General features: G+C 40.0%; 61 protein-coding genes and 1 riboswitch (1 of these 62 only partly in view). Of the genes, 36 read left to right on the forward strand and 25 right to left on the reverse strand.

The features are described from left to right. The 7 genes from SNE25_RS18125 to SNE25_RS18155 all read left to right on the forward strand — a co-directional run. On the forward strand, positions 1-1,060 hold the end of the coding sequence (locus SNE25_RS18125) for a TonB-dependent receptor (protein ID WP_321560403.1). It extends 2,189 nt beyond the left edge of the window; 1,060 of the gene's 3,249 nt are visible here — the last part of the coding sequence; its start codon lies off the left edge, out of view; the stop codon is at positions 1,058-1,060. A gap of 15 nt (positions 1,061-1,075) precedes the next feature. Next, on the forward strand, positions 1,076-2,530 hold the full coding sequence (locus SNE25_RS18130) for a RagB/SusD family nutrient uptake outer membrane protein (protein ID WP_321560404.1): 1,455 nt from the start codon (positions 1,076-1,078) through the stop codon (positions 2,528-2,530). Positions 2,531-2,609: 79 nt separating this feature from the next. Next, entirely contained in the window at positions 2,610-4,256 is a 1,647-nt protein-coding gene (locus tag SNE25_RS18135) for an FAD-dependent oxidoreductase (RefSeq protein WP_321560405.1), read from the forward strand. 5 nt (positions 4,257-4,261) lie between these two features. Further along, positions 4,262-5,632 (forward strand): glycoside hydrolase family 2 TIM barrel-domain containing protein, encoded by a 1,371-nt coding sequence (locus SNE25_RS18140; RefSeq protein WP_321560406.1) that lies wholly within the window; start codon positions 4,262-4,264, stop codon positions 5,630-5,632. Between the two features lie 10 nt (positions 5,633-5,642). Next, positions 5,643-7,637 carry an FAD-dependent oxidoreductase gene (locus tag SNE25_RS18145; RefSeq protein ID WP_321560407.1) on the forward strand — a complete coding sequence of 665 codons (1,995 nt, stop codon included), beginning with the start codon at positions 5,643-5,645 and terminating at the stop codon, positions 7,635-7,637. A gap of 77 nt (positions 7,638-7,714) precedes the next feature. Then, entirely contained in the window at positions 7,715-9,001 is a 1,287-nt protein-coding gene (locus SNE25_RS18150) for an MFS transporter (protein WP_321560408.1), read from the forward strand. Then, positions 9,001-9,579, forward strand: coding sequence for a GNAT family N-acetyltransferase (locus tag SNE25_RS18155; RefSeq protein ID WP_321560409.1), 579 nt, complete (start codon positions 9,001-9,003; stop codon positions 9,577-9,579). The genes SNE25_RS18150 and SNE25_RS18155 overlap by 1 nt, the downstream gene beginning before the upstream one ends. 103 nt (positions 9,580-9,682) lie before the next feature. Here the strand turns inward: SNE25_RS18155 and SNE25_RS18160 are convergent, their stop codons facing one another. Further along, on the reverse strand, positions 9,683-10,336 hold the full coding sequence (locus SNE25_RS18160; protein ID WP_321560410.1) for a sigma-70 family RNA polymerase sigma factor: 654 nt from the start codon (positions 10,334-10,336) through the stop codon (positions 9,683-9,685). Between the two features lie 119 nt (positions 10,337-10,455). Between SNE25_RS18160 and SNE25_RS18165 the strand changes: the two genes are divergently transcribed. The 5 genes from SNE25_RS18165 (at position 10,456) to SNE25_RS18185 (ending at position 15,520) form a co-directional block, all read left to right on the forward strand. Continuing rightward, positions 10,456-10,848 carry a hypothetical protein gene (locus SNE25_RS18165; RefSeq protein ID WP_321560411.1) on the forward strand — a complete coding sequence of 131 codons (393 nt, stop codon included), beginning with the start codon at positions 10,456-10,458 and terminating at the stop codon, positions 10,846-10,848. Between the two features lie 158 nt (positions 10,849-11,006). Continuing rightward, entirely contained in the window at positions 11,007-11,531 is a 525-nt protein-coding gene (locus SNE25_RS18170) for a DinB family protein (protein ID WP_321560412.1), read from the forward strand. Positions 11,532-11,637: 106 nt separating this feature from the next. Continuing rightward, complete coding sequence (locus SNE25_RS18175) at positions 11,638-12,099, forward strand: DUF4268 domain-containing protein (protein ID WP_321560413.1); 462 nt, start codon at positions 11,638-11,640, stop codon at positions 12,097-12,099. 119 nt (positions 12,100-12,218) lie between these two features. Beyond that, positions 12,219-12,911: an aspartate/glutamate racemase family protein gene (locus SNE25_RS18180; protein ID WP_321560414.1), complete on the forward strand. Its 693-nt coding sequence runs from the start codon at positions 12,219-12,221 to the stop codon at positions 12,909-12,911. A 146-nt stretch (positions 12,912-13,057) separates the two neighbouring features. Further along, positions 13,058-15,520, forward strand: coding sequence for a glutaminase family protein (locus tag SNE25_RS18185; RefSeq protein ID WP_321560415.1), 2,463 nt, complete (start codon positions 13,058-13,060; stop codon positions 15,518-15,520). 62 nt (positions 15,521-15,582) lie between these two features. Here SNE25_RS18185 and SNE25_RS18190 read toward each other — a convergent pair whose 3' ends face one another. Both SNE25_RS18190 and SNE25_RS18195 read right to left on the reverse strand, forming a co-directional pair. Beyond that, positions 15,583-16,977, reverse strand: coding sequence for a hypothetical protein (locus tag SNE25_RS18190; protein ID WP_321560416.1), 1,395 nt, complete (start codon positions 16,975-16,977; stop codon positions 15,583-15,585). 103 nt (positions 16,978-17,080) lie between these two features. Beyond that, the gene (locus tag SNE25_RS18195) at positions 17,081-17,740 is read right to left on the reverse strand and encodes a hypothetical protein (RefSeq protein ID WP_321560417.1); all 660 of its coding nucleotides are present in this window, start codon (positions 17,738-17,740) and stop codon (positions 17,081-17,083) included. Positions 17,741-18,069: 329 nt separating this feature from the next. Here SNE25_RS18195 and SNE25_RS18200 point away from each other — a divergent pair, with 329 nt between their 5' ends. From SNE25_RS18200 to SNE25_RS18215, 5 genes are all read left to right on the forward strand, one after another. Further along, on the forward strand, positions 18,070-19,392 hold the full coding sequence (locus SNE25_RS18200; RefSeq protein WP_321560418.1) for an MFS transporter: 1,323 nt from the start codon (positions 18,070-18,072) through the stop codon (positions 19,390-19,392). Positions 19,393-19,405: 13 nt separating this feature from the next. Continuing rightward, the gene (locus SNE25_RS18205; RefSeq protein ID WP_321560419.1) at positions 19,406-20,134 is read left to right on the forward strand and encodes a (Fe-S)-binding protein; all 729 of its coding nucleotides are present in this window, start codon (positions 19,406-19,408) and stop codon (positions 20,132-20,134) included. Positions 20,135-20,224: 90 nt separating this feature from the next. After that, complete coding sequence (locus SNE25_RS31920; RefSeq protein ID WP_407666943.1) at positions 20,225-20,503, forward strand: barstar family protein; 279 nt, start codon at positions 20,225-20,227, stop codon at positions 20,501-20,503. Positions 20,504-20,657: 154 nt separating this feature from the next. Then, complete coding sequence (locus tag SNE25_RS18210; RefSeq protein WP_321560420.1) at positions 20,658-21,080, forward strand: cupin domain-containing protein; 423 nt, start codon at positions 20,658-20,660, stop codon at positions 21,078-21,080. A 61-nt stretch (positions 21,081-21,141) separates the two neighbouring features. Beyond that, on the forward strand, positions 21,142-21,678 hold the full coding sequence (locus tag SNE25_RS18215) for a DinB family protein (protein ID WP_321560421.1): 537 nt from the start codon (positions 21,142-21,144) through the stop codon (positions 21,676-21,678). A 13-nt stretch (positions 21,679-21,691) separates the two neighbouring features. Here SNE25_RS18215 and SNE25_RS18220 read toward each other — a convergent pair whose 3' ends face one another. Together SNE25_RS18220 and SNE25_RS18225 are read right to left on the reverse strand one after the other, a co-directional pair. Beyond that, positions 21,692-22,153, reverse strand: a complete 462-nt coding sequence (locus SNE25_RS18220; RefSeq protein ID WP_321560422.1) for a hypothetical protein — start codon at positions 22,151-22,153, stop codon at positions 21,692-21,694. Positions 22,154-22,159: 6 nt separating this feature from the next. Next, positions 22,160-22,759, reverse strand: coding sequence for a zinc-ribbon domain-containing protein (locus SNE25_RS18225; RefSeq protein ID WP_321560423.1), 600 nt, complete (start codon positions 22,757-22,759; stop codon positions 22,160-22,162). 518 nt (positions 22,760-23,277) lie between these two features. On the opposite strand from SNE25_RS18225, the gene thrS reads away from it, so the two are divergent. The 4 genes from thrS to rplT all read left to right on the forward strand — a co-directional run bounded on the left by thrS (position 23,278) and on the right by rplT (position 26,486). Beyond that, positions 23,278-25,203: a threonine--tRNA ligase gene (gene thrS, locus SNE25_RS18230; protein WP_321560424.1), complete on the forward strand. Its 1,926-nt coding sequence runs from the start codon at positions 23,278-23,280 to the stop codon at positions 25,201-25,203. A gap of 1 nt (position 25,204) precedes the next feature. Continuing rightward, on the forward strand, positions 25,205-25,771 hold the full coding sequence (gene infC / locus SNE25_RS18235) for a translation initiation factor IF-3 (RefSeq protein ID WP_321560425.1): 567 nt from the start codon (positions 25,205-25,207) through the stop codon (positions 25,769-25,771). A gap of 91 nt (positions 25,772-25,862) precedes the next feature. After that, entirely contained in the window at positions 25,863-26,063 is a 201-nt protein-coding gene (gene rpmI / locus SNE25_RS18240; protein WP_321560426.1) for a 50S ribosomal protein L35, read from the forward strand. 78 nt (positions 26,064-26,141) lie between these two features. Then, positions 26,142-26,486: a 50S ribosomal protein L20 gene (gene rplT, locus SNE25_RS18245; protein ID WP_310097646.1), complete on the forward strand. Its 345-nt coding sequence runs from the start codon at positions 26,142-26,144 to the stop codon at positions 26,484-26,486. 73 nt (positions 26,487-26,559) lie between these two features. On the opposite strand, the gene SNE25_RS18250 is transcribed toward rplT, so the two are convergent. The 3 genes from SNE25_RS18250 to SNE25_RS18260 all read right to left on the reverse strand — a co-directional run bounded on the left by SNE25_RS18250 (position 26,560) and on the right by SNE25_RS18260 (position 30,039). Next, positions 26,560-27,783, reverse strand: coding sequence for an IS4 family transposase (locus SNE25_RS18250; RefSeq protein WP_321560427.1), 1,224 nt, complete (start codon positions 27,781-27,783; stop codon positions 26,560-26,562). 193 nt (positions 27,784-27,976) lie between these two features. Next, entirely contained in the window at positions 27,977-28,714 is a 738-nt protein-coding gene (locus SNE25_RS18255; RefSeq protein ID WP_321560428.1) for an SRPBCC family protein, read from the reverse strand. Positions 28,715-28,779: 65 nt separating this feature from the next. Continuing rightward, positions 28,780-30,039 carry a serine hydrolase gene (locus SNE25_RS18260; RefSeq protein WP_321560429.1) on the reverse strand — a complete coding sequence of 420 codons (1,260 nt, stop codon included), beginning with the start codon at positions 30,037-30,039 and terminating at the stop codon, positions 28,780-28,782. 43 nt (positions 30,040-30,082) lie between these two features. Next, a riboswitch (cobalamin riboswitch) is annotated at positions 30,083-30,281 on the forward strand. Positions 30,282-30,388: 107 nt separating this feature from the next. On the opposite strand from SNE25_RS18260, the gene SNE25_RS18265 reads away from it, so the two are divergent. The 5 genes from SNE25_RS18265 (at position 30,389) to SNE25_RS18285 (ending at position 35,651) form a co-directional block, all read left to right on the forward strand. Beyond that, positions 30,389-32,416, forward strand: a complete 2,028-nt coding sequence (locus SNE25_RS18265) for a TonB-dependent receptor (RefSeq protein WP_321560430.1) — start codon at positions 30,389-30,391, stop codon at positions 32,414-32,416. Between the two features lie 12 nt (positions 32,417-32,428). Continuing rightward, complete coding sequence (locus tag SNE25_RS18270; RefSeq protein ID WP_321560431.1) at positions 32,429-33,514, forward strand: YncE family protein; 1,086 nt, start codon at positions 32,429-32,431, stop codon at positions 33,512-33,514. A 53-nt stretch (positions 33,515-33,567) separates the two neighbouring features. Further along, positions 33,568-34,131 carry a DUF6580 family putative transport protein gene (locus SNE25_RS18275; RefSeq protein WP_321560432.1) on the forward strand — a complete coding sequence of 188 codons (564 nt, stop codon included), beginning with the start codon at positions 33,568-33,570 and terminating at the stop codon, positions 34,129-34,131. A 78-nt stretch (positions 34,132-34,209) separates the two neighbouring features. Next, positions 34,210-34,896, forward strand: coding sequence for an SIR2 family NAD-dependent protein deacylase (locus SNE25_RS18280; RefSeq protein ID WP_321560433.1), 687 nt, complete (start codon positions 34,210-34,212; stop codon positions 34,894-34,896). A 35-nt stretch (positions 34,897-34,931) separates the two neighbouring features. Next, entirely contained in the window at positions 34,932-35,651 is a 720-nt protein-coding gene (locus SNE25_RS18285; protein ID WP_321560434.1) for a Dph6-related ATP pyrophosphatase, read from the forward strand. 73 nt (positions 35,652-35,724) lie between these two features. On the opposite strand, the gene SNE25_RS18290 is transcribed toward SNE25_RS18285, so the two are convergent. Then, the gene (locus SNE25_RS18290) at positions 35,725-35,943 is read right to left on the reverse strand and encodes a hypothetical protein (RefSeq protein WP_321560435.1); all 219 of its coding nucleotides are present in this window, start codon (positions 35,941-35,943) and stop codon (positions 35,725-35,727) included. 126 nt (positions 35,944-36,069) lie between these two features. Between SNE25_RS18290 and SNE25_RS18295 the strand changes: the two genes are divergently transcribed. Continuing rightward, complete coding sequence (locus SNE25_RS18295; RefSeq protein WP_321560436.1) at positions 36,070-36,846, forward strand: hypothetical protein; 777 nt, start codon at positions 36,070-36,072, stop codon at positions 36,844-36,846. On the opposite strand, the gene SNE25_RS18300 is transcribed toward SNE25_RS18295, so the two are convergent. Next, positions 36,847-37,161 (reverse strand): hypothetical protein, encoded by a 315-nt coding sequence (locus SNE25_RS18300; protein WP_321560437.1) that lies wholly within the window; start codon positions 37,159-37,161, stop codon positions 36,847-36,849. It lies immediately after the preceding gene. Positions 37,162-37,432: 271 nt separating this feature from the next. Between SNE25_RS18300 and SNE25_RS18305 the strand changes: the two genes are divergently transcribed. Next, entirely contained in the window at positions 37,433-37,891 is a 459-nt protein-coding gene (locus SNE25_RS18305; RefSeq protein WP_321560438.1) for a hypothetical protein, read from the forward strand. Positions 37,892-37,928: 37 nt separating this feature from the next. Here the strand turns inward: SNE25_RS18305 and SNE25_RS18310 are convergent, their stop codons facing one another. From SNE25_RS18310 to SNE25_RS18325, 4 genes are all read right to left on the reverse strand, one after another. Further along, positions 37,929-38,396, reverse strand: a complete 468-nt coding sequence (locus SNE25_RS18310) for a hypothetical protein (protein WP_321560439.1) — start codon at positions 38,394-38,396, stop codon at positions 37,929-37,931. Continuing rightward, positions 38,383-38,853, reverse strand: a complete 471-nt coding sequence (locus SNE25_RS18315; protein ID WP_321560440.1) for a Panacea domain-containing protein — start codon at positions 38,851-38,853, stop codon at positions 38,383-38,385. Before SNE25_RS18315 ends, SNE25_RS18310 begins: the two co-directional genes overlap by 14 nt. Positions 38,854-39,256: 403 nt before the next feature. Further along, positions 39,257-39,394 (reverse strand): hypothetical protein, encoded by a 138-nt coding sequence (locus SNE25_RS18320; protein ID WP_321560441.1) that lies wholly within the window; start codon positions 39,392-39,394, stop codon positions 39,257-39,259. Between the two features lie 50 nt (positions 39,395-39,444). Further along, on the reverse strand, positions 39,445-40,374 hold the full coding sequence (locus tag SNE25_RS18325; protein WP_321560442.1) for an IS1595 family transposase: 930 nt from the start codon (positions 40,372-40,374) through the stop codon (positions 39,445-39,447). Between the two features lie 82 nt (positions 40,375-40,456). Here SNE25_RS18325 and SNE25_RS18330 point away from each other — a divergent pair, with 82 nt between their 5' ends. Then, complete coding sequence (locus SNE25_RS18330) at positions 40,457-40,858, forward strand: hypothetical protein (RefSeq protein WP_321560443.1); 402 nt, start codon at positions 40,457-40,459, stop codon at positions 40,856-40,858. Here the strand turns inward: SNE25_RS18330 and SNE25_RS18335 are convergent. The 3 genes from SNE25_RS18335 to SNE25_RS18345 all read right to left on the reverse strand — a co-directional run bounded on the left by SNE25_RS18335 (position 40,839) and on the right by SNE25_RS18345 (position 42,310). Beyond that, positions 40,839-40,973, reverse strand: coding sequence for a hypothetical protein (locus SNE25_RS18335; RefSeq protein ID WP_321560444.1), 135 nt, complete (start codon positions 40,971-40,973; stop codon positions 40,839-40,841). The two genes, SNE25_RS18330 and SNE25_RS18335, sit on opposite strands and share 20 nt — an antisense overlap. 382 nt (positions 40,974-41,355) lie before the next feature. Then, complete coding sequence (locus SNE25_RS18340; RefSeq protein ID WP_321560445.1) at positions 41,356-41,604, reverse strand: hypothetical protein; 249 nt, start codon at positions 41,602-41,604, stop codon at positions 41,356-41,358. Between the two features lie 7 nt (positions 41,605-41,611). After that, positions 41,612-42,310 (reverse strand): DUF3291 domain-containing protein, encoded by a 699-nt coding sequence (locus tag SNE25_RS18345; RefSeq protein ID WP_321560446.1) that lies wholly within the window; start codon positions 42,308-42,310, stop codon positions 41,612-41,614. Positions 42,311-42,384: 74 nt separating this feature from the next. Here SNE25_RS18345 and SNE25_RS18350 point away from each other — a divergent pair, with 74 nt between their 5' ends. The 6 genes from SNE25_RS18350 (at position 42,385) to SNE25_RS18375 (ending at position 47,376) form a co-directional block, all read left to right on the forward strand. Beyond that, positions 42,385-42,864, forward strand: coding sequence for a GAF domain-containing protein (locus SNE25_RS18350; RefSeq protein ID WP_321560447.1), 480 nt, complete (start codon positions 42,385-42,387; stop codon positions 42,862-42,864). Next, positions 42,861-43,508, forward strand: coding sequence for an alpha/beta hydrolase (locus tag SNE25_RS18355; protein WP_321560448.1), 648 nt, complete (start codon positions 42,861-42,863; stop codon positions 43,506-43,508). The genes SNE25_RS18350 and SNE25_RS18355 overlap by 4 nt, the downstream gene beginning before the upstream one ends. Beyond that, the gene (locus tag SNE25_RS18360) at positions 43,505-44,107 is read left to right on the forward strand and encodes a DNA-3-methyladenine glycosylase (protein ID WP_321560449.1); all 603 of its coding nucleotides are present in this window, start codon (positions 43,505-43,507) and stop codon (positions 44,105-44,107) included. Before SNE25_RS18355 ends, SNE25_RS18360 begins: the two co-directional genes overlap by 4 nt. 79 nt (positions 44,108-44,186) lie before the next feature. Beyond that, a complete protein-coding gene (kynU, locus tag SNE25_RS18365) occupies positions 44,187-45,467 on the forward strand; it encodes a kynureninase (RefSeq protein ID WP_321560450.1) in 1,281 nt (426 codons plus the stop codon). 145 nt (positions 45,468-45,612) lie between these two features. Beyond that, positions 45,613-46,467: a bestrophin family protein gene (locus SNE25_RS18370; protein ID WP_321560451.1), complete on the forward strand. Its 855-nt coding sequence runs from the start codon at positions 45,613-45,615 to the stop codon at positions 46,465-46,467. Between the two features lie 6 nt (positions 46,468-46,473). After that, complete coding sequence (locus tag SNE25_RS18375; protein WP_321560452.1) at positions 46,474-47,376, forward strand: histone deacetylase family protein; 903 nt, start codon at positions 46,474-46,476, stop codon at positions 47,374-47,376. Here the strand turns inward: SNE25_RS18375 and SNE25_RS18380 are convergent. From SNE25_RS18380 to SNE25_RS18395, 4 genes are read right to left on the reverse strand one after another with little or no spacing between them, the layout of a single operon-like run. Then, entirely contained in the window at positions 47,373-48,752 is a 1,380-nt protein-coding gene (locus SNE25_RS18380; RefSeq protein WP_321560453.1) for an MATE family efflux transporter, read from the reverse strand. The genes SNE25_RS18375 and SNE25_RS18380 overlap by 4 nt on opposite strands. A gap of 52 nt (positions 48,753-48,804) precedes the next feature. After that, positions 48,805-49,428 carry an RNA-binding domain-containing protein gene (locus SNE25_RS18385; protein WP_321560454.1) on the reverse strand — a complete coding sequence of 208 codons (624 nt, stop codon included), beginning with the start codon at positions 49,426-49,428 and terminating at the stop codon, positions 48,805-48,807. Between the two features lie 26 nt (positions 49,429-49,454). Next, positions 49,455-49,913 (reverse strand): GNAT family N-acetyltransferase, encoded by a 459-nt coding sequence (locus SNE25_RS18390; protein WP_321560455.1) that lies wholly within the window; start codon positions 49,911-49,913, stop codon positions 49,455-49,457. A gap of 12 nt (positions 49,914-49,925) precedes the next feature. Then, complete coding sequence (locus SNE25_RS18395) at positions 49,926-50,369, reverse strand: DUF4442 domain-containing protein (RefSeq protein WP_407666944.1); 444 nt, start codon at positions 50,367-50,369, stop codon at positions 49,926-49,928. Between the two features lie 238 nt (positions 50,370-50,607). On the opposite strand from SNE25_RS18395, the gene SNE25_RS18400 reads away from it, so the two are divergent. Then, a complete protein-coding gene (locus tag SNE25_RS18400; RefSeq protein ID WP_321560457.1) occupies positions 50,608-50,817 on the forward strand; it encodes a hypothetical protein in 210 nt (69 codons plus the stop codon). Between the two features lie 60 nt (positions 50,818-50,877). Here SNE25_RS18400 and SNE25_RS18405 read toward each other — a convergent pair whose 3' ends face one another. The 4 genes from SNE25_RS18405 to gyrA form a co-directional block, all read right to left on the reverse strand. Then, entirely contained in the window at positions 50,878-51,672 is a 795-nt protein-coding gene (locus SNE25_RS18405) for an SDR family NAD(P)-dependent oxidoreductase (RefSeq protein WP_321560458.1), read from the reverse strand. Positions 51,673-51,889: 217 nt separating this feature from the next. Continuing rightward, the gene (locus SNE25_RS18410) at positions 51,890-53,149 is read right to left on the reverse strand and encodes a tetratricopeptide repeat protein (protein WP_321560459.1); all 1,260 of its coding nucleotides are present in this window, start codon (positions 53,147-53,149) and stop codon (positions 51,890-51,892) included. A 5-nt stretch (positions 53,150-53,154) separates the two neighbouring features. After that, complete coding sequence (locus SNE25_RS18415; RefSeq protein ID WP_321560460.1) at positions 53,155-54,270, reverse strand: tetratricopeptide repeat protein; 1,116 nt, start codon at positions 54,268-54,270, stop codon at positions 53,155-53,157. Positions 54,271-54,275: 5 nt separating this feature from the next. After that, positions 54,276-56,849, reverse strand: a complete 2,574-nt coding sequence (gene gyrA / locus SNE25_RS18420; protein WP_321560461.1) for a DNA gyrase subunit A — start codon at positions 56,847-56,849, stop codon at positions 54,276-54,278. Positions 56,850-56,949: the final 100 nt, after the last annotated feature.

A 56,949-nucleotide genomic window follows, 5' to 3' on the forward strand; every position in this document is an offset into this window, starting at 1 on the left:
CGGCGGTGTAAAAGTAATTGGTTTAACACCATCACAAGTTGGCAATCCTGATCTCAAATGGGAATCTACAGCACAAACCGACGGGGGCTTAGAATTAGGCTTTTTTAATAACAGGTTGCTCTTTAATGTAGATGCTTATTACAAAAAAACAAGTAACCTGTTACTATACGTAAAAATCCCGGTTACATCTGGTTTTGGTAATGCATTGCAAAACAGGGGGCAAACAGAAAACAAAGGTTTAGAATTTACAGTTACGGCCATCCCGGCTAATAATAAGTTAAAATGGGAAACAAGCTTGAATATATCCTTTAACCGAAATAAGGTTTTGGACCTGGCAGGAGTGAGCCGCCTGTTTACAGGCACAACAGATAATGCAATATTGGAAGTTGGTCACCCTTTAGGTTTATATTTCGGTTACAAAACCAATGGCATTTTTCAAAATGCAGAAGAAGTTGCGGCATCTGCTACCCCTACAGCTAAACCAGGTGACATTCGCTATGTAGATAATAATAATGACGGGAAAATAAATGACGATGACCGGGTGATTTTAGGAAGTGCGCAACCTCGTTTTTTTGGAGGTTTTACAAACACTTTGTCCTATAAAAATATTGGATTCCTGGTTTTTTTGCAAGGGTCTTATGGCAATCAGCTGTATAACAGCAACAAGATTACTTTAGAGAATTTATATGGCCTTCAAAATCAAACCAGGAATGTTTTAAACAGATGGACCCCTACCAACACAAATACTGATATACCACGTGCATCGAGTATTAAACCCAATAACAGGTCGCTGGACAGATATGTTGAAAACGGCTCATACCTGCGGGTAAAAAACGTGCAGCTTTCCTATAATTTACCAGGTAAACTTTTAGATCATATTTCTAAGGGTATGTCTGCCAAGCTCTATATCAATGCCCAAAACCTGTTTACCATTACAAAGTACTCAGGACTTGACCCCGAAGTTAGCAGGTATGGTTCAAGCAATATTGCACCAGGGTTTGATTCCGGCCCATATCCAAATTCAAGGACATACACATTTGGTTTTAATGTAGGCTTTTAAATTTATTAGCAAATCATGAAAAAATTATCAGTTATACTTTCCATAGCAATTATCCTTACCTCCTGTACTAAATTAGACCTTGTGCCGGAGGGAGTAAATTCAACGGCAAACTTTTTCAAAACTCCTACCGATGCTAATGCTGCTGTGAACGCTGTTTACGCAAGCCTTACAAATGATTATTTATATAATCAATTTATGGAAGTTATACAATCACAAGGTACCGATGATTGTGAATGGGGAAACGGGCGTAACACACAAAATGCAGATAAGAACCAGTTAGATAAGTTCACCTATGATTCCGGAACAAATCTCTTTTATCAATTTTGGAGCACCTCTTATGTGATCATCAACCGTGCAAATACGGCGGTTGACAATATATCCAAAATGACCAATCTTTCGCCAGCAATAAAAAATCAATACCTGGGTGAAGCACGGTTTGTAAGAGGGTTAATGTACTTTAATTTGGTTAGGTTATGGAGCGCAGTGCCTTTAAAAATTACTGCTACAACATCATTAACCAACTTAGAGATTGCACGAAGTGCCCCGGGGGATATTTACAAGCAGATTATTGAAGATTTTCAATACGGGGAAACCAATCTTCCGCAAACATATGGCGCAAAAGATGCCGGACGAGCTACAAAAGGAGCTGCAATGACTATGCTTGTTAAAGTCTATTTAACACAAAAACAATATGACTCAGCCGTTAGTGAGGCAAGAAAAGTAATGGCTTTGGGTATATATTCATTATGGCCTAATTACGCAGATGTGTTTTTGATAGCCAATAAAAATCTCAAAGAATCTATTTTTGAAATACAATACCAAAGCGGGTCAGGAAATATAGGCAGCAACTATGCGGGATTTTTCCGGCCATCGTTTGATAAATCTCCTTTTGCCGGTTTTGGTGATAATCCCGTAACTAAAAACCACTTTGATGCCTACCCGGAAAATGACCTTCGTAAAGCGGTTAATGTAAGGCAATATTCATATACGGCAGACCCCAAAGCCCCGGCATCCGTTAAATTTCCTTATTATGTAGCAAAGTATAAAGACCCCACAGCTCTTACTACAAGTGGCGGAGCAAATAATTATTACATAACCCGCTACGCCGACCTGCTATTAATGTTCGCGGAGGCTTTAAATCAGGTTAATTCTGGCAGTGCTGAGGCATATGAAGCTTTTAATCAGGTACATCGCAGGGCTTATGGATTGCCCATTGGTTCAACATCAATTTATGACCTTGCTCCGGGACTAACACAAGCACAGTTTCAAGATGCCGTAATTAACGAACGGAGATTAGAGTTTGCATTTGAAGGGCAACGACGATTTGATCTGTTGCGAACGGAAAAACTAATACCTGCAATGAATGCGCAGGATGCCAGTATAAGTGTAAAAGACTATCAGCTTCTTTTTCCAATTCCGTCACTTGAGTTAAGCACTAATCCATTACTTAAACAAAACCCGGGATATTAACCGATGGCCCTTGTTTTATGGTATGCACAGAACTGTGCATACAGGGATCCTATTGCTTGAAAAATAAAAAGATAACACAATGAGAAATATAAATAAAATTTTAATTAGCGCTTGTATCCTTTTGATATATAGTTCATTAAGTTATGCGCAAAACAATAATTATGACGTATGCGTGTATGGCGAAACGCCTTCGGGTATCACAGCTGCTATACAGGCGGCACGAATGGGTAAGCAGGTTTTATTGTTATCTACAGACAATCATGTTGGCGGGGTAATGACGGCCGGCTTAACGGCTACTGATATAAACAATTACCGGTTGATTGGTGGAATTGCCAGAGAAGCATTTCAAAAACTATACAGTTATTACCAAAACCCGGCGGCGTGGAGAAACCAAACTCGTGATGAGTTTTTTGAGCTTTCAAAGAAAAGAACATTCACCGGTAAAAATGACTCGCTTAAAATGCAGTGGGTTTATGAATCCAAAGTGCTTGATGGTATTTTTAAACAAATGCTTACAGATGCGAAAGTCACCGTTGTTTATAACCAAAAGATTAAACGGAGCGGGGGAGTGGTAAAAGATGGCACTGTGATCAAACGACTGATCACTACGGGCAATAAGGCTTATTCTGCAAAAGTGTTTATAGATGCTACTTACGAGGGCGACCTTATGGCGGCCTCCGGAGTTTCTTATATTGTTGGCAGGGAATCCAATGCCCAGTATGGCGAAACTTTCAATGGGATAAGGCTTGGCAACGTAATAGTTAGTGAAACTAATCCGGTAGACCCATATATAAAATCAGGTGATCCGCGCTCAGGGATATTGCCCTTTATAGAACCACGGGTTGCCGGCGCAGATGGCACTGCCGATAAACGTACGCAATCCTATTGTTACCGGCTTACGCTTACAGATGATTCTACCAATTTAATACCTATTACCAAACCCAAAAGCTACAACCCATTGTGGTTTGAGCTTATGGCAAGAATTATCACAGCCAATCCCGATATAAATTTAAGCTCCATTATCACATTTACACCAATGCCAAATAAAAAAACAGATACCAATCATTTAGATTTTGTTGGGGCAAGTTATGACTATCCGGAGGCCGGTTACAAGCAACGAAATAAGCTTGATGCGATGCATGCCAATTATGCCCTGGGCATGCTATGGTTTTTGGGGAATGATACAAGGGTACCGCAGCGTATCAGAGATGAGATGAAGCGCTGGGGGCTACCTAAAGATGAATATCAGGACAATCATAACTTTCCAACCCAGTTGTATGTGCGTGAAGCCCGGCGGATGGTGAGTGATTTTGTGATGCGCGAGCAAAATTGCACAGGAGCAGAGCCCGCACAAGAATCCATTGGCTTGGGTACGTATATGCTAGATTGTCACTTTGTTTCCAGGATGTTAGATTCTGCCCGAAGGGTCCGGTTGGAAGGCACTTATTTCAGAAATAACCGGCCTTACACTATTTCTTACCGTGCACTCACCCCTAAAAAAACTGAATGTTCAAATCTTTTAGTACCGGTGTGCCTTTCTTCATCACACGTAGCCTATGGTACTATCAGAATGGAGCCGGTTTATATGGTACTTGGACAATCTGCCGGCGCCGCAGCCGCGCTATCCATTGCAACCAAACAAAGTGTACAAGATGTATCATATCCTGAATTAAGAGAAGAATTACTTAAAGCAGGACAAATAATTTCTTTAACCAATAAAAAATAACCATTATGAAAGTATTAAATGTAATAATTGGAATAGTTTTCATTTCAATTAGCTTATTCAGCTGTAAAAAGCCAGGGCTTGTACAACAAGCGGGTATCAATGGGTCAAGAAAAGTTATTCATAATGATAGTCTGTCATCTGCATCACAGGTACAAATTGTAAAAGAAAATGGGGTGTTCAAGATTTTGCGCGATGGACAACCGTACACTATAAAAGGCGCCGCGATTAACACCAATCTCGATTTTGATTACTGGACTAACCTGACCTCATACGGTGGTAATTCCATAAGGAATTACAATGTTACAGATTCCACTCAACGTATACTGGATTCAGCCTATGCCCATGGGATATCAGTTACCCTGTGCCTTTATGCCGCCCACGAAGAATTTGGCTTTAATTATAATGATACAGCTGCTGTACATCAGCAATTAACCGATTTTACTTATTGGGTAAAAAAATATCGCAATCACCCGGCAGTACTGATGTGGGCAATAGGTAATGAAGTAAACTCGAAGTATACTAATCTCAAAGTTTGGAATGCTGTCAACGATATTGCACAAATGATCCATCTGGAAGATCCGAACCATCCTGCTGCAACAATCGTTGCAGGTGCGGATACTACAATGTTAAGTCAGATTAAGCTGCGGGCACCAAATCTGGATTGTTTAGGGATAAACTCCTATTCTCCTATAGCCACTGTTTATGGAAAGCTGCAGTCAGTTAATTTCCCAAAACCTTATTTTATTGGAGAATACGGGCCAACCGGCACCTGGGAAACATCTGCTAAAACAAGTTGGGGATCGCTGCAGGAGTTTAATAGTTCCAGAAAAGCCAACGTTTATCAAATAAGGTACTCAAGTATATCATCTAATTTTAATAATGGCTGCTTAGGATCATATGTATTTATGTGGGGACATCAAACGCATGGAGCTGTAGCCATGTGGTACGGATTATTTTCAAGAGAGAGGCGCAAGTTTGGATCTGTCGAAATGATGCAAAATCTTTGGACAGGGAGCTTTCCGTCTAATCGGGCGCCGCAAATTCCTACCAACAATGAAATAATTATAAATGGCCAAATAGCAACTGATAATGTAACCCTGGTTGCTGGTCAAAATTATAATGGGAGTATGACAGCAACCGACCCCGATAATGACCCCATAACATTTGAATGGACAGTTGTTAAAGAATCGGCACAAATTTCAACTAACCCCGCAATTGCCGGTACATTTCCTGGTGTTGCCAACACTATTGTTCAGGTTACCGGAAATCAGGTTGTAATAAAAGCTCCTGCGGCGGGTAAATACAGGCTTTATGGTTTTGCAAAAGATAACCATAATCATATAGCAAGTGCAGTTGTCCCATTTCAGGTTTTATAACTAACAGACAATGTTTAGCAAAAAGTATAAGTTGACCGTAATATTAATGCTCGTGATGCCTGTTTTATACGCGCAGCCGCATTATGATATTTGTATCTACGGAGGCACATCAGCCGGTGTTGTAGCTGCTTATGTTGCAAAAAAAGCAGGAAAATCTGTCATTATCATCGAAAGCGGAAAACACTTGGGCGGTCTGAGTTCCGGAGGTTTGGGATACACCGATATCGGAAATAAATACGTAGTTACCGGAATAGCAAAGGATTTTTATCGCAGGGTTGGTAATCACTATGGAAAATTTGAGCAATGGATATTTGAACCCCATGTGGCAGAGGATATTTTCAAAGCGTACATCGCTGGGGCTAAAATTGATGTTTATTATGAATATCGTCTGCTTTCTGTAAACAAAACAGGTAATGAAATAAAAAGCATTGTTGTTGAACCATCAATTGCAGGCCGGGATCTACCCCATAAGGTGATCTCGGCCAGTCAATTTATTGATTGCAGTTACGAGGGCGACCTCATGGCTAAGGCCGGGGTTTCTTATACTGTTGGGCGGGAAGCTAATTCCATGTACAAGGAAACTTACAATGGGGTGCAATTATTAAAAGGTCATCAGTTCCCTGATTTCATTGACCCTTATCGCATCAAAGCTGAACCTGCCAGTGGGCTAATATGGGGGATTAGCCAGGGTAAACTGGCTTCGCAGGGTTCTGGCGATGATAAAGTCCAGGCATATAATTATCGTATTTGCCTTACTAATAATGCCGCTAATCTTATACCTGTAAAAAGGCCCGAAGGCTATGACAGCACACGTTATGAATTGCTGGCAAGATTGATTGAAGCTCAACCAGGTAAACGGACCTTAAATGATTATTTTATCTGGAGTTTGATGCCAAATCAAAAAACGGATATCAATAACAGAAATGGTTTTTCGACGGATATGATTGGTAATAACTATACGTATCCTGAAGGGAGCTACCTTTTAAGGGCGAAATATATTGCAGATCTAACTGAATATACCAAAGGCCTGCTTTACTTTTTTGGACATGACAGCAGGGTTCCGATAGCATTGAGAACGCAAATGTTGCAATGGGGGTATCCCAAAGACGAGTTTTTGGATAATGATCACTGGTCTCACCAACCTTACATACGCGAAGCCAGAAGGATGCTGGGTAAATATGTGATGACCCAGGCCAACTGTGTAGGAAAGGAAAAAGCGCTGGATGGAATAGCAATGGCAGCATACACCATGGATTCGCATAATTGTGACCGTTTAGTTGTGAATGGAATGGTTAAGAATGAGGGCAATGTCGAGGTCGGAGATTTTCCTCCTTACCCAATCGCTTATCGGGCTTTAGTACCAAAGGATAACGAATGCAAAAATTTGATAGTGCCGGTTTGCTTGTCAGCGAGCCATATCGCTTATGGCTCTATTCGTATGGAGCCTGTTTTTATGGTTTTGGGTCAGGTGGCCGCAACCGCTGCAAGTATAGCAATTGATGAAAAAATCGCTGTACAAAAAGTTAGTTACCTGAAAATTAACAGCAAAATAAAAAACGATCTGCTGTTAGACGGGCGTGAGCCCGAACAAATTGTTGATAATCAGAGCAAAAATGTGGTTATAAACGGTAACTGGAAAACCAAAGCAGGTGAAGCCTACGGCCCGGATATGTTATACCTTGATAGTCACGGAAAAAGTGATGAAACAATAAGATTTTATCCTCAAAAAATCCGGCGTGGCAAGTATCAGCTGTACTGTTATTACCCGGCATTATCCTTGGCTGCTGATACCATTGCGATAAAGATTTTTGATGGCAGGGCGCTTCACCGGGAGGTATTGCTCAAGTCAAAAATCAGAATTGAAGGGCAAACAGCAGGTGAGTGGGTACCAATAGGTACTTATCTGTTTTCGGGTAAGCTTAAACCTTATGTGGAAATTGATAACACCGGTTCGGCAGGTTTAATCCCGGCTGACGCAATATTATTTAAACCTTACAAAAAATGAAGAGCTATGGTGCTGGTACCACCTCTAACTATCTCCGGTTTACAGAAAAATAATTGAAATAATCTACTCATCTTCAAATGATAAAAAATAATAAAATAATGGCAGCGGTCATCGTTGCATCCCTGGGTTACTTTGTTGATATTTATGATCTGCTCTTATTCAGTATTGTTCGTATCCCAAGTCTGCAATCTCTGCATTTAACCGGTGCAAAACTTACCGATACCGGGCTGTTGTTGCTAAACCTGCAAATGGCAGGCATGTTGGCCGGTGGTATATTCTGGGGTATATTGGGTGATAAAAAAGGCCGGTTATCCGTACTGTTCGGCTCAATATGCATTTATTCCGTAGCGAATATTGCCAATGGCTTTGTTGACTCAGTAACAGGTTACGCCTTATGGCGTTTTGTTGCAGGAGTAGGCCTTGCCGGTGAACTCGGTGCAGGGATAACACTTGTTGCAGAATTGATGCCTAAAGAAAAGCGCGGTTATGCAACCACCGTTATTGCTTCAGTTGGTGTAAGCGGGGCAATTGCTGCTTACGTAATTGCTCAATACTTTAGCTGGAGGATATCTTTTTTTATTGGCGGCGGCCTGGGCCTTTTACTGCTCCTGTTACGGATTGGTGTATCAGAGTCGGGCGTTTTCGATGCAGCCAGGGAAGTAGCTAACAGGGGTAATATCTGGTTACTGTTCAATAACGGGAAACGTTTCAGAAAATATCTCAGTTGTATTTTAATAGGGGTTCCTTTGTGGTTTGTTGTTGGTGTGTTGATCACGCTATCTCCGGAATTTTCTAAAGTACTCCAGGTAAAAGGGACGGTGAACGCGGGCGCATCCGTTGCCTGGTGTTACGGAGGGCTCGTTGTTGGTGATATTGTGAGCGGTATCCTGAGTCAGCTGCTTAAGAGTCGGGTAAAAGTAGTGTATATATTTTTGAGCATAACTGTTGTTGCTTTAATTATCTTCTTCCAACTAAATGGGGTAAGTGTGCAGCTGTTTTATATGACCTGCGGTGTACTGGGCTTTTCTGTAGGCTATTGGGTTATTTTTATGACTATTGCGACTGAGCAGTTTGGCACCAACATTCGGGCAACAGTAACCACAACAGTCCCCAATTTTGTTCGCGGTGCGGTAGTGCCAATGTCGTTCTTATTTCAATTACTAACCTCATATTTTAAAGGATCAATCATAATAGCAGGAGAATTGCTGGCGATGCTATGCCTTTCGTTAGCTATTTTGTCACTGCGTAAGATGAAGGAAACCTTTGGTAAAGACCTTGATTTCCAGGAAACAGACAAATCCATTAAACCATCACAGGACGGTCGCACGCCATTGGCAGTCGTTAACGATAGGAACACGTATTAATGATAAAAGCAACAATGAATGACAAAGCTTTAGTCGTCAACCTGCTCAGCCGGGCCTTTGATGCTAATCAGAGCGTGAATTATATTATCCGGCAGGATGCTAAGAGAGCGCGCAATATCAGGATCTTAATGCAGTATTCCTTCGAGGTATGCAGCCGGTTTGGTGACATATGGTTATCCGACGACTGCAAAGCTTGCGCCCTGGTACTCTATCCACACCTCAAACGGACAACCCTCACATCTCTTTGGTTAGATTTACAATTGATTTTCAAAGCCATTGACATCAGGAACATTGAGAAAATGCTGGAAAGGGAGTTCATGATCAAAAGCCGGCGGCCTAAAGAACCTATGGCCTACCTCTGGTTTATCGGGGTAGAACCGGATGAACAACGCAAGGGCATAGGAAGCTGGCTGTTGCAGCAAATATTTGTCGAGGCCGGTAAAAAGAATTTGCCTGTTTACCTGGAAACATCCGTACAGGTCAATTTGCCCTGGTATGAACGCTTTGGCTTTGAGGTTTACAACCGTCTGTTTTTGGGATATATGCTGTATTTCTTTAAACGCGAACCGGCTAAATAAGCTGGTGTTGGAATGAGTGCACGGATTTTACAATTAAAGGGATAACCACCACACACACAGTGTTTTGTCAATTTACCTCATGTGTACTAAACCAATGATTGGTTTATCGGGCGTTGGTATTAATGACATTCATCACATGATTAACGATCACATCGCAGCGCACCAGGTTAAACTCATAAAGCTGGGTTGGTTTCCAATAAGCATTCAGTTCGGTGCGAAGCATTTCCTTTGCCCTTGTAAGCCGTATTTTTACATTTGATTCTCCCAGGTTTAAAACCTCCATGGTTTCGGTTGTACTCATTCCCTGCACTTCACGCATCACAAATACCATTCTGTATTTCTCCGGCAGGGTAGATACCGCCTTTTGCAATGCGTTTTTTAATTCTTTGTTCATCAGATCGTCCAGTGGCGTTTGCCTGTGATAATCATTGTAATTATTTTCCATCAGCGCTTTTTGCAATCTTAATTTTCTCTTTTTGTGCAGTAAACTCTCATTGATCAATATGCGGGTAAGCCATGTACTAAAACTCGATTGGTGTTTGAAATTTGATAATTGACGGTACGCGTTCAGGTAAGCGATCTGCATAATATCTTCGGCCTCTTTGTCATCGTTAACAATAGCCATACTGATCCTGTACAAACGAAGATTGAATTTGCGCATCAGGTTTTCGTACAAATGCTGCTCTCCGTTAACTATTCGGGCCACTATTTCTTCATCACTTAAGGCACTAATAATGATGTCACTCACTCGGGTCATAAAACAAATTTATTATTAATAGAGTACTCAAAATTTAAAGGGTTACAAATTCGGGCGAATTATATTTTGTAACCCTTTTTTTCGTCGCGATCTCTAATGAGTATAAAATTCAAAACATCATGGAAGATCAAACTAAAAAAGTCAAAGACATTCAAACGCTGCTAAAATTCACTTACGGGTTGATACCCATTGTTGCCGGTGCCGACAAATTTACCGACCTGCTAACCGATTGGGAGCATTACCTTAACCCCTCGCTAAAAGCCATGCTGCCATTTGACGGCCATATATTTATGATGATAGTAGGCGTTATTGAGATAGTTGCCGGCGTGCTCGTATTCCTGAACCCGCAAAAAGGCGCTTACCTGGTATGCGCATGGCTGGTATTAATTGCTTTAAGTTTATTAACAAGCGGAAATTATTTTGATGTAGCCGTTCGCGATCTGGCTATGGCTATCGGTGCTTTCACACTCGCAAAACTATCAACAATCACTAACCTTAAATCAGCCATCTAAGCATAATAACCCAACTGATAGTTTGTCGGTTGGGTTAAACAGTAGCCTAAATTTAAGAAATTTCAGATTAAATAAAATATATCTTCAGGCTGTTGACATAGGGTTGTCATTAGCCCGTGGTTTCTTTGTTGTATAAAAAATCAACAACAATTAAAACCATGGAAACAAACGCAATTCACCAGCAAGCAACACAAGGCCTTGAACCAATTATTTCACCAGAAGCTTTAGTAGAGCACTGGCAGGGTCATCGCAGGTTAACCCGCAAAACAATTGAGGCTTTTCCCGAAGATAAATTATTCAGTTATTCAGTAGGAGGTATGCGCCCAATGGCCGGCCTTGCCTTAGAAATAATGGACATCAGCGAAGATGGCATCACCGGTATAGCAACCGGCGAATGGAAACCGGTTGCAGAGCTTGACCATGCAACAGAGAAAGTAAAGTTCAACTCTAAAACAGAGCTTTTGGATCACTGGGATCAAATTACCGTGCAAATTAACCAGGTATGGCACCAGATTCCGCAACAGCGTTTTCAGGAAGTAGATCTGGCTTTTGGCGCCTACGAAGGTAAGATCATCGATCTGCTGCTTTACTTTATCGATAACGAAATCCATCACCGTGCCCAGGGCTATGTTTACCTCCGCACATTGGGTATTGAGCCGCCCGCATTTTGGAACAGATTTTAAACATAAGTTACTTTTTATTAAGAGCAGGTTTGCAAAAGCAAGCCTGCTCTGCTGTTTCAAATAAAAACCATAATTTTGGCGGCTTATATAATATTCAATAAATAAATTGTATTCAAAAGACGAGGCTTCACAAATACGACAGGCTTTCTGGACAACTTTCGGGCAATATATAGCCCCGCAATTATCTGCCGATGGTCTGAAAATAAACTGGATAAACTATAAAACCGGTTTAAAGCACCTAAGCTTCAAAATGCAGGCCGATAACCGTTCGGCTTATATAGCCATAGAAATAGCCCATCCCGATACTGGCATGCAAGAGTTAATGTTTCAGCAATTTCAGGAACTGCAAACCATGCTGCATACTTATTTGAATGAAGAATGGGAATGGCAGCTGCACACCACCGATGAAAACCACAAAACCGTGAGCCGCGTCATCAGGATATTGCCGGCCACAAGCATATTTAACAAAAACGACTGGCCCGCGCTTATTTCCTTTTTTAAACCACGCATCATAGCGCTCGATGAGTTCTGGAGCGTTGCTCAGTATAGATTCGAAATGTTTAAATAATAGATGTGCAGGTGTGCAGATTTCAAATGTGCAGATTATTTAAAAATTTCTTTCATCTGCATACCCGCACATTTGAAATCCTCACATCTAAATCTGCACATTTTATTAGCTTTGGCTAAATGAAAACTTTAGGACTAATAGGCGGCATCAGCTGGGTTTCAACTGCCGAATACTACAAATTGATAAACGAAGGCATCAACCAGCAATTGGGTGGCCTTAACTTTGTCCAATGTATTATTTACTCCTTCAATTATGCCGACATTGTGCGTAATAACGAGAGCAATAACTGGGAGTCGACGTTAAACATGATCACCCAGGCCAGCTTGAACTTAAAACAAAGCGGAGCAGAGGCTATTGTGCTTTGCGCCAATACCATGCACAAAATAGCCGATGAACTGGAGCAGAACATTCAGCTGCCTGTGATACATATCGCTACCGAAACTGCACACGAAATTGAGCGCAAAGGCCTCAAAACAGTTGGACTGCTGGGTACAAAATTCACCATGGAGTTTGATTTTTTTAAAGATAAGCTGGTGCAGCACGGCATTAAAACCCTTATCCCGGGCGATGACGACCGTAAGTTTATACATCATACTATTGCTGATGAATTAGGCAAAGGCATATTTAAACCCGAAACCAAGGCGCGTTACCTGTCAATTATTGATGAGCTGGTTGCTGCCGGGGCCGAAGGGATAATATTGGGCTGCACAGAAATTCCTTTACTCATCAGCAGTCAGGATACGCTGGTTACCTTGTTTGATACGGTACTTATACATTCCAACGCGGCAATTAAATTCGCCCTCGGCAATTAAAATATAAGTACCTGAGCTAAACTTCTACATATCGTATCAATTAATCGTCCATTTGACGCTTTTTGTAAAAGCCTGCTTTTTTTAACCGGAAAATACAAATATTTACGTGCTTAAATTACATCTTGTATTAACCATTTATAACAAACATGAAAAGGTTTCCGTTAGTTGCCGGCATGATGCTTGCCGGTCTTTTTGCGAGGGCACAAGCCACTAAAGCGCCGGCTTATCCGCTTATTACGCATAATCCTTATTTTAGTATCTGGTCGTTTTCTGATGATCTGGCCGAATCAACAACCCGGCACTGGACAGGTAAGGATCAATCTTTATTAGGCCTTATTAAGGTGGATGGTACCGTTTACCGTTTTATGGGCAAGGAATCAGCCGAATATAAAACCGTGCTGGCCGCAGCTAATGAAACCCCATATACTTGTAAATATACCGAAGCTGACCCGGGAAAAGACTGGGCCGATGCCAAGTTTGATGACAGCGCCTGGAAAACCGGTACCGCGCCATTCAGCAATGAAAAAGCCGCCGCTAAAACCTTATGGACAAGCCGCGACATTTGGGTGCGCAGAACTTTTACTATTGATGAGCTTAACTTCAATAAACTATCGCTAAGGCTGCATCATGACGATGAGGCGGAGGTTTACCTCAATGGCGAAAAGATAAATGAACAAGGTGGTGCAAACGGCGATCTGCAATATTTTAAACTTAGCGACGAAGCTGTTAGCAAACTCAAAAAAGGCGAAAACGTACTGGCCCTGCATTGTACCAATACAGGCGGCGGCGCATGGCTTGATGCTGGTTTAGCCGATGAGCTAAAACCAACCGATCACGCGGCTTTAGAAACCGCCAAACAAACAAGCGTAACCTTAAACGCTACGCAAACCACTTATACCTTTACCGCAGGCAAAGCCGATCTGCAGCTAACTTTTACTTCTCCGTTGCTGATGAACGACCTGAGTGTTTTATCAAGGCCGGTATCCTATATCAGCTATAAGGTAAAATCAAATGATGGCAAATCGCATGATGTAAAGGTTTATTTAGGCGCTTCGGCAGATGTGGCCCGCAATACTCCTGATCAGGCGGTAACTACCAAACAATACACTACCGGTACCTTGTCTGTTTTAAAGGCAGGTACGGTTGAACAGCCTCTTTTGCAAAAGAAAGGCGATGATGTACGCATTGACTGGGGTTACATGTACGTAGCTGTACCTAAAACAACCAATGCCCAGCAATATGTGAGTACTTCCAAACAATCAGTTAATTCATTTTTTAGTGGCGATACCAAATCTGCAGAAACAGAAGGCAAAAGCCTGGTTTTAAACACCGTAATACCTTTTGGCAAAGTAGGCGCTGCCCCGGTTGAGAAATTTCTGGAACTCGGTTATGATGATATTAACCCGGTACAATACTTCCATACCAACCTAAAACCATGGTGGCAAACTGCCGAAACAAAAACCATTGAACAGGTATTGGCAAAAGCGGCGGTAGAATATCCGGCTATTTTGAAAAAATGCGCCGCCTTCAATACATCTATGTATAAAGATGCCCAGGCTGCGGGTGGTACCGATTATGCCAAACTTTGTGTGCTGGCCTATCGCCAGGCTATAGCCGCCCATATTTTAGTAAAAAGCCCGCAGGGCGAAGTGCTGTTCCTGTCGAAAGAGAACTTCAGCAACGGTTCAATCAATACGGTTGATGTTACTTATCCGTCTGCGCCTTTATTCCTGCTTTACAACCCTAAGCTAATGGAGGGTATGCTTAACGGCATCTTCTACTTTAGCGAAAGCGGCAAATTCGCTCATGATTTCGCGGCACATGACCTGGGTACTTATCCGCTGGCTAATGGTCAAACTTATGGCGAAGGTATGCCTGTGGAAGAATCAGGTAACATGCTGGCCTTAACTGCTGCCATAGTTAAAGCAAATGGTAATAACCCTGAGTATGCTAAAAAACACTGGAAAATATTAACCACCTGGACAAACTATCTGGCCAAAGAAGGTCTGGATCCGGCCAACCAATTATGTACTGATGATTTTGCCGGTCACCTGGCGCGTAATGCCAACTTATCTGCCAAAGCTATTGTAGGCATTGGCTGCTATGCCCATCTGGCTGATTTAATGGGACAAAAAGAAGTTGCCGCTAAATATCGCGCCATGGCTAAAGAAATGGTTGCCAAATGGATGCAAATGGCTGATGCCGGCGATCATTACTCTTTGGTGTTTGATAAAAAGGATACCTGGAGCCAGAAATATAATATCATTTGGGATAAGATATTAAAACTTGACCTGTTCCCGCAGTCGGTTTATGACCGCGAGGTTAAATTTTATCTGACCAAACAACAGAAATACGGTATACCACTGGATAGCCGTAAAACTTATACCAAAAGCGACTGGATTATCTGGACAGCTACTTTAGCAAAAGACAGAAGTGATTTTGAGGCGCTGGCCAACCCGGTTTATAAATATGCCATGGAAACCCCAACCCGCGTACCAATGAGCGACTGGTACGAAACTACCAACGGCAAACAGGTAGGTTTTCAGGCCCGCAGTGTGGTAGGAGGGTATTTTATAAAACTATTACAACAAAAATGGAGCGTTAAATAAGCGATGCTTTTTTACTAAAAAACGCCCCGGCAAATGAACTTGCCGGGGCGTTTTGCTTTGAGTTAATTACTTGGTGGTACCGTCCAGTTGCTGGCATCAAAAACGGGGTTAACTTCCATATTATCATATTGTATGGTGAGTTTCTGCGTGCCGGAAGTTGATACTTCATGAAAGGGGATGGAGATCCCCTGTACCTGTCGCATGTCTGACAGTAATGACGTTGATGTTTTACCGCCAATCCTATACCCAAAAGCAACCAGTTGGTTCTGGTCATTCACCGCGAAAACATAGTTATTGCCATCAAGCTTGCACTCAACAGTATATATATTGTTGTTTGGTGTTTTTTGGGTGTTGAGTATCTGCATTTTATCCAATGCTGCTTTGCGTAAACCCAGCACGTTTGAGTATAGTGTGCTTTTGTCTGAGGCTACCTTATCGGCTGGCAACATGGTTTTACTGCCATTTATCCATTGCCAGCCATTGTCGCCTTCGGTTTGTTCTACGGAACTTAGCTTGCCGTTTTTCCATAATTCCACACGTATCCGGCTGTTGTCAAGGTCAATTAATTCAACTGCCTTTATGCCCATAATGGTGGCAGTTAACCGGGCAGTTTTAACATTGTTGAGTTTGGCCCCGCCATGTGTGTTATTGGCTCTTAACAGCAAAGCCATCCCGTCGGTATTGTTTGTAACCGGTGATGTTGCTGTGATGTTATTGCTGGCTGTTGAAGTGGTTTTAGCGGCAACCGGTTTATCAGTTTCTTTATCATTATTTTTAAAATATATCCTGCCGTCAACCATTGCCATTTGGGTTTTCATGCCGGGCTTATCGCAAAAAAAGCTGTGCAACTCGGTTTTGCCATCACTATAAGTTAGGGTAAGCACTCCATCTTTAATTTTATAGATGCCGCTACCATTGCCACTGCTTGTGCTGCCGCCACCAACATTATCTCCGGCTATTAAGGTAGCTGATGAACGAGAATTACTGAAATGCCCGTTTGCATCAAAATTTAATCCCCGGTGGGTTGATGTACCCACATAGGCCAAACCCGATACACCACCACCGCTGCCCATGGCGCTTATAAACTCATAATAGCCCGGTGGTATAATATTACCCTGGAGCTTAAACAGGTTATAACCATGGCCGTATAATGTACTGGCATCTTTTATGGTATATTGTGAATGCCCACCGGCAAAGTTTAAATCAATCTTCGACCCGCTTACTGTGTATTTACCGCTAACCCTCGTTTTCCAGTCGGCTTGCCCCATCTGGTCATTAAAAGTACCATCGGGCCTGAACAGGAATACAATATCACGGCGGTTCATACCACCTCCAATTAGCGGACTAACCGTAAACTGGCAACCGGCGTAAACCCCATTAAGGCTACCGGTTTGTGCTTCTGCCCGGTAATAAACACCAATTGTACAGGTAATTAAGATGAGGATAAACAATTTCATAGGTCAGGAATTTCCCCAATAAACCTATATCTTCACTTGTTGTTTTGCCAAATATGTTAATTAACAGATACTTAATATTACGTCGATACTGGCGTATCAATTATCACACACCCGCCGGGCTATCCCAGGTACTGTTATCAATCCCTGGGTTTATCTCAAAATCATCATACTCAATAACCAGCTTCTTAAAGCCGGTAGTTACTACTTCCTTAAATGGAATGATAATGCCCTGTATAGCACGCAGATCAAAAAGCGCTGATACCGATGTTCGTCCCGCCGTTTTATTTGCCTCAGCCACAAGTTGGTTTTGGCTGTTAATAGCAAAAATATAATCATTGCCATCTAACCTGCACAATACCGAGTAAGTGTTGTTTTTTAGTTTTTGCATGTTCAGCACCTGCATCTGGTTTAATGCCGGTTTACGCAGACCAAGCAAGCCTGAGTAAAATGTACTTTTCATCTCCGCAACGCGGTTAGGCGGCATGGGTGCTTTTTTGCCCTGCAGCCACCGCCAGCCATCATTTCCATCCATCTGCTCAACAGAAACCAGCTGGCCGTTTTCCCAGAGCTCTATCCGTAGTTTATTGTCATAGATATCAGTATACGATATGGCTTTTACACCCATAATAACGGCCGAGTAACGCATGGTTTTAATGATATCAAGTGCATGCCCGCCGTGGGCAAGGTTTGCTTTTAAAAGTAATGTTTTTGCATCATGATGATCTGTCAGCTTTCTTTTTATTGTTTTGCCGGGTTCATTCATAGTATATTTATTGGAGCAGCATTTTCAGACTGTTTAGAAACTTACTATCTAAGCTTATATTTTCAGTAAGTTTTAGTAGAAACGTTTTAAGTACACGATCTGTATATGTACAATACCGGTTACATCAAAAATTAATCCAATACCACTTTATGGCGGGTAGTGAAGAATCTATTAAACGATAGATCCTTCGTTCCTCAGGATGACAAATGAATTAAAAATTGCCCGGTACCTCACAATGACTTTTGTAAAATATATGTCCGATCTTGACTCTTCACTCTTATTTCGTGGTTCTTTCCAAAACTCTAAAATTTGTATACTTTTATTGTTCAATGGAAACCAAAAATAATAAGAAAACCATACGGGCCTGGGCTATGTTTGATTGGGCCAACTCTGCTTATAACCTCGTTATCACTTCAACCATTTTTCCGGCCTATTATGTGGCCATCACTACTACAGAAACTAATGGGGGCAGGGTCATGTTTTTTGGTAAAAGCTTTGTTAACACCGCGCTGTCAGATTACGCTTTGTCGGCCGCTTATTTAGTTATTGTGTTATTGTTACCTATATTATCGTCCATTGCCGATTATAAAGGCAACAAGAAAATATTTATGCAGTTTTTTACGGCTATCGGCGCGCTATCCTGCTGTACCCTGTATTTTTTTAAGGCTGATAGCATTGAATTAGGCATCATAGCCTTTGCACTTGCCGCCATTGGCTACAGCGGGGGCTTTGTGTTTTACAATTCTTACCTGCCCGAAATTGCCACTGTTGACATGCAGGATAAGGTAAGCGCCAAGGGTTTTACCTATGGCTATATAGGCAGTGTATTGCTCCAGCTTATTTGCTTTGTATTTGTATTAAAACCCGAGCTGTTTGGTATAGTCGACAAAACATTTCCGGCCCGGCTGTCGTTCCTGCTGGTTGGTTTATGGTGGATAGGCTTTGCGCTGATCCCGTTTATTGTATTGCCCAAGGGAAGTCCCAATGCGCAGAAGCACGATCACGATATTATAAAGGGGGGCTTTATTGAACTTGGTAAAGTTTGGGCTAAGGTTAAAACCATGCCTTTATTAAAAAGGTTCCTACCGGCATTTTTCTTTTACTCTATGGGGGTACAAACCATTATGCTGGTGGCTACGGGCTTTGCCGCCAAAGAGCTGCACATGCCAACAGCGGCGCTTATTACCACTATATTGATCATTCAACTGGTGGCCATAGCGGGCGCTACGCTCATGTCGAGGTTATCCGGAAAATATGGTAACGTACGGGTGCTGATCATGGTGGTTGTTATCTGGATATTAGTGTGTGCGGCGGCTTACGTAACTACCACCTCCACACAGTTTTATATAGTGGCTGCCGTAGTAGGTTTGGTAATGGGCGGCATCCAATCCATGTCGCGGTCAACCTATTCCAAATATTTACCCGAAAACATTACCGACACAGCATCGTTCTTTAGTTTTTATGACGTAACCGAAAAGCTGGCCATAGTAGGCGGGGTATTTAGTTTTGGTTTTTTTGAGGAGCTAACCGGTAGCCCGCGTAATTCGGTACTGGTATTGGCTGTCTTTTTTGTTATAGGATTAGTATTATTGTTTTCTTTGCTGTCGGCAGAAAAAAAGCTTAAGAAAAATATGGAATTTAGCGCCGTGTAATTTTGTGTAAGAGATGAAGATTGAGTTGTTTGTACCCTGTTTTATTGATCAATTATTTCCTGATACTGCTTTTAACACCATAAAGGTGCTGGAAAAGGCGGGCTGCAAAGTTAGCTTTAATCCAAATCAAACCTGCTGCGGCCAGCCCGCTTTTAACGCCGGTTTCTGGGACGATGCCAAAACGGTAGGCAGTAAATTCCTGAATGATTTTTCGGATGACAGCGTGATTGTAACCCCATCTGCATCGTGCACAGGCATGGTAAAAAATTATTATAACGATCTGTTTACCAATACCGCGGTGCATAATAAATGCCGCAGCATACAGGGCAATATTTACGAGCTATCGGACTTCCTGGTAAACATACTGCAGTTTGATTACTTTGGCGCCGAGTTGGATGGAAAAGCGGTTTATCATGATAGCTGCGCCGGCTTGCGCGAATGCAAGATAAAGGACGAGCCCCGGCAGCTGCTCTCCAAGGTACTGGGACTTGAATTGCTCGAATTAAAGGACAACGAAACCTGCTGTGGCTTCGGCGGCACGTTCGCGGTTAAGTTTGATGGCATATCAACCGCAATGGCACAACAAAAGGTTGATAATGCACTGGCAGCAGGAGCAGAGTATATCATATCAACCGATGCCTCCTGTTTACTCCATTTACAGGGTTATATCGACAAAAACAACCTCCCTATAAAAACCATGCACATAGCCGATGTTTTAGCCCTGGGGTGGGGGAATGTGTAGTTTTGATTTCGGAATTAGGATGTTCGATTTCGGATTTGGTTTTAATAGGTAAAGAACGTTGCATCGTTTGGTATTTTGGTAAGAACATTTATGGAAATAATTATTGATGGTGAACGGATTAGAAATATAGAGGATTTCCATTTGGAGATTAAAGAAAAATTAAAATTTCCGGAATACTATGGTGAAAATATGAACGCACTTTGGGACTGCTTAACGAGTTCGATTGAGCTTCCTGTCACATTAATCTGGAAGAATGTTAATATAAGTAAGGCAAGCCTGGGGGAAGATTTTAATAGCATTGTCGACCTTTTTTTTCGGCCGAGAAGGAAATCGATGGTTTTAGTATCCAATATATTTAACCACGAGTAGTCCTTTTAAATGTCTGCCCTTGAATACTTTTTAAGCAAGCATCTATATTAAAGCAAGCCGTAGGTTAGGGATTATTTGATTATAGGAATTATAATACCTTGAAACAATTTGATATCTGAATAGTCATAATTGCATGAAAAACTTAGTTGCAATAATGATGATAAACCTTGCATTTGCCGGTGCGGCAAGTGCAGCTAATTTAAACCCGGTAAAAAACGCGGCAGAGCACATCGTTTTAAAAGATAGTATCATTCGTAAAAAAATACTGTTAGCGCAATTCCCGGCCCGTAATGTTTCGAGCGTTGATGTGCGCGAAATTATTTTTAGCCCGAAACAACAAACCGGCAAACACCAGCATCCTATACCGGTAATGGGCTATATTGCTTCGGGATCTGTACTGTTTCAGGTTGAGGGCCAGCCGTCAAAAATTCTGCACACCGGGGAGGCTTTTTACGAACCTGCGAATACCACCATTGTACATTTTGATAACCAGTCGGCCACTGAGGGTTTAAAATTTGTTGCTTATTACCTGCTTAATGGCGAAACCGAATTGATTAAAATGATGCCTGGAAAGTAGATCAAACAATTATTTCTGAGTGCACACTGGATAATTTATAATTCAATCCGCAAATTTGATCATGAGAATAATACAACCACCTCAGCCGGGAGAGTATCCGCCTTATGCCATCATGTATATGAAACTGCTCCCCACAGACGGACTAATTCTAAAGCATCTGCAGGATAATTTTGATATGGTGAAGGAGTTGATCTATTCGTTACCCGAGAACATGCTGTACCACAGATATGCGCCAGGCAAGTGGAGCATTAAAGAAACCCTGGTGCACATTATTGACGACGAGCGCATTTTTGCCTATCGCGCACTGAGTTTTGCCCGCAACGAAAAAAACAACCTGATCGGCTTTGACCAGGATTCTTATGCCACCTACTCTGATGCGGATAACCGCGCTTTGGACAATATTTTTGAAGAATATAAGGCGGTACGGAGATCGACCATAGCCCTGTTCAATGGCCTGCCCGACGATGCCTTTGACCGTATGGGACATGGCACCGGCACTGCTAACGATGCCACGGTAAGGGCCTTAGCCTACCACATCGCCGGGCATGAGCTGCATCATGTTAATATTATTAAGGACAAGTATCTGGAGAGAAAATAGGATATAAATTTGCTTATTCAACGACTACCTGTTTTCCATTAAAACTTAGGGTTTCGTTCCAATGAACTCGAATATTGGTTATTTGCGCGTCGGGATTTACTTTTTGCAATAATCCATTTCCATCTACAAACAATCCCGAATAATATGTGCTGTCTCCGATACCTACTATATCCCGTTTCTCGTTAGGGTGTAAGGCGACAAGCCAAAAAATTGGCTCTTCTTTATCAAGTCGAGACTTGGCCTCACTAAATACCAAATCCCAGTTTTCTCCAACCTTTGATAGTAAAAATTTAAATAACGGGGTATAATCATAACCAAATTTACCGCTGTTCATGGGTAAATGCGAAGACTCATTTTTTAAAAAAGCTTTAGTGTGCCGCTGATAGCGAAATTCGCTTCCGGTGACAACGTTGTATTTACTATTTAAAGACACCTTATTTTCTTTCCGATAAAGTGGTTTTTTTATTCCTTTCATATTCGATTATTTCCGGTCTATATCAATCACCTCGAAGTCTTTATTGCTAATGAGCTGCGATACAGGAAATTCTTTGATAACAGAGTTATCAAATTCCTTGTCCTTCAGGTCATCGATACTGCTTTCCATATTTGTCTGGAATTTATTAAAAGCTACATAAACCAGGTTACCGGTAACATGATCAACTTTAAACAGTGTGTATTGATCATCTTTTACCTTTACTTCCAGCACATCGTCTTTATGTAGTGAAGTGAGCATTTTGCTTACCTTCGATGCCTTTTGCTTATCGGCAATGGCAAATCCGGCAATAGCCAGAGCTATAATCAATAGACCAGAGAATGTCCACACGGGTATTTTAGTATGTGTTTTAAGATTCTCATAACCCAGTTTTATAGAAGCAGGCATTTCTTTCTGTTTTAAAATCTGCTGGCAACTGGTACATTGCGATACGCCGGTTTTACCAATAGGGAACACCGGTATCCAGAAGATATGCGCATATCTTTGAAATACATTCATCTGTACGCTGCCAGATGTGTTGCAGTTGGGGCAATTGTCGGCCAAAGGTTCCGTTTTTTGCAGGGACGCGCGCATTCCGTAAATGATCATGCTTTTTGTGATTTTAAGGTTAAGGTTTCAATTCAATAATTTATTGTTTTGAAATTAATAAAAATTGGTATTGTCTGTATTAATTATTTTATATCAAAGGAATTTATCAGATATTCGTCTAAATTTCGTATCTTTATATTCATCAACAGCCCGGTTATCTGAAATCAGATAACCGGGCTGTTTTGTTATTCACACAATATATAAAAGCTAGGTAATTCGTTTTTTATCTATTCGTTATCAATTGATTAAAACTTTTAAAATATCAAAAAGCGGTCAAAAAAATGTTAAAATTGATCATTTTGAAATGGCTTAGTAATGTTTTGATCAGGTTTTAATTGCTTTTTGAAGTGTTTTTAAGCAGTTTTTTGTTAAAATTTAGCTTTAAAAAGTTTACTTAAGCAGGTTTGGGGAAATCCCCAAAATCAAAATAAAATCTTATTTTAGCGCCACAAAATATAGATCACTTTGTAGGTGATTGATAAAAAATAATTTTTATAAAATTTAAATCATAGTTGTAGATGATTAGTATTACACTTCCCGATGGTTCCGTTCGTCAGTACGACAAGGGGATCTCTTCCATGCAGATCGCGCAGTCGATCTCCGAAGGATTAGCACGTAACGTATTAGCAGCCGAGGTTGATGGTCAGGTTTGGGATGCCAGCCGCCCCATTGAGCAGGATTCGCACGTTAAATTATTAACCTGGAACGATACTTCAGGTAAATCAACATTCTGGCATTCATCAGCCCACTTAATGGCTGAGGCATTGGAGGCTTTGTATCCGGGTACAAAATTCGGTATCGGTCCGGCTATTGAAACCGGCTTTTATTATGATGTTGATTTTGGCGACAAGGTTTTATCTTCTGATGAGTTCAAACAGATTGAGGATAAGATGATTGAGCTTGCCAAAACCAAAGAAGAATATATACGCAAGCCCGTAAGCAAAGCGGATGCTATTGAATATTTTACCGAAAAAGGTGATGAGTATAAGCTCGATCTGATCAAGGACTTGCCCGATGGTTCTATCACTTTTTACACACAAGGCAACTTTACCGACCTGTGCCGTGGGCCTCATATCCCTAATACAGGCTTTATAAAGGCGGTTAAATTAATGAGCCTTGCGGGTGCCTATTGGCGTGGTGATGAAACCCGTAAACAGCTTACACGTATTTACGGCGTTACTTTTCCTAAAGCCAGCGAGCTTACCGATTACCTGCACATGATCGAAGAAGCTAAAAAGCGTGATCACCGTAAATTGGGTAAAGAGCTTGAACTGTTTGCTTTCTCCGAAAAAGTGGGCATGGGCCTGCCTTTGTGGTTGCCAAAAGGTACCGCATTGCGCGAGCGTTTGGCTAACTTTTTACAAAAAGCACAGGTTAAGGCAGGTTATGAGCAGGTAATTACACCGCATATCGGGCATAAAAACCTGTATGTAACATCTGGTCATTATGAAAAATATGGTGCCGATTCGTTTCAGCCTATAAAAACCCCGCAAGAGGGCGAGGAGTTCTTCTTAAAACCGATGAACTGCCCGCATCACTGCGAGATATATAAAACCAAACCACGCTCATATAAGGATCTTCCTGTACGTTTGGCCGAGTTTGGTACTGTCTACCGTTACGAGCAAAGTGGCGAGTTGCACGGCTTAACCCGTGTGCGTGGCTTTACTCAGGATGATGCACACTTGTTTTGTCGTCCGGACCAGGTAAAAGATGAATTTAAAAAGGTAATTGACCTGGTGCTGTATGTATTTAAAGCGCTTGGTTTTGAGGATTATACAGCACAGATTTCCCTGCGCGACCCGGAAAATAAAGGTAAATACATCGGTACCGACGAAAACTGGGCACTTGCAGAATCGGCTATTATTGAGGCTGCGGAAGAAAAAGGCTTACGCACGGTAGTGGAACTTGGCGAAGCCGCTTTTTATGGCCCTAAGCTTGATTTTATGGTGAAAGATGCCCTTGGCCGTAAATGGCAATTGGGTACTATACAGGTTGATTACAACCTGCCTGAGCGTTTTGAACTGGAATATACCGGCAACGACAATTTAAAACACCGCCCCGTAATGATCCACAGGGCGCCTTTTGGTTCTCTGGAGCGCTTTGTTGCGGTATTAATTGAGCATTGTGCCGGTAATTTCCCGCTGTGGTTATCGCCCGAGCAGTTCATTATATTACCTATATCAGAAAAATATGAAGAATATGCAAAAAAACTTTCTGATGTGTTAAAAGATTCCGATATTTGCGGGCTGATTGATTTTAGAGACGAGAAGATAGGGCGGAAGATACGCGATGCCGAAGTCAAAAAGATCCCTTATATGTTAGTAGTGGGCGAAAAAGAGGCGGCCGAAGGCATGGTCTCTGTGAGAAAGCACGGTATTGGCGACTTAGGAAGCATGAGTATAGAAGATTTTAAAGAACAAATAACTAAAGAAATAAAAGTATAACTTGGCATTAAACAAACCTTTCAATAGAGGACCAAGGCTTCCTTTTAAGAAAAAAGAAGCCGAACACAACATTAACCAATTCATCAGGGCTCAGGAAGTTCGTCTGGTAGGCGATAACGTTGAGCAGGGAGTTTACTCTTTAAGAGATGCACTGGCAATTGCACAGGAGCAGGAACTGGACCTGGTTGAAATATCTCCAAACGCTGTTCCACCGGTTTGTAAAGTAACTGATTATAACAAGTTTATTTACGAACAAAAGAAAAAGCTAAAGGAGATTAAGAGCAATGCCAAGCAAACGGTTATAAAGGAGATCCGTTTCGGACCGAATACTGATGATCATGACTTTGAATTTAAGTTAAAGCATGCCATCAAATTCTTAGAATCGGGCGAAAAGGTGAGGGCTTACGTACACTTTAAAGGCCGTGCCATTGTGTACAAAGAGCAAGGCGAGATATTATTGCTTCGTTTTGCACAAGCGCTTGAAGATGTGGGTAAGGTTGAACAACTACCAAAGCTTGAAGGAAAAAGGATGTTTTTAACCCTTGCTCCAAAGGCCTTAAAAAAATAATACAAATGCAGATATGTACATTTCAGATGTGCAGATGCAGTGAAAATAAAACGTTGAGAAACGTAAATATCTAACACAAATAAATAGAGTTATGCCAAAAATGAAAACCAATTCCAGTGCAAAAAAGCGCTTTAAGCTTACTGGAACAGGTAAAATCGCAAGAAAGAACGCATACAAAAGCCACATCTTAACTAAGATGTCGACAAAACGTAAACGTGCCCTTGGTCAAACCAGCTTAGTGTCTGATGCTGACTTAGGTAACGTAAAACGTATGCTTTGTATCGGAAAGTAATTCACAATTTTTTTAACCAGGTATTAGAGTTTTAAGTTCTGTTGTAAAAGCAGGCACTCACTACCAAAATCAAACAAGATGCCACGTTCAGTTAACGCAGTAGCGTCGAGAAGACGCAGGAAAAGGATCATGAACCTCGCCAAAGGTTATTGGGGTTCAAGAAGCAAGGTTTACACCATTGCAAAAAACACAGTTGAAAAAGGTTTACAGTACGCTTACCGTGACCGTAAAACCAAAAAAAGAGAGTTCAGAGCTTTATGGATTCAGCGTATTAACGCCGGTGCCCGTCAGCACGGAATTTCTTACTCTCAGTTAATAGGTAAATTAGCAGCAAAAGAGATCGGTTTAAACCGTAAAGTACTGGCTGATTTAGCAATGAATCACCCTGATGCTTTCAAAGCCATCATTGATGCAGTAAAATAATACGGAACGCTCAGCGTTTTATGAAAAAGGCCGCAATTAGCCACGAATGGTCGGAAGAAATTCGGGCCATTTTTTATGTCTTAAAAAAGAGGCCGGGATCACCACCACATTGTACAACAATTAAAGCAATGGCCAAGTCTCTGACTTCCATAGCAAATCGTCTTTTAGAAGTTTTATAACCCTGTTTATTCCCCTTTTTGTAGATCAATACCAGCATACTGGTTATCAATGTCATATATAACATAACCTGTAGACCGTTTTTATTTAGCGAAACCAGGTGGCTCACGTTGAGTTCTTGTTTGAGGAACCGAAAAAAAACCTCGATGTCCCAACGCCTGCGGTATGCTTGGGCGATGTCTTTGGCTGATAAGTCGAACTCATTGGTTAACAGCCAGTACTCTTTACCATCATCGGATTTACTTTTTACGACAACCAGGCGAAAAGGACGATCCACCAGTACCTCTCTGTAATGTTTATTCCCCCGCTTGTTGGCTATAGGCATACCTGTATAGAGCCGGACAATGCTATCTCTAAGCAAAATGGCTCCCCCCATATCCATGTTCTGCCCTTCAGTGATCAGCGATTCTACCAATTCGAACTTTCTGTTCTCCTTTGAACGACAGATGAAGTTTAGCTCACTTTCACTGAAAGTTTTCATTGTCCGGGTAGATTGAAGCCCCCTGTCCAGTACATAGATATTTTGATGCCCGGGTTCTTTCTTTACGTGCGCCATGACAACCTCGGGCAGTGCATTATCTTCGTTGCCATACTTTGGGCTGGTAAAGACCTGCGCAAGGCCTGGCAGCAAGCCATCAAAAGCAAGACTATATTTGATTGCTTTCTTGCTACTGCCGGCATTGACAATGCCTGCGGTTAGCTTGCCGGCGGTTTCACTGACTATAGTGCTGTCTACACGGATGAGATTATACTGCTTTCTTTCCGTTAACGTATAGGAGCAGGAAAAACGCTCGTAGATGTATTCATAGATCTGTCTGAAATAGTCCGGGGCAACCTTAGACAACCTTTCCGAAATGGAACTCCTGCAGACCTTTTCATCTTCATCAAGGTTAAAAAGCACTTTAAATACCGAATCATTGAACGTGTCCTCAAGGCTTCTCTGGCTAAGCCTGTCGTTGTCTAAAATACCATAGAGCAGCAAATAAAACAGCTTATTGCCATGCAAAACCTTTGCGTAATGATCGATCTTGCTTGTGAGCGACAAATTTGCTATCAGCGCCTCCGGAATGAAACCTAAAAGCTGTTTTACAGTAATGTTATGATCTTTAAATATCGTCATATCTGATTGATTTACAGCATTTAATATACTCAAAATCAATGTGAAAAACAAGTAAATAATTGATAATCAAATGCTTAAATACAAAACATTAAGCCTGAAAAACAAAAAAAGTCGGAAGATAAAATCTTCCGACCATTCGTGGCAGTTTGCGGCCTTTTTTGTTTATAATCAGGTGGTCTTAAATAAATATTTCTTAATCAATTACAATTACAGTTGACGCATAATCCTCGGGACCATTATCAATATCCATATACTGCTTAAAATTCTGCACATCTTTATCAACCATTTTTTTGAACATCGGATTTAATACCTGTGCTATACCAGCCCCTAAACCACCTGCAGGTGGCTGATAACTGATCACCACATCAACAATGGTTCCTTTGCCATCTAAAGCATCCTGAAAGCGTACTTTACCGGCATTGTTGATCATAGAATCTGGTAGGGAACTCCAGCCAATCATTTCATCCTGTTCATCTCTTACTATTTCGGCATGCCAACTTACATTCGCCATACCCGAAGGTAATTTTAAAACCCAGTAGGAATATTTGGCATCAATCATTTCAACACTTTCCAGGTGCTTCATAAAAAGCGGTAAATTATCAAGTTTGCGCCAAAAGCTATAAACTTTATGCCTGGGCTTATTTACGGTGAACGAGGACCGGATATTTACATTAACAGGATTGGTAGATAGCTTGCCAATGCGTTTATATAATTCACAATGGCCTGTTATGCCACGGTTTAACAAATACCCGCCGGCCCCAATTTTAAGAACACTGGCAAAAGGATTAGAAAAAATGTGCTTAAAGCCCGAAAAACCGAGCTTTACACCGCCAATAATTGATGTATAACGCTCGGGCCAGTTCAGATTTATCCGGTCATCCCCGTAAAGCACAGGGTAGTTATCAGTATATTTTATTATTGTAGTTGCCATAGCATATTTAAATAGGTTTAAAATTTAAACAGCTTTCATCCCGCTAAGTTTTTGCTAATTGAACTTTATTTAACCATACTGTAACTAAATTTAAATTTAGTTAAATCGGGGAGGTGCTTTTTAGATCGTTTTAATTCATACTGATAAAGCACCTTTCCCAGATTTTTTAAAAATGGCAGGCAAACAGTGGCATATTCGTATTTGTTGTCATTGTAAATCCCATCTTCGTTCGATTGTACTACCGCCGTAACCATAAACTCAACTTTATTTTTAAAGTCGACGATATAAGCATTGTCAATATCATAACCATAACTGTCGCCCACTTTATTAAATATCCGGATATCCGGCTGAATGATTGCGGTACTATCGCCGCCATAAAATAAGAACTTGCAATATGCAGGGAAATATTCAGGTCGGTTATAGGTTGGTTTTTTATTTTCTGTCGGAAACATGCTCATGTAGTGATAAATAAAACTGTAATCGGCAGGCGTTAGGTTATAACGCTGTACTTTTGGGAATGCCTCCGGGAAAAGCAAGCGCTTTAATACTTGCTGCTGGTCGGCAATGGAGTAAACATTTTTGTTGCTGAAATCAAAGGGTTTATTAACTAATCTGTCGCTGCTATCCATGTAAGCTTTGCCTTGTATCAGGTTTTCCAGTTGCATGGGATAATCGTTATTGTCATACAGCGCCGGTTTATGATAAATTGGTTTGCCGTTATTAAAAAAGTCAACAGGATTGGTATGCCGTGTACTTTCCCCTGCATCACCAATGGCCAGCCTACCAACTATTCGGGTATTGTTCAGCTGATATTTCTTTAGTTTCTGGTTAATCTCTTCGCGACCAACAAACTCATACAGGCGGTTAAACGCGTCATTATCGCTTACCAACAATATCTTTTTGATGTAATTTTCTATACTCGGCAAACCGCTGAACGACGAGGTATCTGCTTTAACTTTGGTTTGTCCCGCAAAAGCGCTGTCGGTAATCATTACAGATTTTTTGGCAAGGCCTTTTACGTGCAGTTCGTTCAATTTCTCAAGTGCGAATATGGCTGTAGGCAATTTAACCGTACTTGCCGGATAAAAATAATGCTTTGCATTAAGCCGGTAACTGTATGATTTAAAGTGAGGTATGTTGTTTTGATCGCGATTAATCTGTGTGTACAATATCTGTACTTCGTTATGTGCAGAGTTGTTTAATATGCTATTAAACAACGCGGGATTGGCTTTTAAAAGTTGTTTTAGAAAAACAGTATCGGGTTCCTGCGCCAAACAGGTAGTACCTATAAATAATAATAAAAGTGTAAAGTGTAGTTTCATCATGATAAATATACTGATGTTAATTTGTGGTTATTAATACTTATCCTACTTTTGCTGTGCTTTAGGTTTCATTCAGTATTTACTGAACGAATTAAAAGGGAATATGGTGAAATTCCGTAACTGTCCCGCAGCTGTAAGCTCTTTAACCATTGTTCACTCTTATTGTCACTATCTGTTGAGACAGATGGGAAGGCAGAACAACGTGGGGAGTAAGTCAGAATACCTGCCGTAGCATTATACGTTATTCATAGCTTTCGGGGATTGAGGCTTGAATGTAAATGCTCTTCTATTAGTGTGTTTCATTTCAAATTACTCTGTCCTATGTGTGCGGTGATGTTTTGCGTGCAACAACATGAAGAAAAACTTACATTGTATTTATAAACTTTTACCTGCTTCGGGCTTGGGCGTTGTGGTTTTTATGTTGCAGATTGTATTACCCAATAAAGTATCGGCACAAACAGATACTACCAAAAAACTTAAAGAGGTAACCATTTCCACTTCAACCATACCACAAGTACAAACCATTACCCCGGCTCAACAAATATCATCCATCGATTTTACCCGCAACAGTGCCTTCACCGTCGCCGATGCCATCAGGAATTTCGCCGGTGTTAATATTAAAGATTATGGTGGTATTGGTGGCGTAAAAACAGTGCTGGTGCGCAGTCTTGGTGCTAATCATACCGGTATATTTTACGACGGGGTTCAGTTAAACGATGCGCAGAACGGGCAAATAGACCTGGGCCGGCTTAACTTAAACAATGTACAATCAATAGCACTTTATAATGGGCAACCCGATAATATATGCGCACCAGCCCGGGCATTTGCATCCGCAAGCTTGTTATCCATAAAAACTATAAGGCCTTTGTTGGGTGCAGAGAAGCCTTACCAAGTGCTTGTGGGAATTAAAGGCGGTTCATTCGGGCTTATCAACCCATATATCCAGTGGCAGCAGCGGATCAATAAAAACTGGTCGGCAGTTGTCAATTCCTATCTTGAAAAAGCCGATGGACAGTATAAATATAAAGTAAATGGCGACGGCTCCGATACTTTAGCCACCCGGCGTAATGGCGATATTAAGGCACAACAGGCCGATGCGGCACTGTACTGGACAAAATCTGACAGCAACCAGTTTAACTTTCATGTAAACTATTATAACTCGGATAGGGGGCTGCCCGGCGCGGTTGTATTTTATAATCCTTATTCCAAACAACGTGTGCAGAACCGGGATATATTTGCACAGGCAGGTTATGAGCACTTATGGGGAAGTAGCTTACATTTGCTGTTAAATACCAAACTATCAAGGTTATATACTCATTACACCGATCCCGATTTTTTAAATAACCAGGGTGGGCTAAATTATAAATACACGCAGAAAGAGGTTTATCAATCAGCCACGCTGGCTTATCATATCCTGAGTAATTGGGAGGTTTCTTATGCTGTTGATTTTGCTTATACCCACCTGGATGCCAATATTACTAATTATGCTTATCCATCACGAAGTACTTTGCTTAATGCCATAGCGTCAAACTTAATTGTCGGTAAATGGCGTTTCCAGGGAAGTTTGCTTAATAGTAATATCAACGAATCGGTAAAAACGGGTAAAGCATCGGCTTCGCGTAATGTTTACTCGCCCACGTTAATGGCTACCTTTAAACCATTTAATAATTCAAATTTTCAGTTAAGGGCATTTTATAAAAACTCGTTCCGCTATCCAACCTTTGATGAATTCTACTATTTCGCGATACAGGTGCGCGATCTTAAACCTGAATTTGCCAAACAATACGATTTGGGCGCTACCTTTACCAAAAGCCTGAACTCGTGGCTTGATTACGTTACATTTACTGCCGATGCGTATTATAACAATGTAACCGATAAAATACTATCTATTCCTAATCAAAACCCCTATATATCATCTATCAGCAATTTGGGTAAGGTTGATGTTAAGGGTATAGACGTAAGCATAAAAACACAGTCGAAACTTAATAATAACTGGCGGGCTTTATTAACAGCCAATTATAGCTTTCAAAAAGCAATTGACGTATCAGATCCGGCAAGCTCTGTTTACCTGAAGCAAATTCCATACTCTCCAAAACATACTGTGGCTATTAACGCCGGCATTGATCACAGACAATTTGGAATTTATTATAACCAGGTCCTTTCATCATCAAGGTATTACAGTGGTGAAAATTTACCTGAAAATCTGTTATCAGGATATTCGGTAAGTGATGCATCAGCAGTTTACAATTTTCTGCTCAAAACTAAGCAGGTAACGGCTGCTGTCGAAGTAAATAATTTGTTTAATGCCAATTACGCCGTTATCAGGAGTTTTCCTTTACCCGGCCGCTCGTACCGGTTTACAATTCAAATAAAAATTTAATAATATAAGAATATGAAACAATTTAAACTTAAAAATTTATTCATTGGCGCAGCAGCCATAACAGCGCTTGCGTCATGTCACAAAGATAAAATCAACCCAAATGATGATAAACCGATTGACCCTTTAACCAATAAAGCGGGTATTTATATACTTAACCAGGGTGCGTTTAATGCCAATAACAGCACGTTAACGTATTATAATTATGCAAACAAACAGCTGATTCCAGATAAGTTTAAGACAATTAATGGGCGTGGTCTGGGCGATACGGGTAATGATATTAAAATATACGGCTCAAAAATGTACATCGTTGTAAACGTATCCAGTACAGTAGAAGTTGCCGATGCTAAAACTGCAAAATCAATTAAAAAGCTTGATTTATTTGATAATACAGTTGCCCGCCAGCCGCGTTCTGTAGCGTTTTATAAAAATATGGCATTGATAACATCTTATGATGGTACAGTGGCAGTGCTCGACACTGCTTCGCTTACCGTGACTAAGTACATAAAAGTTGGCCGTAACCCGGAGCAATTGGTTGTAGCTAATGATAAGCTGTATGTTGCCAATTCAGGTGGTTTAGATTTTGGTAATCCGGATAAAACGGTATCGGTTGTCGACTTGAATACCTTAACCGAAACCAAGAAGATTACCGTTGGCTTAAATCCTGTTAGTATAGCTGCCGATAAGTATGGCGATGTATATGTAATTTCAATGGGCGATTTTGATAAGATATTACCAGCATTAACCATCATCAACACAACCACTGATGCAGTAAAAAAACAAAGTGATCTATCTGCAGCTTATGGCACGCCGATCATTACTTCGGGTGATTTTGCCTATTTTATTACCGCCGACAATAAAATTCAGGTATTCAATGTAAAGACAGAAACTTTAGAAAAGGCAAATTTTATAAGCGACGGAACAGTGGTAATCACCCCATTCGGACTTAAAATAGATGAAGAAACAGGAGAGTTGTTTGTGACGGATGCTAAGGACTATAAATCAAATGGAGAAATTTTTGCCTTTGATAAAACGGGTAAAAAAGAGTATTCACTAACCACAGGTATTAGTCCGGGAGCCATTGCCATTGTTAAGAAGTAATATTTTCTTATTTAATACATTTATAAGTATTTTTACTGCATAAATTTTTGATCATGACTTCAAAAGATAATATAACACGCAACATCGTTCTGGTATTGATGATTGTGGTAGCTGCCGCGTTCAGGCTGCTTGCTTTCGAATATAAAGAGTTGAGTAATTTTAACCCGGTAGGTGCTATCGCTATTTTCGGCGGCGCTTATTTTACCAGCAAATGGAGAGGTTACCTTACCGTGTTACTTACTTTATTTACAACCGATATCATTTTGGGTTATTTGTATTTTTCTAAATTAACTTTATGGTATAGCGGTGCCGAATGGACTTATTTGGCATTTGCTTTAATGGTTTTGGTAGGGAGTTTAGTGAAAAAAGTAAATGTATTGAACGTAGCCTTAGCTTCTGTTGCATCCGTATTGATACACTGGTTATTAACTGATTTACCGGGCACCTTATACCCGCATACGTTGGCCGGTTACGGTACATCATTAGTGAATGCCATTCCGTTTGAGTATAATATGATATATGGCAACCTGGTATTTGGAATTTTGATGTTTGGCGGTTTTGAACTCGCCAAAACAAAGTATACCTTTTTACGTACAAAAAAGCAGTTAGCTCTATAATTAAAAGAATTAAAATAGAAAAGCGATCTGCTCCAAAGCAGGTCGCTTTTTTTATGGATATATAATTTGTTGATAAAAATGAAAAAATTGGTAGTGCTAACAGGAGCGGGGATTAGTGCAGAAAGCGGATTAAAAACCTTTAGAGACAGCGATGGCTTATGGGAAGGTTATAATATTGAAGATGTGGCTACACCAGAGGCCTGGGAGCACAATCCTGTCCTGGTACAGGAATTTTATAATGCACGCCGCAAATCTGTACTGGAGGCCAAGCCCAATGCTGCTCATTATGCATTGGCTCAACTGGAAGAAAAATACGACGTTACTATCATTACCCAAAATATTGACGACCTGCATGAACGTGCAGGCTCAACCAAAGTAGTGCATTTACATGGTATTATTACCCGCTCCCAATCGAGTATTGACGCTAAGCTTACTTATCCGATTGATGGATGGGAATTAAGGATGGATGAAGTATGTGAGTTAGGCTCACCTTTAAGGGCCCATGTGGTGTGGTTTGGGGAGGATGTACCAATGATTGAACCCGCGGCACGCGTTTGTACCAGTGCGGAGATATTTATGCTTGTAGGGTCGTCTTTAGCGGTTTATCCGGCAGCAGGTTTAATCAGTTATGTAGGTCGCGAAGTACCTAAATATATTATTGATCCCAAAATACCAGAAGTAAGGATTAATGGCCCGCTTATCAAAATACAGGAAAAAGCCTCCATAGGTGTGCCGGCTTTGGTAAATGAATTACTTAAAAACTAAACTACCTTAGTTAAAATATAACGTCTGAAAAGCTAATGCCAACTAATTGCATATTCAACTGGAGCGGTGGAAAGGACAGTTCCCTGGCTTTGTACCATTGCCTTCAAAATCCAGAATTAGATATCAAATACCTGGTAACAACCATTAATGATGCTGCCGACAGGATATCGATGCACGGCGTGCGCACAGAGCTGTTGATTAAACAGGCCGAAAGTATAGGGATACCGCTGTATCAAATACGCTTGCCTGAAATGCCCGGAATGACTGAGTATGACGAAGCCATGCGCTATCATTTAACCCATTTTAGAAGCGAGGGTATAACCCATGCTATTTTTGGTGATATATTTTTGGAAGATCTCAGGAACTACCGCGATGCACGCCTGAGTGAAATAGGATTGAAAGGGATTTATCCCTTATGGAAACGTGACACAAATGAGCTGATCAACGAGTTTTTCAAACTTGGGTTTGGTACGGTAATAGCCTGTACTCAGGCACGGTTAGAGCGGATAGTTGGCAGAGAGATAACCCCTGAATTGATAAACGATTTACCCGATGATGTTGACGTATGTGGCGAGAACGGGGAGTTCCATACATTCACTTTTAAAGGTCCAATCTTTAAAGATGAGATAGCTTACAAAACCGGAGTGAGGATATTTAAGGAGTACCAGGCCCCCAAAAATTCAAACGATTCTTGTGTTTCAACTACAGATCAAAAACCTGCAGGTTTTTGGTACTGTGACCTTTTATCGACTTGACTTCTCATTTATTGGTAATTATATACAAAAGCCACCTAAATTTTTCCTTTAAGATGGCTTAGTGTTGTGAGTGTTATTCTTTAGGATGAGACAAAGCCTCTTTTTCTAAATCGCTATCAGATATGAGTGGCTTTTCTTTTTTCGGAGGTGAGTTTTTACTTGCTATTTGTTCCAAGAGTTTTGTTTGCTGTTTTAACTGATCCACTATAGTGGGAATACTAAAAATGGCACGAGCTAAAAAAATAGAGATTAGAATCCCAATTGCATAAAGTACTAAATCTATAAGTTCCATGTTAATAAGGTTTTATTAAATAAATATATGTTTTTTTAAGTAAAGTTAGATGAAACTTTTGTTGCCGGAAAGGAGTAAAAATGTTATCAAACATCACTAAACGCTGAACGCAATCCAGATAAAAAAATGGGTAATAATAAAGCACCCCAATCCCAAAAGCACGTACCTCCAATTAAACCCTCTCTTATCCAAACTGACAATAGGAATAAAAAAATAATCGATGAAAAACCACATTCCGATAAGGCAAAAGATAGCAGAGATAAGGGAGCAGACGATTATCACCAAAGAACTCCAATAGTCGAGGTTACCTTTCCCAAAGAAAGAAATTGGAGTTTGGCAAATAAAATAGCAGCTGTAGGCGTGGCAATAAACTTTGCGTTGATATTTATTACGGGGATATCTCTTAAAAATGCTATTAATTATAACACTCTTACTCAACAGTCCCTTATAGACGCCACCACTCGTTTTGAACAAGAAAACCAACCGTTTTTGCAAATTTTTGTTCAAAACATGATTGTTGAGCCAAGTAAATTTTCTGTTAAATATTCTCTTAATAATCTTAGTAATACTCCTGTTAAAATAATAGAAACAAGAGTTGTAGCTAAAGTTGATACGGCACAGCCCAACTTCGAGGGAGCTCCTTTTAATGTTGTTCATGATGTAAATTCTTATGTGGTTAAAGAGAGCCCTCTACGAAGATTTTTTGGAAATTATCCTATATATCCGGATGCTGCTTTAGCTATTAAAGCGGGGGCGTTTAAGGTTTATATAATGGGTCAAATTAGATATGAGAATTTGATCAGCCATAAGATTAGGTTGTATGACTATAAATTAAAATGTTCCATTATTAATGGCGTAGATACTTATACAGATTTTATAGAAAATGAAAATAGAGACCTTTAATTACCTCTTATCTTTAGGTACATTATTGAAGTATGCAAATACTCTTTCGCTAAAGTTCTGTAAATCGAGTGTGGATTGATTAATATGTTTTAAACGTGCTCTAATTTCATAACGAGGGTCACGCATTGTAAACTCTGTTAAAACAGTTCTGCATTCTTTTCCCCAAATAATAAGGTCAGATTGTCCTTCAGCCTCAAATTCCTCCGGCGTAAGCCATCTTTCACCACGATTGGAACTAAACCACATTCCATTTACACGTGCTTTCTCTGCTGTGACTTTTAACTCCCTTTCTACTGATTCAAACATACTTGCCATGTCACAAATATATGCTAAGATAATTAGCAAAAACAAATCAATTTTTTCAATAGTGCTTTACAATTTGTATAACTATATTTGGCCGTTAAAATATTGTATAACTATCGGAGTGCTATCCAAAATTCTCACAATTAAAATATGCACACATCCGAGGTATAAGTACGCTGAAAAGGCGTGGCTGTATCTTTGCGTGTGTTTAGGCCGTGAGAAGCCTTGGATGGCGGGAGATAATATCAGTCACGCTATTTTTTTATCCTAAATTCTCACATAAATGAAATTACCTAACCTATCAAAAAAGCAATGGATAAGCATATTCATTTTGTTGTTGTTTATTATCACAAATCCCTCCATTAAGGACTTTAAAGAGCATTTAGGGCATACTACATACCGAGACTTGAATAAGAGCGCAAATCTATTCGTATGTACCGTGTATAGTTACGATTCAAATAAGTATATAGGTGTGTTGGGAAACTTTATTCAGGTTGTATATTACATACGAAGCGCTTCCACCCATGATAATCCATCTAATGACCCTTTTAAAGAGTTTGGAGGCAATGTTATAGATAGTTCAGCAGTTGATACTGCATCACTGATGTTGCCTCCTTTACCAAAAGGATTTACACGGATAAAGGAAAATGATTCTTCAACTGTTTTAGATAGTATGAAAGATAAAAAATATTGGGATCGCTATGAGGTTAAGCCAAATATGAGAGGCAACCAATCTCAATAACAATAGTTGGATTTAATCGTAAAATCCTAACCCACCATTACGGACAGATTTCGTGATTCCTATCTAAAAAGCACAAATAAAAAATTGCCCCAAATCTAAATCCATGAACCCTCATTTTTTTACTTACTCTTAATTCAACTATTCCTATATCGGGGCTTAAACTATTGATGAACTCTGATTTTGGATATTGGCCCCGGCTAATATTGGTTATACCAAAACCCGTCTTTTCTAATTTTCCTGATTGAGAGTAGATATTACTCCAAGTACTTTCATGTATGCGACGAGAAAAATCCCAAAACAAATTCATTTCATCCTTTTGCCAACCACTAAAACATTGGAAATCATGTTGAATGAACTTTATTGAAATAAGAACATTGGCCTTATCGCCATCGCTTTGCCATCCTTTCATTAGGGCAGCATTCTTATCAATAAATTTCGGATTTGTATTAACCTTTGAAGCAGATTGAGGAATCAAACTTCTTTTAAGATTATTATTTTGGCTCACGTATTTTTGAATAATAAGATTTCATTGACTTCAACGTAATCTCATTTGTACAAGCTAAGTAAGGAGGTATTCCAGCTCTTGCATTTATCCATGGATTTTCATTGTGAGTCAAATCTTCCAAGTATTTACCAGAGTGTTCGCCATATATCATATTAACATCATTAAGGATGGCTAATGTATCTGAATCAAAATAAATTTCATCTATTCTTATTTCTGATAAATCAAGAGGGGAATATATAGGATATTCTTTAAAACGCTCATAAATAGACCTTACCACAGGCCCATGAGTCCATGCCTCGACCCTTTCATCGAATAAAGGCCGATCGAAAATGGTGTAATTCCATGCTTGAGCATAATAAACCAACTTTTGGAGCTTTATAGGGGAGATAGTATCGCCAAGGTTAGTATCTACCTGTGATAAAAAGAAATCTGCTATATTGTTGGCCTGGTATTGCATTTATCGTTATTTGCGTTTACAATTTAAAAAATCGCTGCATATCAAAAATGAACATTGATACAACTTATTTTAATAAACATTGTTTGTTGCATATAACGACATCAAGGGACTGAACAGTGGAATTCGTCACACGTTCAATTTTGATTAGTTATTCAGCTAAGTAATAAAAATTATGAATTTACACGGCTTCGCAGATTGAAATTGTGTATTGTCAATAACTCACAAATAGTTTATTACTTTTAGTATATCGCAAATATATATCCAAAACCATGATTTGCAACTAATTAAATAAAAATGTGACATAATTGCGTGTAATTTATAAGTATTCTAAATAATAATTCCACACAAAAAAACCGCTATCCAATTAAGGAAGCGGCTTTTTATTAATATTTTGTTAATTAACTTATTTCGAGTTGGGTTTTGGCAGAGGCTTTAACATCCTGTCAATAGCATTATCAAACGCTTTGTCCCCGCTCGTTTGTTTGGGTTGAGGATTACGTACAGGCGCAACCACAACAGGCTTTTTATCTTCTGACTTCATGTGAATGTGATGTTTGAACAATACGAAGTTACACCAATCCCTTAAGAATATCAAGCAGCCGTTAGTTCTTTGTATTTTAATCTGCATTCCATTTTTGATATGACGCAATCTAATTGCTGTTGTGCTCCTAAGTTTCTATAATTATATCTAAACGCAAATTCATCTACGTATTTCTGTAAATGCTTAGGCGTGGTTTTATGATATACACCCTTGATTCCTTTTTTGAATTGACTCCAAAAACCCTCAATTGTGTTAGTATGACAATCGCCATCTACGTACCAACCTTTAGCATGATCTACAGAACGCACGTTATAGTGCATTTCTATTGATTTATAGCCCTGATAACCGTCTCCCATGATATTACACCCTCTTTTCACATATTTGTCAAGAGAGCGCCTTATATGAATCATAGTAACATCAGGTACTACAATGGCTTTTACTTTACCGCCACGTTGTAGCATGCCTAATACAGGTGTCTTATCTTTCCACGATCGGCCAGGAGTATACTTGATACGCTTTCGCTTATGTTTAAATATTGCTTTACCACCAACAAAGGTTTCATCTATCTCTACTGTACCGTCCAATTGTTCCTCTTCCTGATTACCTAATGCTAATCTTAAACGACCTAACATGAACCATGCTGTTTTCTGCGTGACACCTACGTCTTTGGCTAATTGAATACTGCTAATGCCTTTCTTATGTAGGAATAGGTAAATAGCCACAAACCATTTAATAGTGGAAAGTTTACTGGCTTCCATGAATGTACCTGTTTTGGCCGTGTAGACACGTTTACAGGCAATACACTTATAACGTATGCCATCCTTAAAAATATAGGCTGTATCGTTCTCACAATCCTTATGAGGGCAAAGCATGATACCATCAGACCATCTACGAGAGGCGAGGTATTGGTGACATGCTTTTTCATTAGGGAATCGTGTAACGACATCTATTATCGTTTTAAATTCGGTAGACTGTAACATGGTTAAGATTTTTAAATAAGATTTTTAGTTATATAATAGTTAATAGTAGATTTATAGGCTACTTCACCTAAAACCTATTATTATGGCAAATCACATCCAAGTTAAAATTCATCCAGATGTACAAACAGTAAATTCTGTTCCTGATGTGTTGCCTAATGCAACATGGATTATTGGACATAAGACAAATTTGTTTATTGACGGTAAGTATGTATTCAAATTTAAAGTCAGTATGTTGATTAGGAAAGATGGAGAACAAGACCCTACATATAGTTATTCAAGATATATGAGGTTTGGTTTTCTGCCAACAGACAACAAAGATGAACTTTATCAAACTGGGTTATGGTGCTATCAAACTGCTGTTATTGAATTTAACAAATCACTTGATATATTCTTTGGTAGGGATAGATTTATGGACTGTAGATTTGATGATCCAATAGATGTAAATAGGATGATAGACAATGCCCTTAATCTAAGTCTGAATTAAATTCATCAAAGTCATCTGATATAATTATCTCGACATCTAATTCCCACAAAATTTCACGCTCTTTTATGTAAACTTCGTGTATATCCTCATTTTTATTTTTTGTTACTGTTTTCATGATACTAATTTACCAAACATTCAGCAATTTATTTTATGGCTGATAATAACGCCATCTGAGTTTAAAATCTTTAAGTATTTTGAGTTAAAGTTGGGATAGAGTTCACAGAACTATATTCTGAAAAGGAGGGCGATTTTAGGTTAGGTTTGTATATAATTACCCATTTATTTGGTTAAAAACAACACCAAATATAATTTTTTTAATTAATATAAATGCCTTTATAACAGATAATTATACTTATTAATATACAGTAACTGTACATTTTGATGTATTTTATATTCGTTTTTTAGATAAAATAGGGGTGATTGGCCAAATAAAATTCTGTTTTAATGATTTAAAAACTATAATTAGTTGTGTTACAGATGATTGTATATGCTATTTGTTAGTAATTATAGCGATAATAAGCATCTTTGAAATCTGCACGCATTTCTAAAAATCGGGAACCAACTTTTTTTAAAAACTCTTCATCAAGCAATTCAAAAACGCTGTTAACACCATCTGTTAAATCCATCTCGGCTATCTTATAAGTCTGCTCAAGTATTCCCTGTTCAATTTTTACGATGAACTTTTGATTCATACTCAGGATGGATATTTTAAAATCGGGGTGGGGTAGTTCGGCAATAATTCTCATGTCTTAATTATTTCAATAAATCATTTAATGGGTCTTTTCCATGCAGTGATCCAAAACTTTCAATAGGTCTAAAGCGGGCAAAAAGCTCCTCGCTGTACCAGTTTTCACTACGGGTTAATTTTATTACTTCTGCGTGTTCCCGGCTTGTATAAGCAAAGGCTTTCACGTCGTCTAAACTTTGCCAAACCGAAAAGGTGGCTTGCCGGTAAACCGGCGCTTCGCCTATACCAAACGAGGTAATATAACCTGGTGCGCTAATCATCAGATTGGCCACTTCATCAACATGTGACCAAAAGTTTTTTAGCCTGTTCATCCTGATTGTGGCACGGGTTAATACCACTATAGGGCCGGTGTGGTCTTTTATATTGGAGTTATCAAAAGGTTCTTTCCCGTCCCATTTGCCATGACTTTGCAAGGGGCGGCATAATATTGTCCACTTTTCGCGACTCAATATCCGCCACCAGGCAGCGACAAAGGACTGTTTGTGAAAATTATCAAAATCTTCCCTTGTGTCCCAGCAGGCCAGTAATCCCCATTGCTGCCAGTCGGGTTGAAGGTCAAATGTTCCGTTGCGTCCCGATCCCAACAGTTTATAAAACGTGCAGCCTTTTTGAAAAAGCATAGGTAAACGGTGCAAAGCCATAGCCAGCAAAGCGAGCGGAATAAAGAGTTTACGATATCGTACTATAGTTAAACTAACGATCATACACCCTGCTAAATAAAAGATTAAATATGATATTTGCCTTATTTACTTTCAATACAGCATCACTACTTTTGTGTATGGCAGAAGATTTAAATATAACCGCATCAACTAATAAAACGGAGCAATACACTACGCTTATTCCCCAAATTGAGGCCTTGCTTTATGACGAACCCGATCTGGTGGCCAACCTGGCAAATATCAGTGCTGCTTTAAAAGAGCAGTTTAAATGGTTTTGGGTAGGCTTTTATCTGGTAAAAGATAATGAGCTGGTTTTAGGCCCGTTTCAAGGGCCTGTAGCATGTACGCGCATAGCTTTAGGTAAAGGTGTTTGCGGATCGGCATGGGAGCAGGCCAAAACACTTATAGTGCCTGATGTTGACGCATTTCCCGGGCATATTGCCTGCAGTTCGCTTTCGCGATCGGAAATAGTTGTACCCGTATTTCATAATAATGAAGTAGTAGCGGTGCTTGATGTAGACAGTGAGTTATTAGATCAGTTTGATGAAACGGACACCCGTTATCTGGAGCAGATAGTTAAGCTGGTAAGTTTTAAATGAGCAGAATATATCTGATAGCCGGACTGGGGGCCGATACCCGAGTATATAACAATATTGATTTACATGAGCATGATGTAATACCTGTTGATTGGATAGAACCCAATCAAAATGATACTTTAAGTACTTATTCTCAAAAGCTTATATATCAATATAATATATATCATAATTCCATCATTATCGGTAATTCCCTGGGAGGAATGATCGCTGTAGAGATAGCCAATTTGCTCCCGGTAAAAAAGGTGATCCTGATATCGAGCATCAAAACAATCAACGAAGCTCCGTGGTACTTTAGTTTATTCAGGAACCTGCCGGTTTATAAACTTATTCCCGGAAAGTTATTTAACTCGCTTGGTTTTATGATTAAACCACTATTCGGCCATATGAACGCCGAAGATGCCTGGCTGTTTAATGATATGCTCAACAATACATCGCCTGTATTTATAAAATGGGCTATGAAAGCCATATTGCATTGGGAAAACGAAACCGTCCCGCCAAACCTTTATCATATAACCGGAAATAAAGACCTGGTATTTTCTTATAAACGAATCCATGACCCCACCATTGTTAATGGCGGTACCCACATTATGATATTTGACCGGGCAAAAGAGATCAATAAATTATTAAAGCGTATTCTTAAAAAATGAAGTTAAGCGAACAGTTTTATCTTGGTAATGATGTGGTTGCCATCAGTAAGAGCTTGTTAGGCAAGTATTTATTTACTTGTATTGATAGTGTAATTACTGGTGGTTATATTGTTGAAACAGAAGCATATAACGGAGCTATAGATCGCGCGGCTCATTCTTATGGCAACCGGTTAACTCCGCGCACCAAAACCATGTTTATGCAGGGTGGCATTGCTTACGTTTATCTGTGTTATGGCATTCATGAAATGTTCAATATTGTGACCTCGGTAGAAGGGCATGCTCAGGCAATCCTTATCCGGGCTGTTCATCCAACCGAGGGAATTGAAGCCATGCAAGTCAGGCGTAATATGCCGGTTTTGAAATCAAATATTACAACAGGGCCCGGTTCTGTTGCCAAAGCATTGGGTATTTCGCGCAATATTAACGCTATAAGCCTGCAAAGCGATACGCTTTGGCTGGAGGATCGCGGACTTAGTTTTAACGATGATCAAATAACTACTGGCCCAAGAATAGGGGTTGATTATGCAGGGGAAGATGCGTCATTACCATATCGCTTTTATGTTAAGGGTGATATTTATGTGAGCAAGCCTAACAAATAATATGTTTTTTAGCGTACGGATAATTAATTAAAAACTCGCCGCATTCATCACTTCAATCAATTTTTGTAATATTGAGGTAATGAATTATCAGCAAGGTTTAGCATTTGCATTAGAGCAGGATAGGGTTGACCTATTAAAAGACTTCAGAAACAAGTTTCTGATACCTCGGCACAATGATGTGGATGTTGTTTATTTGTGCGGAAATTCCTTGGGGTTGCAGCCGGTCTCGGCTGAACAATATATTGCTGACCAACTAAACACCTGGAAAAACCTGGCGGTTGAAGGCTGGTTTCAAGGTGATGATGCTTGGTTAAGCTATCATAAACAGCTTCTGCCCTCCATTGCAAAAATTGTTGGCGCCCATGAAAATGAAGTTACTGTTATGAATTCACTTACAGTAAATCTTCATTTATTAATGGTAAGTTTCTATAAACCAAATAGTAAACGATTTAAAATAATCATGGAGGGAGGGGCTTTTCCTTCAGATCAGTATGCGGTAGAGAGTCAGGTTAGGTTTCATGGGTTTGATCCAAAGGAGGCTGTTATTGAGGTTTTTCCGAGGGAGGGTGAGCTTACATTGCGCACCGGGGATATAGCTCAGGTTATAAATAAACATGCACCGGAATTGGCATTGGTGCTTTTTGCAGGGATAAATTATTATACCGGACAGCTGTTTGATATGGAAGCGATTGCCCATGAAGCTCACAAAGCAGGGGCTTATGTAGGGTTCGATCTGGCGCATGCCGCGGGCAATGTGCCACTGAAACTACACGACTGGAACGCCGATTTTGCCTGCTGGTGCTCGTATAAGTACATGAACTCCGGGCCAGGCGGTATCAGCGGTGTTTTTGTGCACGAAAAGCATTTTGAAAATACCAAACTCGACCGCTTTGCAGGTTGGTGGGGCTACAGAGAAGATAAAAGGTTTTTAATGGCTCCGGGCTTTGATCCTGCTACGGGTGCAAACGGCTGGCAGGTAAGCACGTGCCCAATATTTCTTTTGGCTTTATTTAAAGCCTCTATGGCTATCTTTAATGATGCGGGTGGTGTCGATATCCTTCGGGGAAAAAGCGTGGCTTTAACAGGTTATATGGAGTTTTTGATTAAAGAGATAAATAAGCAACAAAGCGAGGAGGTTTTCAAAATCATAACGCCGGTTAATCCGCAGGAGCGGGGCTGTCAGCTGTCTGTTGTATGCAAACGGAACGCTAAAGTAATTTTTAAACATCTTGCCGATAACGGCATAATAGGCGATTGGCGCGAACCCGATGTGATCAGACTAAGCCCCGTACCGCTGTATAATACTTTTCATGATGTTTATTTAGCAGTACAGCATTTGGCGGCTGCGATAGCTAACTGAAAAAATGTCACTTCGTGCGAGAGCGAGAAATCTTATGCGATTTGCAATTCGCCCGGCAAGTAGTACAAGATTTCTCCTTACTTCGTTCGTTCGGAAATGACAGAATGAGTGCTTTTGAATTGAATTTTTACTTTTGACTTAAAATATGGTTTATTATAATCCCAAAGAGTGGTTTTCATTTATTTTCAAGATTAACAAGGCCGATACTTTGCGTGAGCTTTTTCCATTAATACTGGCAGTGAGCGCTTATGCAGGTATAGTTACCTATTTTTTAATAGATTTTTGGCAGCTTCCGGATACCAGTCTGCTCAAAAAGGTGAGCTTTATTCATCAAACTATTGGTTTTGTATTTTCATTATTACTGGCCTTTCGTATCAATTCGGCTTATGACCGTTGGTGGGAAGGGCGTAAAATATGGGGCGGTCTTACCAATAGCAGTCGCAACCTGGCTATTAAACTGAAACACTTGGTAAATGAAACCGATGCTGCGTATTTCAATTATATAATACCGCTTTACGCCCGGGCGTTAAGAAATCACCTGCGCGATATTTATGTGCCTGAGCAATCCCGATTTATTACTATTAATCAGGATAAACACGTACCCAACCAGGTAGCATCTGCCATTATAGAAAATGTGTACAGGCTCAATAAAGAGGGTATTATAAACCCGGAGCAATTGTTTAGTATAACTGCCGAAATTACTTCTTTTACAGATATTTGTGGTGGCTGTGAACGCATCAAAAAAACACCTATTCCTTTTTCGTATAGCGTGTTTATCAAAAAATTCATCTTTACGTATATCATGACGCTGCCATTTACCTGGGCGTTTGACCTCAAGTATTTTACTATTCCTATAATCGGATTTGTGCTTTTTGTTTTTGCCAGTATAGAATTAATAGCTGAAGAAATTGAAGATCCTTTTGGCAATGATGCCAATGACCTGCCTCTTGATAATATCTGCGAGAATATTGAAAAGCACGTTGGTGAAATATTAGCTTAACCTGTAATGCTTAAAATAGCTTTCGATCCCATATATGCACATCCATTGCCTGAAGGGCATAGATTTCCGATGCTCAAATATGAGTTGATACCTGCCCAGTTATTACATGAAGGAGTGATTACCGCGGATAGTTTATTTTCGCCTGGCTTATTAGCGGAGGATATTATTCTCCAAACTCATGAGGAAAGCTATTGGCAGCAGTTGCGGGATCTTACCTTATCATTAAAAGAGCAAAGGCGCATCGGCTTCCCGTTATCCGCCCTGCTGGTTGAGCGTGAAATACGAATAGCTCAGGGTACTATCGATGGTTGCCGGTTTGCATTTGATAACGGAATAGCTTTTAACGTTGCTGGCGGAACTCACCATGCTGGCACAAATTGGGGCGAAGGCTTTTGCCTTTTAAACGACCAGGCTGTTGCGGCTAACTATTTGCTGAATAATAATTTAGCACAGTCTATCTTAATAATTGATTTAGATGTACATCAGGGTAATGGTACTGCACAGATATTTGAAAATGAGCCGCGGGTATTTACCTTTTCTATGCATGGCGCAAATAATTTCCCATCGCGTAAAGAAACTTCTGACCTGGATATTTCGCTGGCAGACGGGGTAGAAGATGAGCAATATTTAAATATACTATATGAAGCCCTGCCAAAACTCATCCAACAGCAAAAGCCTGATTTTATATTTTATTTAGCAGGTGTTGATGTATTGAGCAGTGACAAACTGGGTAAGCTTGCATTAAGCAAAAAAGCTTGTAAAGCGCGCGACCGATTTGTATTTGAGCAATGCATTGCAAATAATATACCGGTACAGGTTAGCATGGGAGGCGGCTATTCTCCCTTAATCAAAGACATTGTGGATGCTCATTGCAACACTTTTAAAATGGCTACTGATCTGTATTTCTAATCTTTTGCGAAAATCGGGATGGTTTTATCGCGGTGTTTTTTGCTGATGATATGGAAGCGTATAAATAATAACACCGAAGCTGTAGCCAGTCCTAATGTTAACCCATACCAAACCCCATTTACGCCAAGGTGAAAATAGATACCCAAAATGTATCCAACGGGTAAACCTATAACCCAATAAGCTAAAAATGTAATTACTGTTGGAATATTAACATCACCCATGCCGCGTAAAACACCAAGACCAACTACCTGTGCGCCATCAAATAGCTGAAAGAAAGCTGCTATGATAAGTAATTGAGCTGCAATGAAAATGACATTTTCATCAGAAGTTATTATCCATGGCAATAAATGCCGGCCTAAGGTAAATATAAGCGCGGTAACGGCCATAAAAACCAACACGATATGGTAATTTGAAATGGCAGATAAACGTAGGCTTTTATGATTGCTGGAGCCAAAATAGTTTCCTGATTTTATGGCCGCTCCGGCAGATATACCACTGGCCATCATATACGTCATGGACGCCAAACTAATAGCAACCTGGTGAGCGGCTTGCTGAACAAGGCCAATGGTACCTACCAAAATTGCAGCGCCGCCAAAGGCACTCACCTCAAACGTATATTGCATTGCTACAGGAGCACCAATTTTCATGATCTGAATACCTCTCACACGATCAATATTTCTGATAGCAAAGCTTTTTAAGTATTCCTTAAAAATAGGTGATCTGAGCACATACACCGCCATCACAATAGCCATTATGGAGCGATCAATGAGGGTGCTGTAACCTACACCTTTGATGCCCATAGGATGTATACCGAATAGGCCTTTCACAAAGGTTACCCCCAGGCAAATATTAATTATGTTGCCCCATATAGAAATGAGCATAGCTTGTTTGGTAAATCCAAGTCCTTCGGCAAATTGCTTAAACGTATTAAATATGAGCAGGGGAATTAGCGAGAGGCTCATTAATAGCAGGTAGGGCTTAGCAGTCTCCACAACTTGCGGCGATTGGTCAAGATGACTTATCAGCAACATGGTGCCGAAATAAATACCGGCAAACAAAAGAATACCGCTGAGCATATTCAAAAACAGGCTATTTGATAACAAGAGCCCGCATTCTTTAAAGTTACGGCGACCATTATTCTGGGCAACAAGAGGGGTTAACCCATAAGAAATTCCCATACCAATAACCAGGGGCACCATAAACAAGCTATTTACTAATGAAACAGCCGCTAAGGACACTGTGCCGGCAAAGTGCCCCACAATAATAGAGTCAGACATCTGAACCAGGGTATGCCCCAATTGGGATATAACCACCGGAATGGCCAGCTTAAGACTTTCGGAATAATAGGGTTTATACTTTAAAAAATTGCTTATCATTACTTAGGTATGCGAGAACACAAAAGTAATGATAATGGCTATACAAAAGGGATTAACAGGCCGTGTAAAATTCTTCCTTTTCTGTTGTATTAATACGGATTAAACCAGACAGGATCAGGTCAACGAGGATGCGCTGCGCGCGGCGGCGCCCTACCTTAAGTAATTCGCTGCATTCCTTAACGCCTATACGTGTGTGTGTCTCGAGATACTCTAATAACAGCTTTTCATTGTCCGAATATTCTATCAATACACCCTCATCGGCAGAAGAACGTTTAAGCACTTCTAAAACAATCTTGCTGGCTAAAACGCTCTTATCTTTTACCCGCACATAGGCCCACCATTTTCCATCATCAGCTAACGCGTAATGTGGTTTGGTTTCGCTTGGAGGTGTATCAACAACCAGTACCAGCTTATCATCAACATAAACTTCTTCAAAAACAGGATCTAAGGCCGGTCTGGCAAAAAGATGGGCTGCCTTAGTGATCATATAGCGTTCCTCATCTTCAGATTTAACCCCTTTAATAGTACCGTCATCAGCAACGCCTATTAATAGTTTACCACCCTTGTTATTGGCAAAGGAAACCATTGTACGCGCTATCTTTTCGCAGCTGGTAATTGTTTTTTTAAAGTCGAGTGTTACACCTTCGCCCTCAAAAATCAGTTTTTTGATATTCATTTTAGCTCCGTTATCCCTTAAACTAATTACTGAGGTTTAATATAGGGGGTAAATATTTCCATCCACCTTTCAGGATGGGTTATTTGCGTAAAATCAAACTGACTGTACAAGCCATGCGCATCAGCTGTAGCCAATGACCATCGTCTTAAACCCTGCAAGTCAGGATGATTAACTACACTTTGTATCAACCATTTCGATAAGCCTTTTTTCCTGAAAGCAGGCAAAACAAACACATCACAAATGTAGGCAAAAGTAGCCGCATCGGTTACCACTCTTGCAAACCCAACCTGTTGATCATTCGTGTAAACTCCAAAACACATGGAGTTCGTTATTGCCTTCTCCATCTTTTCACGGGGAATGCCCTGCGCCCAATAGGAATCATTATTTAAGTAATCATATATTACATCCACCTGAAGCAAGCCTTTGTCGGTTGATATTTGGAAGCCTTTCTTAATAAATGCCTCGTCGTTCATAAATACAGTCATCAGAATAAAAAATTATAAGCTCACATCAGTAAAATTCAAATTACGCAGGTATATCTCGTTCATTACAGATACACATATTTCACCATCTTTATTATAAATATCAATTGGGTGGTGCGCCATATATTTACCACCGGTATTTAATACCGCCTCGGCATTTGCAATATCGTCATCGCTTAAATTGATCTTGAAATAAAGATCAGACAAACCCGGTTTTAAATAGTGTATAGATGATGATTTTGACCACACCTTTAATTTGTATCCTTTTTTGCTAAGTAACTGATGAAATAATACCGGGTAAAAAGGATCTGCAGCCGAAAATATAGTCCCACCAAAAATAGAACTGTTATAGTTTTTATTTAAGAAACTTCTTTTTATTTTAACCTGAACACCAGTAAATCCTTTATCAATATTTACAACCCAAATACGTTGAAAAAGGAGGGGAGGGTAGAAGCGCATGGCCCACTTTAACATTCGTTCAGATACCACCATAGACCTTAAATATCAGAAATTATTGATAGAATAAACATATTTTAATTGTAAAATAACACATCTGGTTATGGCGCTTACTTCAATAAACATTATGCGCATATACTTTACAATTTTATATCATGAGCAAATTAGCTTAAACAATATGCCCAATGTGTGGTTAATAGTATGTTTAAATTGATAAATTAAAATCAAATACAGGTAAACTATGAAAAAGCAAATTCTAAGTCTTGCACTTGTCGCGACAATGATAGGTGCAATAGCAACAAGCTGCAGTTCGTCAAAAACAGCCAGCAGCGGATCTGATAGTACAAAAACAGACACTGCAGCCACCACAACAACGCCAAGTACAACCCCTGCAAGTACTGATACTGCTAAAACTGACACAGCAAAAACCGACACCACCAAGAAACCATAATATGGTGCTATAAAAAGGTCTGGGTAATAAATACGCCCGGACCCTTTTATTTTTCAAACATCAGAATGCGGTTTTAATAACGCCACCGTCAACTCTTATATTAGCGCCATTAGTAGCCGACGAAAGCGGGCTTGATAAATAAGTTACAGTATTTGCAATCTCATCCGGACTTATAAATCTTTTGATAATGGAAGTTGATCGCATGGTTTTAAAAAACTCCTTTTCCATCTCATCGTCTGTTAAGCCTTTATCTTTTGCAAGGGCTTTCATAAAATCGCCAACACCTTCAGAAAGTGTTGGGCCCGGTAGTACAGAATTAACGGTTACTCCGGTGCCCTCAGTAAGTTCGGCCAGGCCACGTGCTACAGCTATCTGAGCGGTTTTCGTCATACCATAATGGATCATTTCGGCAGGAATTTGTAAGCCGGATTCGCTGGAAATGAAAATGATACGGCCCCAGTTTTGACTAAGCATGTTGTCGAGATAAGCACGCGATAATTTTACGCCGCTTAATACATTAACTTCGTAAAATCTCATCCAGTCGTCATCGGTAATATCCCGGAACTCTTTAGGTTCAAAAATGCCAATATTGTTGATCAGAATATCAACCTGCGGAACTTGTTTAATTAAATTTTCTACCTGTTGCCTGTTTGAAAAATCAGCAGCAATTCCTTTGATTTTGCTGTTACCGGTTTCGGCTACGAGTTTTTCAACTACGGCATTAATTCTATTTTGATCACGACCATTGATATATAATTCTACGCCTTCATGAGCTAATGATTTAGCTATAGCGTAACCGATGCCGGCAGTTGAGCCGGTTACTAATGCAATTTTATCTTTAAGCTTAAGATCCATATGTTTTTATTTTAGGAGTTTGTTTATTCTTAAAGTTATGCAATTCAAATACCTATGTTGCACAGTTGCTCAAAAGATGGAACGGCATTGACAAAATTAATTCCCCGTTTAAAGGTATCATATATTAAGCTGTTTTATTTGTCTCATAATTAACATTATGTTAAGTGGTAATTTTAAAAAGAAAGGGCTTTTCGCAAAGCCCCTCTTCTATTATTCCTTATTGAGCATTCAGCGCATCAAGTTGTTTCTTGATTGCCTCTGCATTAGTGTTGTCTTTTTTACCTAAATAATAGGTTCTAAGGTTGGTTAATGCATCAGGCGATTTTGGATTTAACTCCACAGCTTTTAATAAATATGGTTTAGCCAGGTCAAACTGAGCGTTTGCTTTTGCTATAGCTGCATCATATTCTTTTTGTTTATTAGCCGGCAATTTATTGGCAGCATTGTACGCGTCAATTGCAGGGTTGAGAATTACATAACCTAAATTTAAATTAGCTTCAAAATAATTAGGATCTATTTCCAGCGCCTTTTTATACATATCAGCAGCTTTTGTATAGCTATCAACCTTTTGCTGTTGTAGTGTATTTTTAGCAGCTGCATCTTTGGCTTTTGCCTGTTCTTTAATAATTGCTTCGGCAGTTTGTGAGTAAGTTAAACCTGCATAATAATACAGAGTTTTGTTTTTTGGATCGGCTGCTAAAGCGGTTTGTATTTTTTGAGCTACCTCTTTTTCTTTTCCTGTTTGCAGGCTTATTTCAATTTCTCTTTTACGCAGATCTGTATTGTTCGGATATTTGGCAATACCGTCACTAACTGATTTAAGTGCGTTTACGGTATCCTTGCCTGCTAAATAAAGTGATGACAAATCCATGTAAATACTCGCATTTTTAGAGTATTTGGTTGTAACCAGTTTATTGTAATTAGTTATAGCTGCAGGATAATTTTTTGAGTTGGCAGCTGCTAAACCTGTATAGTAAATGGCATTGGTATCTTCTGGTAAAACAGTACGGTAATAATCAAATGAGTGGTACGCAAGATCATATTTACCCGCAGAATATTCGGCTACACCTTTGGTTAACTGGTATTGCGCCATATTTAAATAAGCATTGTCAATCAGTTGTTTGTTTTCGCCTTTTGTATCAAGTTCCTTAGCTTTTTTCAACGATTCGTCTGCTGTTGTAAATAACGGTGTTGATGTAGCTGCTACAGTATCCTGAACTGCAAGGGCAGAATAAATGGCGCCTTTTAAAGCAAAAGTTTCAGGTAGCGCCGCAGTTTTCTCATTAGCCGAAGCTTTATCAATTGAGGTTCTTGCTGTTCCTAAACTTTTAACCGCAACAGCTAAAGTAGCTTTTGATGCTCTTAATCCTTCGTAATTGTTATACTCGCTCTTTGCAGTATTTAATTCACCTTTTTGTGCAAACGCTGTTGCTGAAACTAAGCCTAACAGGCCCGCCATCAAAAGTTTGATTTTCATGATAGTTAGTTGGTTATCTGTTTTAATTTATTGTTTACTTTATCTAATTGATCCTGATTGCCTGCTTTGGAATAAGCCAATTGTAATGCCTTTAAACCCTGTACATTATTAGGCGATATTTCGGAGGCTTTTTCAAGCCAAAGCACGGCACGGCCAATATTTTTATCCTCATCTCCCTCCTGTCCGGTTGCGCTTTGTTTTAAATAAAGTAAGCCCAAATTAAAAACAGGATCGTATGCTGAGCTATTTAATTCAATAGTGCGTAAATAAAGCGATTCGGCTTTATCGTATTTGTTCAAATGATCGTAACAATTCGCTGCTACAAATGCAATATCGGCGTTATTTGCATTAATGTCAAGCAAAGGGCCAATTAAAGGCTCCAGAGCCTTATAATTTTTCTGGTTGTTATAAATGTTAGCTTCATCAAGCAGTAAAAACCTGTCATTCGGTAAAATCCTCCTACCCTTTTGCAATATTTCCAATGCTTTTGAAGTGTCGCCTAATGATTTATAAATACTTGATGCCGTTTCAATGTACTCTGCACGTGTACTGTCAACTGCCAGTAAATTACTGTAATATTTTGCCGCATCTACCAGGTTGCCAGCTTTATTATTTGAATAAGCTATATAATCATTAACCTGCTTAAAATTGGGGGCATATTTACGCGCATTTTCAAATGATTGCCTTGCATTGGTAAAATCTGAATTATTGGTAAACTCAAATCCCTTACGAATATAAACATTAGCCAGGCACCGTTTGGAATAATCAATCTCCGGCTGATACTTATATTCTTTTTTATTTGCCGACAGTTTATCAACCAGCGTTGATGTTTCTGCAAGTAAAGTAGCTGGCTGCCCGAGTTTGTTTAGCGAATCAATATATAAGATGCTTGAGTTAACCAGTGCCCGGTAAGTGTTTTTTTCAATATCTGCCGTATCCGACTTGGTAATGATCAAGCTGTCTGCTGATTTTTTTGCGGCAGCTAAATATTTCAGATCGTTTTTTTGCTTATAATAAGCAAGGTTATTAACCACAACCTTTAATGCTTCGCTTTGCGCAAAGGCAAAGGTTGTGGTAATAAATGGTATTAAAAATGATAAAAGAATTTTACGGCACTGCATATTGTTTATTCAGTTGGTTCTTCAGTAGTTGATTCTTCACCGTCGGTTGTAGCTTCATTTTCGTCGGCTACCGTATCTTCGGCATTTTCATCAAGTTCCTTTTCTTCATCTTCGTCATGCTCAATTTTAGCAACTGAGGCAATTTCATCATTGTTTTTAAGTGATATTAACCTAACACCCTGTGTAGCGCGTCCCATAGTTCTGAGCTCGCTTATAGCTATACGTATAATGATGCCCGATTTATTGATGATCATAAGGTCTTCCTTATCAGTAACACCTTTTATGGCCACAAGGTTTCCGGTTTTTTCAGTAATATTTAAAGTTTTTACACCTTTACCGCCGCGGTTAGTAACCCTGTAATCGTCAATATCGGTACGTTTGCCGTATCCTTTCTCTGACACTACCAACACAGTAGTCTCGGCATCATCAATACTGATCATACCAACTACTTCGTCGTTATCACCATCAAGAGTAATACCACGAACACCGGTGGCTGTACGGCCCATTGGTCTAACAGTCGACTCATTGAACCTGATCGCTCTGCCAGATTTAAGCGCCATCACGATCTCGCTGCTGCCTGTGGTTAATGTTGCCTCTAATAGCGAATCACCTTCGTTGATATTGATGGCGTTGATACCATTGGCGCGCGGACGTGAGTAAGCTTCAAGCGATGTTTTCTTGATGGTACCCTTTTTGGTACACATGATAATAAAGTTATTCTCCAGGTAGTTCTGGTCTTTCAGGCTGATCAATTTAATATAAGCCTTGATATTCTCTTCCTTCGGAATATTGATAATATTCTGAATGGCGCGGCCTTTTGAGGTACGTGTTCCTTCCGGTATTTCAAATACCCTGAGCCAGTAACATTGTCCCGACTCAGTAAAGAACAGCATATAATTGTGGTTAGAAGCCACCAACAAGTGCTCAATAAAGTCGGCATCACGGCTGTTACTGCCGATAGAACCTTTACCACCCCTGCCCTGCCGACGATATTCTGTTAACGGTGTACGTTTGATGTAACCCTCACGTGATATGGTGATTACTACGTCTTCATCTTCAATAAAGTCTTCAGTTTGCATTTCGGCCGATGAGTGAACCATTTCTGTTCTGCGCTCATCTCCGTATTTATCCTTAACTTCTAATAACTCGTCTTTAATGATTTGCATCCTTAAGCCTTCGTCATTTAAAATTGACCTTAAATAATCAATCAACTTCATTAACTCTGCATATTCATCCTTGATCTTGTCGCGTTCAAGTCCGGTTAACCGGCGAAGTGTCATATCAAGTATAGCGCGGGCCTGTATATCTGTTAAACCAAAAGTACTCATTAAGCCTTCCCGTGCTTCATCAGGTGTTTGCGATGCACGAATCAGGCGAATAACTTCGTCCAAATGATCAAGAGCAATCAGTAAGCCTTCTAATATATGGGCGCGTTTTTCAGCTTCGGCCAGTTCAAATTTAGTACGGCGTATAACAACCTCGTGCCTGTGCTCAACAAAATGATGTATCAGATCTTTTAAGTTGAGCATCATTGGCCTGCCGTTAACCAGGGCAATATTGTTTACGCTGAATGATGTTTGCAGAGCGGTGTATTTAAATAAATTATTCAATACAATTGCCGCGTTAGCCTCACGTTTAATTTCATAAACAATACGGATACCCTCCCTGCTCGATTCGTCGCGTATAGAAGAAATGCCTTCCAATTTTTTTTCGTTTACCAGTTCTGCGGTACGTTCAATCATCAGGGCCTTATTTACCTGATAAGGAACCTCGGTAACTACAATGCGCTCTCTGTCGCTTCCATGAGTTTCAATTTCAGCCCTTGCTCGGATCACTATTCTGCCTCTGCCGGTTTCCAGTGCTTCACGCGGGCCTTCAAAACCATATATAATACCACCAGTAGGAAAATCGGGGCCTTTTACATATTTCATTAACTCGGTTACCTCAATCTGGCGGTTGTCTATCAATGCAATAGTGGCATCAATTACCTCCGACAGGTTATGAGGAGCCATATTGGTAGCCATACCCACGGCAATACCTGATGCCCCGTTAACCAGTAGGTTAGGGAATTTTGAAGGTAAAACTGTAGGTTCCTGTAAGGAGTCGTCAAAGTTTAATTGGAAATCAATGGTATCTTTATTGATATCGGCAAGCATTTCTTCGGCAAGTTTTTGCAAACGGGCTTCTGTGTAACGCATTGCCGCGGGCTCATCACCATCAATTGAACCATAGTTGCCCTGGCCCTCAACCAGCAGGTAGCGTAAGCTCCACTCCTGTGCCATACGCACCATGGTATCATATACTGATTTATCGCCATGCGGGTGATATTTACCCATTACCTCCCCTACAATACGGGCAGATTTTTTATATGGTTTATTGTTATTTAAACCCAGGTCGAGCATGCCGTATAAAACACGTCTGTGTACGGGTTTTAATCCATCGCGGACATCGGGTAACGCCCTTGAAACGATCACTGACATTGAATAATCAATGTAAGCGGATCGCATTTCTTCGTCAATATTTATCGAAATTATTCTGTCTTCCTTACTTGAATTGTCGTTTTCTGTTCCTTCGGCCATTTTTGTTAATTTGTGGAATCTTCTCTTATAATTGCGCTTTAAAAGTGTTTTTTAAGCGACCTGCGAAGTTAAGAAAATAGTTGATTATTGTGCCATTTTT

It is taken from the genome of Mucilaginibacter sabulilitoris, from assembly GCF_034262375.1.
Lineage (GTDB): Bacteria > Bacteroidota > Bacteroidia > Sphingobacteriales > Sphingobacteriaceae > Mucilaginibacter > Mucilaginibacter sabulilitoris.

What these genes read in the sequence shown, in the direction of transcription:
- SNE25_RS18130 (WP_321560404.1), top strand. Translation starts at nt 1,076, where the DNA reads ATGAAAAAATTATCAGTTATACTTTCCATAGCAATTATCCTTACCTCC.
- SNE25_RS18135 (WP_321560405.1), top strand. Translation starts at nt 2,610, where the DNA reads ATGAGAAATATAAATAAAATTTTAATTAGCGCTTGTATCCTTTTGATA.
- SNE25_RS18140 (WP_321560406.1), top strand. Translation starts at nt 4,262, where the DNA reads ATGAAAGTATTAAATGTAATAATTGGAATAGTTTTCATTTCAATTAGC.
- SNE25_RS18145 (WP_321560407.1), top strand. Translation starts at nt 5,643, where the DNA reads ATGTTTAGCAAAAAGTATAAGTTGACCGTAATATTAATGCTCGTGATG.
- SNE25_RS18150 (WP_321560408.1), top strand. Translation starts at nt 7,715, where the DNA reads ATGATAAAAAATAATAAAATAATGGCAGCGGTCATCGTTGCATCCCTG.
- SNE25_RS18155 (WP_321560409.1), top strand. Translation starts at nt 9,001, where the DNA reads ATGATAAAAGCAACAATGAATGACAAAGCTTTAGTCGTCAACCTGCTC.
- SNE25_RS18160 (WP_321560410.1), bottom strand. Translation starts at nt 10,336, where the DNA reads ATGACCCGAGTGAGTGACATCATTATTAGTGCCTTAAGTGATGAAGAA.
- SNE25_RS18165 (WP_321560411.1), top strand. Translation starts at nt 10,456, where the DNA reads ATGGAAGATCAAACTAAAAAAGTCAAAGACATTCAAACGCTGCTAAAA.
- SNE25_RS18170 (WP_321560412.1), top strand. Translation starts at nt 11,007, where the DNA reads ATGGAAACAAACGCAATTCACCAGCAAGCAACACAAGGCCTTGAACCA.
- SNE25_RS18180 (WP_321560414.1), top strand. Translation starts at nt 12,219, where the DNA reads ATGAAAACTTTAGGACTAATAGGCGGCATCAGCTGGGTTTCAACTGCC.
- SNE25_RS18185 (WP_321560415.1), top strand. Translation starts at nt 13,058, where the DNA reads ATGAAAAGGTTTCCGTTAGTTGCCGGCATGATGCTTGCCGGTCTTTTT.
- SNE25_RS18190 (WP_321560416.1), bottom strand. Translation starts at nt 16,977, where the DNA reads ATGAAATTGTTTATCCTCATCTTAATTACCTGTACAATTGGTGTTTAT.
- SNE25_RS18195 (WP_321560417.1), bottom strand. Translation starts at nt 17,740, where the DNA reads ATGAATGAACCCGGCAAAACAATAAAAAGAAAGCTGACAGATCATCAT.
- SNE25_RS18200 (WP_321560418.1), top strand. Translation starts at nt 18,070, where the DNA reads ATGGAAACCAAAAATAATAAGAAAACCATACGGGCCTGGGCTATGTTT.
- SNE25_RS18205 (WP_321560419.1), top strand. Translation starts at nt 19,406, where the DNA reads ATGAAGATTGAGTTGTTTGTACCCTGTTTTATTGATCAATTATTTCCT.
- SNE25_RS31920 (WP_407666943.1), top strand. Translation starts at nt 20,225, where the DNA reads ATGGAAATAATTATTGATGGTGAACGGATTAGAAATATAGAGGATTTC.
- SNE25_RS18210 (WP_321560420.1), top strand. Translation starts at nt 20,658, where the DNA reads ATGATGATAAACCTTGCATTTGCCGGTGCGGCAAGTGCAGCTAATTTA.
- SNE25_RS18215 (WP_321560421.1), top strand. Translation starts at nt 21,142, where the DNA reads ATGAGAATAATACAACCACCTCAGCCGGGAGAGTATCCGCCTTATGCC.
- SNE25_RS18220 (WP_321560422.1), bottom strand. Translation starts at nt 22,153, where the DNA reads ATGAAAGGAATAAAAAAACCACTTTATCGGAAAGAAAATAAGGTGTCT.
- SNE25_RS18225 (WP_321560423.1), bottom strand. Translation starts at nt 22,759, where the DNA reads ATGATCATTTACGGAATGCGCGCGTCCCTGCAAAAAACGGAACCTTTG.
- thrS (WP_321560424.1), top strand. Translation starts at nt 23,278, where the DNA reads ATGATTAGTATTACACTTCCCGATGGTTCCGTTCGTCAGTACGACAAG.
- rpmI (WP_321560426.1), top strand. Translation starts at nt 25,863, where the DNA reads ATGCCAAAAATGAAAACCAATTCCAGTGCAAAAAAGCGCTTTAAGCTT.
- rplT (WP_310097646.1), top strand. Translation starts at nt 26,142, where the DNA reads ATGCCACGTTCAGTTAACGCAGTAGCGTCGAGAAGACGCAGGAAAAGG.
- SNE25_RS18250 (WP_321560427.1), bottom strand. Translation starts at nt 27,783, where the DNA reads ATGACGATATTTAAAGATCATAACATTACTGTAAAACAGCTTTTAGGT.
- SNE25_RS18255 (WP_321560428.1), bottom strand. Translation starts at nt 28,714, where the DNA reads ATGGCAACTACAATAATAAAATATACTGATAACTACCCTGTGCTTTAC.
- SNE25_RS18260 (WP_321560429.1), bottom strand. Translation starts at nt 30,039, where the DNA reads ATGATGAAACTACACTTTACACTTTTATTATTATTTATAGGTACTACC.
- SNE25_RS18265 (WP_321560430.1), top strand. Translation starts at nt 30,389, where the DNA reads ATGAAGAAAAACTTACATTGTATTTATAAACTTTTACCTGCTTCGGGC.
- SNE25_RS18270 (WP_321560431.1), top strand. Translation starts at nt 32,429, where the DNA reads ATGAAACAATTTAAACTTAAAAATTTATTCATTGGCGCAGCAGCCATA.
- SNE25_RS18275 (WP_321560432.1), top strand. Translation starts at nt 33,568, where the DNA reads ATGACTTCAAAAGATAATATAACACGCAACATCGTTCTGGTATTGATG.
- SNE25_RS18280 (WP_321560433.1), top strand. Translation starts at nt 34,210, where the DNA reads ATGAAAAAATTGGTAGTGCTAACAGGAGCGGGGATTAGTGCAGAAAGC.
- SNE25_RS18285 (WP_321560434.1), top strand. Translation starts at nt 34,932, where the DNA reads ATGCCAACTAATTGCATATTCAACTGGAGCGGTGGAAAGGACAGTTCC.
- SNE25_RS18290 (WP_321560435.1), bottom strand. Translation starts at nt 35,943, where the DNA reads ATGGAACTTATAGATTTAGTACTTTATGCAATTGGGATTCTAATCTCT.
- SNE25_RS18295 (WP_321560436.1), top strand. Translation starts at nt 36,070, where the DNA reads ATGGGTAATAATAAAGCACCCCAATCCCAAAAGCACGTACCTCCAATT.
- SNE25_RS18300 (WP_321560437.1), bottom strand. Translation starts at nt 37,161, where the DNA reads ATGGCAAGTATGTTTGAATCAGTAGAAAGGGAGTTAAAAGTCACAGCA.
- SNE25_RS18305 (WP_321560438.1), top strand. Translation starts at nt 37,433, where the DNA reads ATGAAATTACCTAACCTATCAAAAAAGCAATGGATAAGCATATTCATT.
- SNE25_RS18315 (WP_321560440.1), bottom strand. Translation starts at nt 38,853, where the DNA reads ATGCAATACCAGGCCAACAATATAGCAGATTTCTTTTTATCACAGGTA.
- SNE25_RS18320 (WP_321560441.1), bottom strand. Translation starts at nt 39,394, where the DNA reads ATGAAGTCAGAAGATAAAAAGCCTGTTGTGGTTGCGCCTGTACGTAAT.
- SNE25_RS18325 (WP_321560442.1), bottom strand. Translation starts at nt 40,374, where the DNA reads ATGTTACAGTCTACCGAATTTAAAACGATAATAGATGTCGTTACACGA.
- SNE25_RS18330 (WP_321560443.1), top strand. Translation starts at nt 40,457, where the DNA reads ATGGCAAATCACATCCAAGTTAAAATTCATCCAGATGTACAAACAGTA.
- SNE25_RS18335 (WP_321560444.1), bottom strand. Translation starts at nt 40,973, where the DNA reads ATGAAAACAGTAACAAAAAATAAAAATGAGGATATACACGAAGTTTAC.
- SNE25_RS18340 (WP_321560445.1), bottom strand. Translation starts at nt 41,604, where the DNA reads ATGAGAATTATTGCCGAACTACCCCACCCCGATTTTAAAATATCCATC.
- SNE25_RS18345 (WP_321560446.1), bottom strand. Translation starts at nt 42,310, where the DNA reads ATGATCGTTAGTTTAACTATAGTACGATATCGTAAACTCTTTATTCCG.
- SNE25_RS18350 (WP_321560447.1), top strand. Translation starts at nt 42,385, where the DNA reads ATGGCAGAAGATTTAAATATAACCGCATCAACTAATAAAACGGAGCAA.
- SNE25_RS18355 (WP_321560448.1), top strand. Translation starts at nt 42,861, where the DNA reads ATGAGCAGAATATATCTGATAGCCGGACTGGGGGCCGATACCCGAGTA.
- SNE25_RS18360 (WP_321560449.1), top strand. Translation starts at nt 43,505, where the DNA reads ATGAAGTTAAGCGAACAGTTTTATCTTGGTAATGATGTGGTTGCCATC.
- kynU (WP_321560450.1), top strand. Translation starts at nt 44,187, where the DNA reads ATGAATTATCAGCAAGGTTTAGCATTTGCATTAGAGCAGGATAGGGTT.
- SNE25_RS18370 (WP_321560451.1), top strand. Translation starts at nt 45,613, where the DNA reads ATGGTTTATTATAATCCCAAAGAGTGGTTTTCATTTATTTTCAAGATT.
- SNE25_RS18375 (WP_321560452.1), top strand. Translation starts at nt 46,474, where the DNA reads ATGCTTAAAATAGCTTTCGATCCCATATATGCACATCCATTGCCTGAA.
- SNE25_RS18380 (WP_321560453.1), bottom strand. Translation starts at nt 48,752, where the DNA reads ATGATAAGCAATTTTTTAAAGTATAAACCCTATTATTCCGAAAGTCTT.
- SNE25_RS18385 (WP_321560454.1), bottom strand. Translation starts at nt 49,428, where the DNA reads ATGAATATCAAAAAACTGATTTTTGAGGGCGAAGGTGTAACACTCGAC.
- SNE25_RS18390 (WP_321560455.1), bottom strand. Translation starts at nt 49,913, where the DNA reads ATGACTGTATTTATGAACGACGAGGCATTTATTAAGAAAGGCTTCCAA.
- SNE25_RS18395 (WP_407666944.1), bottom strand. Translation starts at nt 50,369, where the DNA reads ATGCGCTTCTACCCTCCCCTCCTTTTTCAACGTATTTGGGTTGTAAAT.
- SNE25_RS18400 (WP_321560457.1), top strand. Translation starts at nt 50,608, where the DNA reads ATGAAAAAGCAAATTCTAAGTCTTGCACTTGTCGCGACAATGATAGGT.
- SNE25_RS18405 (WP_321560458.1), bottom strand. Translation starts at nt 51,672, where the DNA reads ATGGATCTTAAGCTTAAAGATAAAATTGCATTAGTAACCGGCTCAACT.
- SNE25_RS18410 (WP_321560459.1), bottom strand. Translation starts at nt 53,149, where the DNA reads ATGAAAATCAAACTTTTGATGGCGGGCCTGTTAGGCTTAGTTTCAGCA.
- SNE25_RS18415 (WP_321560460.1), bottom strand. Translation starts at nt 54,270, where the DNA reads ATGCAGTGCCGTAAAATTCTTTTATCATTTTTAATACCATTTATTACC.
- gyrA (WP_321560461.1), bottom strand. Translation starts at nt 56,849, where the DNA reads ATGGCCGAAGGAACAGAAAACGACAATTCAAGTAAGGAAGACAGAATA.